This window comes from Streptomyces sp. SID3343 (assembly GCF_009865215.1).
Classification (GTDB): Bacteria; Actinomycetota; Actinomycetes; order Streptomycetales; family Streptomycetaceae; genus Embleya.
Genome location: NZ_WWJX01000141.1, coordinates 1 through 50709 on the forward strand (window position 1 = coordinate 1; position 50709 = coordinate 50709).

A 50709-nucleotide genomic window follows, 5' to 3' on the forward strand; every position below is an offset into this window, starting at 1 on the left:
CTGCCACCAAGGCGACCAGTCCGACCACGCGCGTAGCTCTTCGTGCGCGCGCCGTCGTGCTGTCCCCGGTCACCATCGCCATCGTCGCCGCGCTCGTCCTCGGCGCGATCATCCTCGCCGCCACCGGCGCCGACCCGATCGCCGCCTACACATCGGTGGTGACCGGCGCGTTCGGCTCCGAAGGGATCGGCGACACGCTCGGCGAGGCGATCCCCATCGTCGGCCTCGCCCTCGCGCTGGCCATTCCGCTGCGCGCGGGCCTGGTCAACCTCGGCGGCGACGGCCAACTCGTCCTCGGCGCCCTCGCGGCGGCCGCGGTCGGCCTGTACTCGCCCTTCCCCGACCCGATCACCGTCGTCCTCGCACTGCTCGCGGGCATGCTCGCCGGCGGACTGTGGGCCGCGCTCGCCGCGCTCCTGGAAACCCGCTGCGGCGTACCGCTCCTGGTCAGCAGCCTGCTGCTCGGCTACCCCGCGATGTCGTTCGTGTCGTACGTGATCCGCTTCCCGCTGCTGCAAAACGGCTCCAGCATCCCGCAGACCGAGCGGCTGCCCGACGGCGTACGGCTGCCGGAGTTCGCGGCGGGCGCGGGCGCCGGTACCGGCGTCAGCGTGGGCATCCTGTTGATCGTGCTCGCCGCCGCGATCTACGCGGTCGTCGACCACCGCACGGCGGTCGGCTACGAGGTGCGGATGACCGGCCTGGGCGCGCGGTTCACCGCGTACGCCGGCGTCGACCGCGCGCGGCTGACGCTGCGGCTGATGTTCGCGTCCGGCTCGATCGCCGGTCTGGTCGGCGCGATCGCCGTGCTCGGCTTCCCGTACCGCCTGGTCGACGGCGCGCTCACCACACCCGGCTACACGTGGACCGGCCTGCTGGCCGCGCTGCTCGCCGCGGCGTCGCCGATCGGCACCGTGGTCGCCGGGTTCTTCTTCAGCGCGCTCACCGTCGGCGGCTTCGGCATGGAGCAGGAGACCGCGGTACCGCAGCAGCTCACCGCCGTGCTCCAGGCCGTCATCATCCTGTTCCTCGCCGTGCGTACCGGGATCTTCCGCAAGGGCGGCCTGCTGCGCCGACGCGGCTCCACGGCGGAGGCGCATCCACCACCGCCGCCCCTGCACACGGACGAGCTCGCGGCAACGGGCCTCGCGACCCGCGACGGAGGTAAGTGAGACATGTCCTTCGACGCCGAGCTGATCTTCTCCGCGCTACGCGCCCTCACCCCCGTGCTCTTCGCCGCCCTGGGCGGCGCGCTGTGCGAGCGCGCGGGCGTGTTCAACGTGTCCCTCGAAGGCACCATGCTGATCGGCTGCTTCGCCGCCGTCACCGGCAGCTGGTTCGGCGGCAGCGTCTGGATCGGCGTGATCTCGGCTGTGCTGGCCGCGATGGTGTTCTCGCTGCTGCTCGCGATCGGCGCGGTGACCCTGGGGGCCGACGCCGTGGTGCTGTGCATCGCGCTCAACCTGCTCGCGGTCGGGCTGACCGGCTTCCTGCTGCGGACGATCTTCGGCAAGCAGGGCACGTTCGGCGACCCCGACCTCAAGGGCCTCCAGCCGGTGGACATCCCCGGCCTGAAGTCGGTGCCGTTCGTCGGCGACGCGCTGTCGGGCCACTCGCCGCTCGTGTACCTGTCGTGGGTCGCGGTCGCGGTGATCGCCGTGCTGCTCTCCCGACACCCGTGGGGTGTTCGGCTGCGCGGTGTGGGCGAGGCCCCCGAGGCCGCGCAGAGCCTGGGCGTGAGCGTGGCCCGCTACCGCTACGCCGCGATCCTGACCTCCGGCGCGCTGTGCGGCCTCGCCGGCGCGCAACTCGCGCTCGGCAACGTCACGTTGTTCTCCGAAAACATGACCGCGGGTCGCGGCTGGATCGCGGTCGTCGCGGTCATGCTCGGCCGCGCGCTGCCGGTCGGGGTGCTGCTCGCCGGGCTGCTGTTCGGCCTGGTCGAGGCGATCGGCTTCCGGCTCCAGGGCCAGGGCATGCCGCAACAGGCCGCCGACGCCGCGCCCTACGTGATGACCCTGGTCGCGCTGTTCCTGGCGACGCGCTCGCGCACCCGCAAAAAGCTCAAACCGGCGGGCGACATCTCCGGGGGCGTGCCCCGGCCGCGCCGTTTCCTCCGTAGCACCGGCGGCGTTCCCACCACCGACAGCGCCGGCACGACCGGCGGCACCGGTGCCACCGACAGCGCCGGCACGACCGGCCGCACCGGTACCACCGGCAGCACCCGTACCACCTTGGAGTCGAAGTCATGAGCACCACCGAGCGTCCCGCGCTGCTGCCGATCACCAAGATCCCGAGCAGCGGTCTGCCGGCCCACGCCCTGGTCGTCGGCGACCCCGCCCGCGCGGCCCTGGTCGCGAAACGTCTCGACGACGCCCGACAAATCGGCGCGAACCGCGAGTACGTCACCTACTCCGGTACGTGGCGCGGGCTGCCCGTCGTGGTGTCCTCGCACGGTGTGGGCGGTCCCGGTGCGATCTGCCTGTTCGGCGAGCTGGCCGAGGCGGGCGTGCGTACCTTCATCCGGCTCGGCACGGCCGGTTCGATGGCTCGCGGCGTCGGCGACGGCGACCTGGTCATCGCGACCGGCGCGGTCCGCGACGACGGCGTCACGCAGCAGTTGGTGCCGGCCGAGTTCCCGGCGTTCTCCACACCGGAGATCGTCGTCGCGCTCCAGCGCGCCGCCCGCGAGCACGCCGCACCGCACCACCGCGGCACCGTGTGGACGCGGGCCGCGTTCATGCCCGGGGTGCTCGAACTGCCGATGCAGCCCTACCAGCGGGCCGGCGTACTCGCGATCGAGATGGAACTGTCCGCGCTCCTGGTGTTCGCCGCGCTGCACGGCCACAGCGCGGGCGGCGTGCTCGTCATCGACGGCATCGCGGCCGACGACCTCGTGGACGAGGCCGGCAACACGACGTACGACCCGCACCGCACGGTCGTCGCCGACGGTGTCGAGCGCGGCGTCGTGGTCGCGTTGGACGCGCTGTTCGAACTGGCGAACGACGCGGCATGAGCGCGACACCCGTCGATCTGCTCGTCACCGGCGGCGCCGTACTCACCGCCGACGACGCCGACACGTACCTGCCCGACGGGGCGGTGGCGATCCGGGCCGGTCGGATCACGGCGATCGGCGCGGCATCGGACCTGGCCCGTCAGTACACCCCGGCGCACACGATCGATGCGACCGACTGCCTCGTGCTGCCGGGCCTGGTCAACGCGCACAGCCATCTCGCGATGAACCTGTTCCGCGGCCGGGCCGACGACGTCGACCTCCAGACGTTCCTGGAGCGCCTGGTCGCGGCCGAGAGCGCGGTGCTGACCGCCGACGTGGTGGCGAGCGCGGTACGCCTGGCGGCGGCCGAGTCGATCCGGGCCGGGGTGACCTCGGCGATGGACATGTACTGGTTCCCCGAGGCCGGCCTCGCCGCCGCCGACGCGGCCGGATTCCGGCTGGTGACCGGGCCCACGTTCATGGACGTACCGGGCCCGCCCGACGGCCTTGACTTCGCCGAACGCCTGCGCCGCGCACCGCGGTTCCTGCGCGACGGGGGAGCGCGCTGCGTGACCCCGCACAGCACGTACACGCTCGACCCCGACCAACTCCTCGAGGTCGCGGCCCTCGCGCGCGAACACGGCGCGCTGCTGCACATCCACGCCGCCGAGAACCCGGCCGAGGTCGAGACGGTCCACGCCCGGCACGGCCGGCGCCCCGTCGAACTGCTGCACCACCTCGGCCTGCTCGGCCCCGAAACGCTGCTCGCGCACGCGGTCGACCTCACCGACCACGAGATCGACCTGATCGCTGCTTCGGGCGCGGGCGTCGCGCACTGCCCGGTGTCCAACCTCAAGCTCGCCTCCGGGATCGCCCGCGTGCCCGAACTGCTCGCCGCCGGCGTCCCGGTGGGGCTGGGCAGCGACGGGGCGGTCAGCGCCAACGCGCTGGAACTGTTCACCCCGATGCGCACGGCCGCGGTGCTGCACCGGGTCGGCGCGGGAGCCGACGCGACCGCAGTGGGGGCGCGGGCGGCGGTACGGATGGCCACGGTCGAGGGCGCGCGGGCGGTCGGCATCGGCGGGCTCACCGGCTCGCTTGAGCTGGGCAAGGCCGCCGACCTGATCGTGCTCGACCTCAACCGGCCGCACCTGACGCCGCGGCACGACCCGTGGTCGATGCTCGCGTACGCGGCCGGGCCCGGCGACGTGCGGGACACGGTCATCGACGGCCGGGTCGTCATGCGCGACCGCCGATTGCTTACGATCGACGAGGGCGCCGCCGTCAAGGAACTCGACGCGTTGGCCGCGGCGCTGCCGAACCCGTCCGATCGACCGAAGCGGTATCCGTCATGACCAGCCCGCCCACCCGCGGCTTCGTCGGCCGCCACACCGCCGCCGAGCGCGATCCGCGGCTGCCTCCCGGGCAGTACGACGCGCGCGCCGACTTCCCGGTGCTGTCCGCCGAGGTGACCCCCGAACTCGCGCCCGCCGACTGGACGTTGCGCGTCGACGGGCTGGTCGCCCGGCCGCGGACGTGGACCTGGGAACAGGCGCACGAGCTGCCGGCGAGCGGCTACGACGGCCCGATCCACTGCGTGACGTCGTGGTCCAAGTTGACCACCGACTTCGCCGGGATCAGCCTGGACACGTTCCTCGCGGCGGCCGGCCCGCTGCCCACCGCCACCCACGCCGTAGCCTATTCACACACCGGCTACACGACGAACCTGGCCCTGGCCGACCTCGTCGACGGGCAAGCGTGGATCGCGTTCGACTTCGCGGGCGACCCGCTGACCCCCGCACACGGCGGCCCGGCGCGGCTGCTCGTGCCGCACCTGTACTTCTGGAAGAGCGTCAAGTGGATCGCGGGCCTGCGCCTGCTCGACCACGACGAGCCGGGGTTCTGGGAGACCAACGGCTATCACCATCGGGGGGACCCGTGGGCAGAGGAGCGGTATTCCGGTGACTGAGCCTGTTGTGCGACTTGCTTCGGGTGCTTCGGGTGCTTCGGGCGAGTTGGGCGCGTTGGGCGCCTTGGGCCAGGACCCGCCGTTGCCCGCCTTCGCCGCGCCCGGGCGGGCCGCGCCGAGCCTGCGGGGCAAGGTCGACTGGCAGGACGCGACGGTGGTCTCGGTGCGTCCCGAGGGTGCGCGGGCGGTGACGGTGCGGCTCGCGTTGCCGGTGTGGCACGCGCATGTGCCGGGCCAGCACTACATGTTGCGGCTGACGGCCGCCGACGGCTACACCGCGCAGCGGCACTACTCGGTGGCGTCGCCGCCCGACGACACGGGCCACATCGAGCTCACCGTCGACCGCGTCGAGGGCGGTGGCGAGGTCTCGGGGCACCTGCACGACGTGGCTCGGCCCGGGGACACGATGGCGGTTCGCGGTCCCCTCGGCGGCTTCTTCGCGTGGCCGGGGGATCGGCCGGTGCTGCTGATCGGCGGCGGGTCGGGCATGGTGCCGCTGATGGCGATGATCCGGCATCGACGCCGACGCGGACTCGCCGTGCCGATGCGGGTGGTGGCGTGCGCGCGGACGCCCGAAGACCTGGTGTACGCGGCCGAGTTGGCGCCGCTCGCGGGCGAGCGGCACACGATCCTGTACAGCCGTTCGGCGCCGGAAGGGTATCCGCATCCGGTCGGCCGGCTGACCGCCGCGAGCCTGGCACCGGATGCGGCCGAGGCGCTCGCGGGGGACTACGAGGTGTTCGTGTGCGGCTCGACCGGCTTCGCGGAACACGCGGGCCGCCTGCTGACCGCGGCAGGCGTACCCACGTCCCGGATCCGGGTGGAGCGCTTCGGCTGACGTGTGGGGCCGTCGGGGTGTTGGCCCGTTCGGCTTCAGGCGACGGTCGGGCGCTCGCCGGTGAGGTCCACGCGGGCGAACGAGTCGGTCTCCGGGTGGTCCCCGACGCCCTTGGCGTAGTACGGCTCGCCGGGTCGGCGTACCCCGATCGTCCACCAGCCGGCCGCGCGCGCCGCGTCCAACTCCTCGACCAGGTCGGAGAGGAAGACCAACCCCTCCGGCTTCGCCGCCTCGCCGAGCTGCTCGCCGATCTGCTCGGCGATCGAACGATAGGACTCGGCGACCCGCTTCGGCCCGGCGTTCTCGGTGTCGAAGTGCCCACTGAACAACGGCAACAACGACCCCTCGGGCGAACTGCCGAACCACGCGCGCTGTGCGGCGACCGACCCCGACGAGAAGATGAACAGCGGGTGCCCGGCCGCGTGCCACCCGCGCAGCGCCGGGATCGCGTCGGGGTAGAAGTGCGACGTCAGGTCACCGGAGGCGAACCCCTCCGCCCAGATCAGCCCTTGCAGCGCCTTGAGCGGGGTGACCTTCTCGTCGCGGTCGAGCCAGCCGTTGAGCGCCTCGTCGATCCGCTTCGCGTCGGCGTCGGGTTCGCCGATCAACTCCCGGACACCGGTGATCGCCCGAGCGACCTCCGGCTCGTCGGCCCGTTCGTCCAGCCAACGGCGGAAGTGCTCGCGGGAGTAGGGATAGAGCTGCTCGGTGATGAAACCGGTGGCGCTGGTGGTGCCTTCGATGTCGACGACGATCGTCAGCGGCGGCGCCGCCATGGTGCGGTTGCTCACGCGGCGTACCCGGCCCAGATCTCGTCGAAGTCCGGGAAGCGCGACGAGATCGGGTCACCGGTGAAGTCGCCGACCCAGCCGTCCTCGTCGTGGAAGAACCGGATCGCGGCCACCGACGGGTCCTTGCCCATGTCGAACCAGTGCGTGATGCCCTTGGGCACGGACAGCAGATCGCCCGCCTCGCACAGCACGGCGTGCACGCGGCCGTCGATGTGCAGGTAGAAGATCCCGGCCCCCTCGACGAAGAAACGCACCTCGTCGTCGTCGTGCGTGTGCTCGGTCAGGAACTTCGCCCGCGCCCCGGCGGCCTTGGCCGGCCACTCGGGGTCGTCGGAGGGCTGAAGCCGAATGACATCCACGAGGATGTATCCCTCGGCAGCGGTGATCCGATCCACCTCGGTGCGATAGGCGGCGATCACCTGGTCCTGCGAAGCCCCATCAGGCAACTCCGCGTCAGCGGTCCACCGCTCGTACCGCACCCCGATCGGCGCCAGCCCGGCCGCGATCTCCCCGGGCTCACTCGTCCGCACAATCGGTTCGGCGGCATCATCCTCGGCCCACACGGTCAGCAGGGACACGACTCACTCCTTCATCACACCGGCACGATCGGCAAACAGGACCCGCCCCTGCAAACCACACCCAAAACTACCGCTTCACCCCTACCCCCCGGGACGGGGGAGGGCCACCGTAAAGTCCACCCACAGCCCCGGTCGCCCAGGCCACCCCTCGGCGCCGACAACCCGCCGCGCGTCCGTCGAAGCGGCCCTCTCGCATCCGGACCCGGGCCGGCGCCTGGACCAGGACTCCCGGCGGGGTGTCCTTGACGACGACAGCCGTGGCGCCCGCCTCCATCGCCGGGTGTGGGGAGCCGGCGCGGCCGAAGGTGGTCGGGGCCACCACACGGCAGTCGGGCACCGTCACCACCCCACAGTGTCATCGACGTCGACTCGGCGATGAGATGACGTGTGTCGGGCCGGGCCCGTCAGTTCGGATACCGCCCGGTGGCCGCCCGTTTGCGTCGTTCCGGACACGGCTTCGAAAACAGGTATCGCGTAACATTGACTGCCGTCAGGATTGGTAGATACTTGGGCTCACACTCCCGCTGACACCAGGATGAGGTGCACGCCCATGGAGCTGTCCCCTTCCGTTCATGTCGACACGTTTTGTCGTGATCGATTGCCCCCGTTCGAGCAGTGGCCCGAGCTGCGGTTCGACCTGCCGGAGTTGCGGTACCCGCCCCGACTGAACTGCGCGGACGTGCTCCTGGATCGGACCGTTGCTCGCCTCGGGCCCGATCGTCGTTGTCTGGTGACGTTCGACGAGACCTGGACGTACGGCGAACTCCTGCGCAACGCGAACCGCGTCGCGCAGGTGCTGACCGAGGACCTCGGCGTCGTACCCGGCAACCGCGTGTTGCTGCGCGGGCCGAACAACCCCTGGCTGGTGGCCTGTTGGTTCGGCGTGCTCAAGGCCGGCGCGGTCGCCGTGACTACCATGTCGTTGCTGCGGGCGCACGAGTTGTCGACACTGATCGCGATCGGCCGACCGGTGGTGGCGCTGTGCGACCACCGCTACGCCGACGAACTCGCCGGCGCCGAGGCGCCCGCGCTCACCACCTTGACCTATGGCGCGGACACCCCCGACGACCTGATATCCCGGTGCGCCGGCAAGAGCGGCGAGTTCGAGACCGTCGACACCGCCGCCGACGACGTCGCGCTGATCGCCTTCACATCCGGCACCACCGGGCGTCCCAAGGCGACGCTGCACTTCCACCGCGACGTGCCGGCCAACTCCGACACGTTTTCTCGGCACGTGCTCAAGCCCACCGCCGACGACCTGTTCGCCGGGACGCCACCGCTCGGGTTCACCTTCGGGCTCGGCGGACTCGTGGTCTTCCCGTTGCACGTCGGCGCGGCCACCCTGCTCCTGGAGCGCGCGACGCCCGAGGAACTGGCGGGGATCGTCGCCGAGTACGGGGTCACCGTGCTGTTCACCGCCCCCACCGCCTACCGGGCCATCATGGCCGGTGGCCTCGGCGATCGACTGCTCGGCCTGCGTCGGTGCGTGTCGGCGGGGGAGGCACTGCCCGCCGAGACCTGGCACGAGGTCCACGACGGGACCGGGATCCGACTGATCGACGGGATCGGCGCCACCGAGATGCTGCACGTCTTCGTGTCGGCGTCCGACGACGACATACGCCCCGGCTCGACGGGTCGTGCGGTACCGGGTTACCAGGCCGCGGTACTCGGCGTGGACGGCCTTCCGGTCGCCGACGGCCTGCCCGGGCAGCTCGCCGTCAAGGGACCGACGGGGTGTCGCTACCTCGACGACGATCGCCAGGGCGTCTACGTGCGCGACGGCTGGAATCACACCGGCGACACGTACATCCGCGACGCCGACGGCTATTTCTGGTACCAGGCGCGCAGCGACGACATGATCGTCTCGTCCGGCTACAACATAGCCGGCCCCGAGGTCGAACTCGCCCTGGCCCAGCACCCCGACGTGGCCGAGTGCGGCGTGGTCGGCGCGCCGGACGAGCGGCGCGGCACGGTCGTCAAGGCGTACGTCGTACTGCGCCCCGGAGTGAGCGCGGACGAGGCGACCGCCAAGAAGCTCCAGGAATACGTCAAGCAGGCCATCGCGCCGTACAAGTACCCGCGCATCGTCGAGTTCGTCGACGCCCTGCCGCGCACGAGCAACGGCAAGTTGCGGCGCGGCGAACTGCGCGCGTGGTCGAAGTCGGTGCCGCCTACTGCGGCTCCCGCAGGCACCGCAGGCACCGCAGGCACCGCAGGCACCGCAGGCAGTGGAATCACCGCAGGCAGTGAAGTCACCGAAGTCAACGAAGGGCGCGTCCAGTGAGAGACCACGACACGGGCGGCACCCCCGAAACGGCCGCCGACAAGGCCCTTCCCGGCGTGGTCGTCGAGCGTCGCGTCGAGTGGGGCGACACCGACGCCGCCGGCCACTACCACTACTCCGCCGTGCAGCGGTGGGTCGAGGCGGCCGAGGCGGTGTTGCTGCGCCGGCTCGGGCTCGACCACCTGTTCGGCAGTATCCCGCGGGTGCACTTCGAGGCGGATTACCGCGAGCGGCTGTGGTTCGGCGAGTCCACGCACACCGAGCTGCGGGTGGTGAAGGTGGGCACCAGTTCGCTGCATTACGCCTTCGAGGTACGCGGTGACCACGGCGTGGCCGCGACCGGTCGCCTGTCGGTCGTGCACTCGGCCGCCCAGGCGACGGGCTCCGCGCCGTGGCCCGACGACGTGCGCGCGAAGCTCGCGAACGGCGGTACGCAGGAGCCCGAGTCGTACGCCTGACCGGGAGTGTGTGCGGAGGCCGAGGGGGGAGGGAGAGCCGAGGCGTCGACCCCTGGGACCACCGAAAACCATGGTCTCCGCATGCCGTGCCATATCGCGCCACATTGACGACAGTAGATTTCGTTGCATATTCTCGGGTGACCGGGAACCATTGGAGGACGCTGTGCGCATCGCAGTCATCGGCGGAGGCCCGGGTGGGTTGTACTTCGCCGCCTTGGCCAAGCAGCTCTCGCCGGCTTCGGAGATCACGCTGTGGGAGCGCAACGCACCGGACGACACGTTCGGCTTCGGCGTGGTGTTCTCGGACGAGACCCTCGACGGCATCGGCCAGGCCGACCCCGAGATCTTCGCCGCGATGTCCGCGCGGTTCGCCCGCTGGACCGACATCGACGTGCGCCACGGCGGTACATCCCTGACCTCCGGCGGCCACGGCTTCGCCGCCCTCGGCCGCAAGCGGCTGCTTCAGATCCTCCAGGAGCGTTGTGCGGCGCTCGGCATCGACGTGCGATACCGCACCGAGGCCCCGCCGGTCGACGAACTGTCCGCCGACTACGACCTGGTCGTCGCGTCGGACGGGGTGCGCTCGGCGGTGCGCGAGCGCTACGCCGACACGTTCCGGCCCGACCTCGACGAACGCGCCGGGCGCTACATGTGGCTCGGCACCGACAAGGTCTTCGAGGCGTTCACGTTCGTCGTCGCCGAGCACGACTTCGGCCCGATGGCGGTGCACGCCTACCCGTTCGACGACCGAAGCAGCACGTTCATCGTCGAGATGCCCGAAGACGCGTGGCGGCGCGGCGGGTTCGCCGAGTTCGCCGATCGCGAGCTGCCGCGCGGGGCCAGCGACGAGGACAGCATCCGGCGCTGCGAGGAACTGCTCGCCGAGCACCTGGACGGGCATCGGCTGATCCCCAACAACTCGCGCTGGATCAGGTTCACCACAGTGCGCAACGCGTCGTGGCACCACGCCAACGTGGTCCTGCTCGGCGACGCCGCGCACACCGCGCACTTCTCGATCGGCTCGGGCACCAAGCTCGCGATGGAGGACGCGCTCGCGCTCGCCGCGTGCCTGAACGAGCACGCCGGCATTCCCGCCGCGCTCACCGCGTACGAGGCCGAGCGCAAGCCGGTGGTCGAGTCCACCCAGCGCGCCGCGCAGGCCAGCCTGGAGTGGTTCGAGCACCTCGACCGCTCGGTCGGCCAACCTCCCGAGCAGTTCGCGTTCAACCTGCTCACCCGCAGCCGGCGGGTCACCTACGAGAACCTGCGCGAACGCGACCCGGGCTTCGTCGCCACAGTGGACGCGGCGTTCGGCAACGGGCGGCGTGCAGGCGGGCGGCACGCAGGCAGGCAACCCGCAAACGGGCAACGCGCAGACGCGCCACCCGCAAACGGGCAACCCGCTGACGCGCCACCCGCAGACGCGCAAGCGGCAAACGGGAAGCGCACGGACGCGCAACCGGCAAACGGGCAACCCGCCGACAGGCGATCCGCAAACGCGCAACCCGACGTGCCGGCCCCGCCGATGTTCCGGCCCTTCACGCTCGGCCCGCTGTGCCTGCGCAACCGCGTCGTCGTCCCGCCGCTGGCCACCTACTCGGCCCGCGACGGCGTCCCCGGCGCGTTCGAGGCGGCCCAACTGGGCGCGTTCGCGCTCGGGGGCGCCGGTCTGGTCTTCGCCGGGCTGGCCGCGGTGACGCCCGAGGGGCGGTCGACCCCCTCGTGTACCGGTCTGTGGTCGAAAGCGCACGAGGACGCCTGGCGGGCGCTGGTCGCGGGCATTCGCGCCCAGTCCGCCGACGGTCCGTTGCTCGGCATCCAGCTCACCCACGCCGGCCGCCGCGCCGCGACCACGCCCCCAGGCCCCACCGGCATCGGCGCACCGCCGGCGGCGGCGGACGGGTGGCCCGTCGTGGCCGCCTCCGCCCTCCCGTGGGACGCGGCGAGCCCCACCCCCCGCGCGGCCGGCCACACCGAACTGGCCGAGCTGACGGCTGCGTTCGCCGCCGCCGCGCGCCGGGCCGACCGCGCGGGCTTCGATGTCCTCGAACTGCACTGCGGACACGGGCACTTGCTGTCCGGCTTCCTGTCCCCGCTGACCAACCTGCGCACCGACGAGTACGGCGGCTCGCTCGCCGGTCGGCTGCGTTTCCCGCTGGAGGTACTGGCCGCGGTCCGCGCCGCGTGGCCCGCCCACAAGGCGCTGGTCGTACGGATCTCGGCCACCGACTGGGCGGCCGGCGGTACCACCGAGGCCGAGGCGGTCGAGATCGCCCGCGCGCTCGCGGCCGGCGGAGCGGACGCGATCGACGTGTCCACCGGCGAGGTCGTCGCGCACCAGCGCCCGGAGTTCGGCCGCAGCTACCAGACCCCGTACGCCGACCTGATCCGCAACGCCACCGGCGTGCCCACGATCGCGGTCGGCGCCATCTCCACCTACGACGACGTCAACTCGATCCTGCTAGCCGGACGGGCCGACCTGTGCGCGATGGGCCGGGCCCACCTGTACGACCCGATGTGGACCCTGCACGCCGCCGCCGAACAGGGCTACACCGGTCCCGGGGCAGCGTGGCCGGCCCCCTGGCTCGCTGGCAGCCGCAAGCCGCCGGGCGCGCGCAGCGACCGCGTCCCGCCCCGGCTGCACCTGCTGGTGGACACCGTCGAGCCGGTCCGGCCCCGATGGAAGCCGCAGACCGGGGCCCATCCGGTCGCGCCGGGCTGAGCCCCCGCGATCGGCGCACCAGGCCAAGCCCCACGCCGACCACCCGCCAAGCCCACGAGTAAGCCCACCGCCAACCCCCACGCCGACCCGCACGTCCGCAGCACGAGGAGGGCCCGATGGACAGTCCGACCAGACCCCCGGTCATGACGAGCAGTCAAAAGGACAACCCGCCGCGCTTCACGGCGGCGGCCGTACAGGCGTCACCGGTCTACCTCGATGCCGCGAAGACCGTCGACAAGGCGGTGTCGCTGATCCGTGAAGCGGCCGCGAACGGCGCCGAGTTCATCGTCTTCCCCGAGGTTTTCGTACCCGGGTACCCCTATTGGAACTGGACGATGAACCCCGTCCAGGGCTCGCCGTGGTTCGAGCGCCTGTACCGCTCCTCCGTCGACGTTCCCGGGCCGCACGTGGACACCCTGCGCGCCGCCGCCCGCGCGGCCGGCGCGGTGGTCGTCATCGGCGTCAACGAGCGCGGACCACACAGCATGGGCGTCCTGTACAACACCATCCTCACCATCGACGCCGACGGCGAACTGACCGGCGTACACCGCAAGTTGGTTCCGACCTGGGCCGAGAAGCTGACCTGGACCGGTGGTGACGGCAGCTCGCTGCGCGTCCACCCCACCAAGGTCGGCCCGGTCGGCGTACTCGCGTGCGGCGAGAACACCAACACGCTCGCCCGGTTCACCCTGCTCGCGCAGGGCGAACTGGTGCACGCCGCGAGCTACATCGCGCTGCCGGTCGCGCCCGCGGACTACGACATGGCCGACGCGATCGCGGTACGAACCGCCGCGCACAGTTTCGAGGGCAAGGTCTTCTCGATCGTCGCGTGCTCGACCATCTCTCCGGAGATCGTCGACCTGATCGCCGGCGACGACGAAGAGGTCCGCAAGAACCTCGCCCGCAAGCGCAGCGCACTGTCGGGCGTCTTCGGCCCCGACGGCCGCCCCGTCGTCGAACCGCTGATCGACGACGAGGGCATCGTCTACGCCGACATCGACCTCGCCCGCTGTATCCAGCCCAAACAGATGCACGACATCGTCGGCCACTACAACCGCTTCGACGTCTTCCGGCTGCACGTGGACGACCGGCCGCAGAGCCCGATCACCTTCGCCCGCGAGGCGGCCGGACCGGCCTCGGCGCCGGCGCCCCGGGCGCCGACGCCCCCGGCACAACCGCCCCTCGCACCCCCACCCCTCGCACCTGCACCCGAGGAGGAGACATGACCACCCAGGACGACAACATGCTCGGCCGGGCCCGCGTCACCGACACGCCCGAACTCGATGCCTACTACGCCGAATTGGCCGAACGCCAAGCCGGTGCGCTGTGGACGGTCGCCAACGAGATCGAGCCGTGGTATCCGCAGCCCAAGTCCGTACCCACCCTGTGGCGCTACGCCGAACTGCGGCCGCTCGTACGCAAGGCGCTCGACCTGGTCAAGGCCGACGACGCGGGTCGTCGCGTGGTGATGCTCGTCAACCCCGGCCGACGCGACGTCAGTGCCGCGGCCGGGCTGCTGTACACCGGACTTCAGATCATGGGCCCCGGCGAGTCGATGACCGCGCACCGGCATCAGGCCGCCGCGCTGCGCTTCGTGCTCGAAGGCACCGGCGCGTGGACCGTCGTCGACGGCGAGAAACTCAAGGTCGGCGCCCGGGACTTCGCGATCACGCCCAACGGCACATGGCACGAGCACGGCAACGAGTCCGACGACGCGCCGGTGATCTGGCAGGACGGTCTGGACATCCCGCTGGTCAACTCCCTCGACGCGGGCTTCTACGAGGTCCACCCGGACGTGTACCAGGCCCCCGGCAAGGTGGTGAACCAGTCGGTACTCACCTACGGCGGCAACCTCGTGCCGTACGGAACCGACACCTGGACACGCCCCTACTCACCGCTGCTCGCGTGGCCGTGGGAGCCGACGTACCATGCCCTGCTCGACCTGGCCAAGGCCACCGAGGGATCGCCCTACGACGGCGTGATCATGGAGTACACCAACCCCGCCACCGGCGGCTCGGTGATGCCGACGATGAGCGCGCACATCCAACTGCTGCGCGCCGGGCAGGCGACCAAGGCACACCGGCACACCGGTTCGGTGGTCTACACCGCCGCCAAGGGACACGGCGTGTCGATCGTCGGCGGGCAGCGGTTCGAGTGGCACGAGGGCGACGTGTTCGCCGTCCCGTCCTGGGCGTGGCACGAACACGCCAACCTCGACCCGAGCGAGGACGCGGTGTTGTTCTCCTTCAACGACTTCCCCGTGATGCGCTCCCTCGCCTTCCACCGCGAAGAGGCGTACACCGACAACGACGGCCACCAGCCGATCGTTTGACCCCCGCGATGATCGGGTAGCGCCCGTGCCGCCGTCCCCGTGACGCACCGAGCCGGACTCGGCGGCGGTCTGCCGACCGCCGCCGAGCCTCTCGATCCAGCCTCAGCCGCACCACCCGCCCGCCGCCGTGCCACCCCACGTGAGGACCCCTGCCATGCGACTGGTCACCTTCACCACCCAAGACTCGACCCCGCGCCTGGGCGCCCAGATCGGTGACCGGGTGCTCGACCTGGCCGCGCTCGCCGCCGCCTCCGGGGCCGAACTGCCCGGCGACCTGCTCGCGCTGATCCAGGCCGGCCCGGCCGCGCTCGTCACCGTCCGCGAACTCGTCGCGGCAGCCGGTGAAAGCGGTGACGCGGTGCACGCGTTCGCCGACGTGACCCTGCTCGCGCCGCTGCGCCCCGGCAACATCGTCGGCATCGGCCTGAACTACGTCGAGCACGTGGCCGAGTCCAACCGCACCCTCGACACCGCCAAGGAACTCCCGGACCGACCCGTACTGTTCGGCAAGCCGTCCACCGCGATCACCGGCCCGGGACACCCGATCCTGCACGACGGCAACCTGACACAGCAGCTCGACTGGGAATGCGAACTCGCCGTGGTGATCGGCCGAACCGCCCACAAGGTCAGCGAAGCGGACGCGTGGGAGCACGTGTTCGGCTACAGCATCATGAACGACATCAGCGCCCGCGACCAGCGCCGCTCCGGACAGTGGTTCTTCTCCAAGGGCCAGGATTCCTACGCCCCGTTCGGCCCGGCCGTGGTCACCGCCGACGCGATCGCCGACCCGCATGCGCTCGACCTGTCGCTGCGGGTCAACGGCGACGTCAAGCAGAAGTCCAACACCCGGCACATGCTCTTCGACATCCCGCGCCTGATCGCCGACATCTCGTCGGGTATGACACTCGAACCGGGCGACGTCATCTCCACCGGCTCCCCCTCCGGCGTCGGCGCGGCCCAGGACCCGCCGCAGTACCTGCAGCCGGGCGACGTGGTCGAGGCCACCGTCGAGGGCATCGGCACGCTCACCAACCCGGTGATCGACGCCCGCTGACCCGCCGCCCCACGCACCCCGCCCGCATTGCTCCAGGAGGACCCGCCGTGCCCAAGTCCAGCTACCGCATCGGTCAGATCGTGCCGAGTTCCAACGTCACGATGGAGACCGAGGTACCGGCGATTCTCCGTGCCCGGGAGACCGTCGCACCCGAGCGATTCACCTTCCACTCCAGCCGGATGCGGATGACACACGTCACCCCCGAGCAACTCAAGGCGATGGACGCCGATTCCGACCGCTGCGCGATCGAACTCTCGGACGCGCGGGTCGACGTGCTCGGCTACGCGTGCCTGGTCGCGATCATGGCGATGGGCCTGGGCTACCACCGCGTGTCCGAACAGCGCCTGCACACCCGCACGGTCGACAACGGCGCGCCCGCCCCGGTGGTCACCAGCGCCGGCGCGCTCGTGCACGGCCTGCACACCATCGGCGCCCGGAAGGTCGCCCTGGTCGCGCCCTACATGCTGCCGCTGACCAGGACCGTCGTGGACTACCTCGGCAACGAGGGCATCGAAGTGCTGGACTACAAGGCCCTCGAAATCCCGGACAACCTCGATGTCGCCGCGCACGACCCGCTGTTGCTGCCGGGCATCGCGGACCGGCTCGACTACGCGGAAGCGGACGCCGTGGTGCTGTCGGCGTGCGTGCAGATGCCCTCGCTCGCCGCGATCGAGGACGCCGAACAGCGGCTCGGCAAGCCGGTCGTGTCCGCCGCCGTATGCACCGTCCACCAGATGCTGCGCGCCCTCGACCTGCCCGCGTTCGCCCCGGGCGCCGGTCACCTGCTGTCGGGCGCGTACGCGGACGCCCCCCTGCCCGACGCCGCCGCAGCGCGCTGAGCGCAGGGCCGGCCCGAACGGGGAGGCCGCCCCTCGTCGCCGCCGGGCGGATGTCGCCGGGCGGTGTCGAGAGGCGGCCCGCCGGGTCCTCGGGGTTGTGCGTGCGGTAAGCCGAGGGTTCTCAATGGGGCGCGTCGGTAAGGGAGTTCAGTAGTCGATCCGGTCGGATTTGGCCAGCCACGCGTCGAACGGCGCCGTACGGTTCGGCAGGTCCAACTGCTCGACCGCCATCGGCCACATCGACTCCGGCTGCTTTTCGAACAGGTCGTAGAACTTGCGGTCGTCGAAACCGGCCACCGCGGCATCGTGCCGATCGGCGGAGAAGACGATCCGCTCGATGCGTGCCCACAGCGCGGAGGACAGGCACATCGGGCACGGCTCGCACGAGGTGACCAGGACGCAGCCTTCGAGCGAGAACGAGTCCAGTTGCCGACAGGCGGCCCGCATCGCGCTCACCTCGGCGTGCGCCGTCGGGTCCAGGTTCGCGGTGACCTGGTTGTTCCCTATCGCCACCACCCGGCCGTCCTTGGCGACCAGTGCGCCGAACGGACCGCCGCCGTTGGTCACGCTGTTGGTGGCCAGCTTGATCGCTTCGTCCAACCAGGCACGCTTGAGCTCCTGGACGTCCGTTTCGTGGGTGTGCGCGGTCACGTTCACTCCTTTGTCGGAGACGGTGGGGGACTCCCCGGATGCCGGTGTCCATGCGGGCACTGCACCCGAGGCAAAACGTGGGAACGGGGTGCGGGGTACGGGGTACGGGGAGATGGGAAGAGGCGGGGCCGCAGGTGCCGCCTCGCCGTCGGCGTGGTGGGTGCCTTCGACGCGGTGGGTGCCGTCGGCATGTCCCGCGGCACCCACGGGAGTTCACCCGGGTTCGATGCCGCAGATGTGCTCCGGCGCGACGGGGGTGTGGGTCAGGTTCAACCCCGTTGCGTTGCGAATGGCGTTAACGATCGCCGGGGTGGCCGAAATGGTGGGCGGTTCGCCGACACCACGCACGCCGTACGGCGAGTTCGGGTCGCCCCTTTCGATCACGTCCACCGTCATCGGGGGCATGTCCACGATGGTCGGAATGAGGTAGTCGGTGAACGACGGGTTGAGGATCCGGCCGTCCTCGACCTTGATCTCCTCCATCACGGCAAGGCCGAGCCCCTGCGCCGAACCACCGTGGATCTGCCCGACGACGGCATCCGGGTTGATCGCCTTGCCGACGTCCTGCGCACAGTCCAACTGCACGACCTTGACCAGACCCAACTCGGTGTCCACGTCCACCACCGCCCGGTGCGCGGAGAACGCGTGCTGGACGTGCACCCGCCGGCTCTGCCCGGTGACCGGGTCCATCGCGTAGGTCTTCAGGTGGTGGTACTCCCTGGTCTCCTCGATCACGTCGTCGCCGAGCACGTCGACGAGATCGGCAACGAGGCCGGTGACCGCGGAAACGACCTTGCCGCCGGTGAGCGAGAGATCACCGGGATTCTCGCCGAAACGCCGGGCGACCCGATCGAAGAGCTCCTCGCGGACGGCTTCACAAGCGTTCTTGACCGCACCACCGGTGATGTAGGTCTGCCGCGAGGCCGAACTCGACCCGGCGTCACCGACGTCGGTGTCGTTGGGGTGGATGTTGACTCGCTGCACGCCCAGTTCGCTGCGGGCGATCTGCTGCTGCACGGTGACCAGGCCCTGTCCGACCTCGGCCGCCGCGGTGTGCACCATCGCGATCGGTACGCCACCGACGGCCTGCAACCGCACGCGCGCCGTGGAGTAGTCGTCGGCGCCCTCCGCGTACGAGACGTTCTTGATGATCACGCTGTAGCCGACGCCCCGAACCACGCCCTCGCCGTGCGTGGTGTTGGACGCGCCGCCCGGCATGTCCCGCACGTCCACGGGTCCGGTCCGCTCCTGCGCGGGCAGCGGAATCCTGGTGAGCCGCTCCAGCAACTCGGCGACCGGCGCGGGAGAATCCAGCACCTGCCCGGTGTGCATGGTCGAGCCCTCCTCGACCGCGTTGAGCTGCCGCAGCCGCACCGGGTCCATGCCCAACGCCTTGGCGAGTTTGTCCATTTGGGACTCGTAGGCATACGCGGGCTGCACGGCGCCGAGGCCACGCATCGCGCCGCACGGGGGGTTGTTCGTGTACAGGCCCCAACCCTCGATCGCGACGTTGGGCACCACGTACGGCCCGATGCCCAACGCGGTGGCGTTGCTGACCACGACCGGGGTCTTGGAGGCGTACGCGCCGCCGTCGAAGTACATCCTCGCCTTGACGAAGACGAGCTTGCCGTCCTTGGTCGCGCCGTGCTCGTAGTACATCTTCGCCGGGTGCCGGTGCACGTGGCCGTAGAAGGACTCTTCCCTGCTGTAGACCATCTTCACCGGCTTGCCCGTGTACAGCGCCAACATGCAACAGTGGATCTGCATGGACAGGTCCTCGCGGCCACCGAACGCGCCGCCGACACCGGACATGGTGAAGCGCACCTTCTCGACCGGGAGTCCGAGCGCCCGCGCGGTCTGTCGCTGGTCGACGTGCAGCCACTGGGTGGCGATGAACAGGTCGACCCCGCCGTCCTCGGCCGGGATCGCCAAACCGGACTCCGGCCCCAGAAACGCCTGGTCCTGCATGCCCATGGTGTACACATCGGACACCACGACATCGGCCCGCGCATCGGGATCGCCCGTGACGATCGGCTGATAGCGCACCACGTTGCCGCCTGGGTGCAGCTTGGGCAGCGTGTCGTCGTGCGCGGCCCGCTCCGGGTCGGTGATCGGCTCGAACACCTCGTAGTCGACCACGATCTTGTCCAGCGCGCGTCGGGCGGTCTCGGGGTGATCGGCGGCAACCAGGGCGATCGGCTCACCCTTGTAGCGCACGACATCCTCGGCGAGCGCCGGCGTATCGGCGACCTTCAGGCCGTAGATGTTCTCGCCGGGGACGTCTTCGTGGGTCAGTACCGCGTACACGCCGGGGTGCTTGAGCGCGGGACCGATGTCGATCGAGTTGATCCGCGCGTACGGGTGTGGGCTGCGCAGAGTCGCGCCCCAGAGCATGTCGTCCGCCCACAGGTCCGAGGAGTAGGCGAACTCCCCACGTACCTTGAGCGTTCCGTCCGGCCGCAGCGGACTGTCGCCGATCCCACCGGTGATCAACTCGTCGAGATCCTGCGGGGTGCGGGCGGGAGAAGTCTGGTTGGCCATCAGGAAGCCTTTACTGTCTGGATACTCGGCGGCCGGGGTTGGGGCCGAGTGGGTCGGGGCCGCGTGCGGTTCGGGCCGCACGGGGGCGGCCGGACCGACGGCGGGCAGCGGTACGTGACGCGCTGCCGTGGCTGATGCGTGGGCGGCTGCTGCTCGGGCGGCTGTCGCTTCGTGGGCTGTCGTTTCGTCGGCTGTCGCCGCGTCGGCTATCGCCTCGTCGACTGTGGCTTCGTCGACTGTGGCTTCGTCGGCCGATGCTTCGGGGGCGCGAAGAAGTCCCGCACGGCGTCCGTTTGGTTCTCCATCATGGCGATGATCGAGTCGACGACTTCGCGGTCGGCGTCGTCGGCGATCGCGAGCTCTCGTGACCACTCGAAGTAGCTGCGGTCCGGATCGTTGGTGATCGGCCGAACCCGAATGGTGGCGAGGTAGCCGTCGACGCCCATCGTCGGCGCGACGGCACGATAGGTGGAGGATCGCTTGACCTCGTTGCGTCCGGCCACCTCCTGTTCGACTAGACCCTCACAGAAGACCAACGTGAAGTCGTACCGCGACGGCACTCGTTCGAGCGTGCCGCCCTCGGCCCAGCCCACGTTGCGCACGGCGTCTCCGGACACGATCTCGACCAGCTTCATCGGATCGCGGACCTCGGCCCAGACGGTGTCCGGATCGGCGTCGACGATCGTCGAGTGGTGCATCGTGTGCTTCTGCTTCATCGCCACGAGAACTCCTTGTCGGACGAGTGGAACCTTTTGCCGTGTTGCACCCTGTGTGAGGAGTACACAGCCAACCGAGCGAAGGCAGCCAGGGGCGGAAGACATGAACGCGTCCGCAGGCGGCGACCGGCTCTTCGTAGACTTCTACAAGGGGCGGCCCCCCATCGAACCCGCCGCGCCGACCAGCCGGGCCGGCCCGGCTCGTCACCCAGGGCTCAGCGCAAGTGCGACGTGTCGTTGAGTGACCGTACCGACGCACTCCCGTACGCGTCATACGCGACCGTGGAGACCGAAGCCGCTGCGGTCTCCATCCGGAACAACGCCTCGGGCGGCGCGTCGAACGCCAACCGGATCAGCTGCCTGACCGGCGTCACGTGCGAGACGACCAGCACGGTCCTGCCCGCGTACCGCGCCAACAACCGATCCCGCGACAGCGCCACCCGCCGTGCCACGTTCTCGAAGGACTCGCCCCCCGACGGCGTGGCCGTCGGTGATCGCAGCCACGCCGCCAACTCGTCCGGATAGCGCTGCCGTACCTCGGCGGAGGTCAGCCCGTCCCATGCCCCGAAGTCCGCCTCCCGCAGTCCCTCGTCGATCCGTACGTCCAGCCCCAACCGCGCGGCGACCGCCTCGGCGGTCTCCCGGCAGCGCCGCAGCGGTGAGGCCACGACCGCCTGTACCGTCCCGCGTGCGGCGAGCATCGCCGCGGTCGCCTCGGCCTGCCGCCGCCCGGCCGCCGACAGCGACGGGTCGGAGCCGCCGCTGCCGGAGAAGCGCTTGTGCGGGGTCAGCGCCGTCTCACCGTGCCGCAGCAACAGGAGCGTCGTGGGCGTGCCCGGGGCGGCGGTCGACGAGCCGGGCGGGGCCGGCTCGGGGTCGTACGCACCCGTCATGCGGAAGGTTCGGTTTTCGTCACGAGCTGGTTGCCGAGGACGAGGTAATCGATCTCCGTGCCGAGAAAGCAGTTCAGCGCGTCGGTCGGGGTACACACGATCGGCTCGCCGGCCACGTTGAACGACGTGTTGAGCAGGCAGGGAACGTCGGTCAGGGTGGTGAACCGGCGCAACAGGGCGGCCAGTCGCGGGGTGTCGTGATCGGTGATCGTCTGGACCCTGGAGGTGCCGTCCACATGGATCGCCCCCGGGATCACGTCGCGGAATTCCGGTCGCACCGGGAATACGAACGTCATGTACGGCGAACGCGTTTTGCGGCCCATGTCGAAGATCTTCGGCGCGTCCGTCTCGAGCACGATCGGCGCGAACGGGCGGAATGGTTCGCGGTGTTTGACCCTGGTGTTGATGACATCCTTGATGTCCGGAAACTTCGGGTTCGCGAGAATACTGCGGTGGCCCAACGCCCGCGGACCGTGCTCCAGCCGGCCCTCGTACCAGCCGACGACGACCTTTTCGGTGAGCAGTTTCGCCACATGGTCGACGACCTCGTCGTCGCTCAGCCTGCTCCAGGTCACCCGATCGCGGACATCCCGCAGAGCCCGCTCGATCGCCGAGTCGTCGTATTCCGGTCCGAGATACGGAGTGACCGGTGGTGCGGATCCTGCCCTGTCGGTGCCGTCGGTGCCGTCGGTGCCGTCGGTGGCTTCGGTGGGGGCGGTGAGGTGGGCGGGGTGGGCGAGGTCGGCGATATCGGTGGTGTCCGGGTCGTGATTGACCCAAGCGTAGACGGCGGCGCCGATGACGATGCCGGTATCGCTCGCCCCGAAACCGACGTCCATGTCGTCGAAGCGCGATCCCTCCAGCAGGGGAGTGTTGTTGAGGCAGTTCAGTGCCACGCCACCTTCGAACAGCAGGTGGTTCAGATCCGTTTTGGCTTCCAGCGCGCGGAGTTGGTGGCTCGTGACGACGGTCAGCATCTCCTGCGCCGCGGCGGCCACCCGAGCCTTGTATTCGAGGGTGTCCTGTACAGGACCGAAATGCTGCTCGAACAGGGGCTCGAAGCTGCGAGGATTATCCGTCTCCAGGGGCCTACAGAAGGTGTATCGCCCGTCCTCGCGCAGTTCGACGATGTGCGTGAGGAACGGGTTCGGCGACGGGGGCGCGGCGAATCCCGACAGGCCCATGATTTTGTATTCGTCGTTGTTGGGCACGAAGCCCAGGTATCTGGTGATCGCGGCGAACAGCAGCCCGATCGAATATTCCGCGCCGATGGTCGACTCGTCGAAGACGCGGATCCGACCGCCGCGGATTTCGCCGATCAACGACGAGAACCGTTCGGCACGACCGTCACTGACCAGGAACGCGGCATCCTTCATACCTGCCATGTAATGGCCGGTCATCGCGTGGGCGAGGTGGTGCGGAACGAACACCACCTTGTCCGGATCCGGGGTGAAGCCGGTGCGCGCGGCGAAGTCGGCGAGGATCGCGTCGTGGCCGACGACCTCGGTGAACAGTGTGCCGATGCCGCTTGTGAGAGCCGACTTCGCGGCACGTGTCGTCGGCGCCGACGTGATGTCGGACAGCAGCCCGTCCAGGACCTCGGCGGAGAAGTTCCAAGGGATGGCGATGAGATCGATATCGGAGAATCGCAGCCCCGCAGATTCAAGGCACCATGTCACCGCGTTGAGCGGGAAGTCGGAGGTTTTCTTTTCCCGGTTGAGCCGCTCTTCCTCCACGGCGGCGACCAGTTCGCCGTCCACCAGCAGCGAAGCACCCGCGTCGTGGCCGAGGATGTAGTGCCTTTCGGCGCCGACCGCGCCGAAATGCTCGGCGAAGACCTCCGAGACGCGGGTGAACCCGTTGCACCCCAGGACGATCACGACAATCACCTACTCTCCGGTCGTCGATGGTTCGAGGTCGTCGTGTCGGTCCAAGGCTGTTTGCCGGCCAGGAGGTCGCCGACGATCTCGCCGGCGGCGGGAGCCTGGCACAGTCCCTGCCCGGAGAATCCCGCCGCGTAGAGGAAGGGACGGGAGGGATCTCGGCCGATGAGGGCGGTCCCGTCCGGGCTGCCGTCGAAGGCCCCGCTCCATCCGCGATGAAGACGGATGCCGGCGAGGGTCGGATAGGTGGCGCCGAGTCGGTGTGCCACCCGGTGCAGCCAGGCCTGGCGGGATTCGTCCGGTGCGGGGCGGCCCATTCCGATGAGGATGCGGTCCTTCCAGGCTCGGATCCGCAGGCCGGAGGAGGCGTGCAGGGTCATCGGCAGCGCGGCGAGCGGAGTGGGCAGGGTAAGTGGGCCGGGCCGGGCGGGAGGCGGGTCGCCGATGAGCAGTTCGATGGGGTACGTGGTCACCGGAAGGCGAACGTCGGCCATGGCCGCGACGGTTGCCGACCAAGGGCCGGCCGCACAGACGACGGTTTCCGCGAGGATGCTGCCCGCAGGGGTGTGTACCCGCCCGTCGGGGTCGATGCCGGTGACGGGTGTTTCGGTGCGCAGGACGGCGCCGGCCTCTTGGGCCGCCGCGGCGTACCCGCGCACGATCGCGGCGGGGTCGCACGCGCAGGCCTCGGGCGCCCAGGCCGCCGCCAGGATGCCACGCTCGCCCACCAGTGGGTTGAGCCGCACCGCCTCGGACGCCGACACGAGTTCGACGTCCACCCCCGCGGCCAGCTGGGCGGAATGGTCGCGTCGGAAGCCCTCCACCTGGTGCTCCTCGGTGAACAACACCAGGAACCCGCCCCGCTTTAGCCCGAGGGGGGTTCCGGTCCGCTCGGCGAACGCGTGATACGCCGCCAGGCTGCGGACGGCAAGGCTTCCGGTGCGGGCGTCGCCGGGGAAGTAGGTACGTACCACCCCCGCGGTGGCACCTGACGCTCCCGACCCGAGGGTGCCGCGCTCCAGCAGCACCGTGCGGACGCCGGCCTCGGCGAGATGGCACGCGATCGAGGTGCCGACGACTCCGCCGCCGACGACGAGCGCGTCCGTGCGTTCGGGCAGTGCGCTCATGGCCGCGCGCCCATTTCGGCGGGCCGCTGTCGGCGCAGGTGGTCTCCGGCGTTCCACGGGAACAGGTGCAGGTTCCAGGCACCCAAGCAGTTGATGTAGAGGGCCAGTTGGCTCGCCACAGCCAGGAAGTCGTCGCGGTCGAGCCGGTCGAGGCAGGACAGGAAGCGCTGGGTGAAGGCCCACAGCTTCTCCAGGCCGCAGTAGCCCAGGAACTCGGCCGGGATGCCGATCAACAGGCGCGCCATGTGGCGCAGGGAATCCATCGGCATGTCCGCGACCGCCGCCCGGACCAGGCCGCCGTAGGTGGCGTATCCCAGCGGGCGGGTCTCACCGTTGACGAACAGGAGGGTGGGCAGGACCGTCTCGAAGCTCCCGGCCCCGGACGGGATCCATCCCCCGTGCAGGTCGGCGAGTTCGAGTGGTTCGGTCAGCCAGATTCGCTCGGTCTCGGTGTACACGTCGCGGATCAGCTGCTTCGCGTCGGGGTCGGCGGCGGTCAGACGGGGGAGGCGGTGACCGCCTTCCGTGCCTGCCCGGCGGACCTCCACCAGAATCGGTTTCTTCGTCGAGTAGACCGAATCCCACACCGCGTGCCCGGCTCGGATCAGTTCCGGCATGTCCTCCGGCCGGATCCGCCCCACGGGTGAGGCCGGCATCGGTTCGGTCAAGGCGCCGTATTTGATGCCCAGATGCTGCAACGCGGAACAGAACACCGTCCCGTCGGGCGCCTCGCGTCGATCGAACCGAGTGGACGCGGGCAGATGCAGCAGCGAGGGGATCGGTGCCGCGTGATACAGATGGCTTCCCGCCACGAGGGCGTGCCCCTGCAGACTTTGGTAGGGCAATGCCTCCCACAGCGCATCGGCCAGCGCGGGGTTGCGATCGTCGAGTTCCGCGGTGACGGCGACACCCGGATCGGGCCAGGTGATTTCGATGTGCCGACCTGACAACGACTCGGGCATGGGCGTCTCCTTTGCCTCGGTTGCAACGGGCTTGGTACACCTGCCTTGGTGCAGCCGGCTTGGTACACCTGCGTCGGTGCGACCGGCTCGGTGCAACGTGTCCGAGGAGTACACAGCCCACCGAGCAAGGGCAGCTACGGGCGGAAGACATGAACCCGTCCGCGGGGAGACACCGGCTCTTCGTAGACTTCTACGAGGCGCTGGGCGTTGGGCGTTGGGCGCGAGAGCTGCGCGGGCGCGACGGGTGCCGTTCTGTTTTTTCGGGGTACTCGAACACGGACCGTGCGCACGTACTTGCCGTATCGGTGGTTGGCTGCCGGAATCCGGCAGGCCGGCGGCCGTCAGCGTGACCGGATCCGGAATGGCGAGCGAGTCGGCACGCCCGGAATGATGGCGGCACGAAAGCAAAAGCGGGGCGCTCGACCGGTCGCGGCCGTCGACGGGGTGTGTTCCGGCCCGGGTGGGCCGGAACCGGTCCGGCGTCGCCTCGGTCCGGGACCGGACGGGGGCGGGTCGGAGATGAAGATGATGATGTTGCAGGTTTTCGGTGAGCAGAGTGAGTTCGCGATCGCGCGTCGCGGCTACGACCGAGGGCAGGTCGACGAGTACGTGGCGGGCCTCCTCGCCGGCGGCAGGCCCGCCAACTCGCCCGCCTTCACCATGGTGCGGCGCGGCTACAAGGCCGAACACGTGGATCGCCGGCTCGCGGAACTGAGCCACAGCCGACGGGCGGCCTGATACAGGTCGGCCTGATACAGGTCGGGCGGGGCAGGGCGGGACGCGCTTCGGGCGCGGCGCGGGCGGGACGGGCCTCGGGCGCGGATGGGTTCGGGCTCGATACCGGTGGGCCGGCCTCGGCGCGGGACGAACCCCCGTGCCGCTGCCGGCGCCCGCTTCTCAGCCGGGTCGCTTGGCCATGACGACCAGACCCGGCCGGACGTTTTCATTCGCAGGGAGCCGAAGTTCGGCGACCGGGCGCAGGCCGGCCTGCTCGATCAGGTCCACGAACTGTTCCGGCTGCCATTGGTGCGTCGTCCAACGCACCGGCACCCCTCCGTAGGCCTCGGTGCGTACCGCGTCCTCGTCTCCGACGTGTGTCCCGGTGATGAAATGGCCGCCCGGCTTCAGGGCCCGCGCGAACACGGCGAGCACCTGAGGCAGGACGTCACGGGGGAGGTTGAACAGTGACCACCACCCGAGCACACCGCCGAGGGACGCTTCACCGAGGTCGAGTTCGGTGGCGGAGCCGACACTGAAGCGGCATTGCGGATGAAGACGGCGCGCGTTCTCGATCATGCGAGGGGAGAGATCGACCCCGGACACGTCGAGGCCGCGTTCGGCCAGGTAGGCGGTCACCGTTCCGGGGCCACAGCCGACGTCGAGGACAGGCCCGAGCCCACTCACGGTGTCGGCGAAGGCATCGATCGACGCCTTGAGCCATGGATACTTACGGATGTCGCCGACTCCCGTCGTCACCACCATGTGGGCGTAGTTGTCGGCCACGCGATCGTAAGACTCACGGACTGCGTCGAGATCGGCCGGGCGGTCGACAGGTTGGCTTCGCATCGGCCAACGGTAATACGTGGCTACTTGCTCGCGGACTCGCGTCTTCGACGTATGGCAGGCCGCGGCCGGGCGTTGCGGGGGTTTGTTTCCGGGGGTGGTGTGTTCGAGCACCGTCCACGAGGCCAACGAGAACCCGACGCCCTCGCGATACCGAGGCGACACACCCGACGACCTGCCGCCCGCCTCCGCTCGAAGGCTCGCTTGGTTGGCACCGGCGGAACGCCGCATCGCCGATGCAAACACCGATCTGCGCACCGGACTTACTCACCCGCATCCGCATCCGCATCCGCCCACCCGCCCCCGACCCATTCCCCAAGCGAGGCAACGACCTTCGTTCCCCGCCCGACCTTCCCTCCCCGACACCTCTCCCCGCGCGGACGTCGTCATCCAACAGGCTCCCGAACAGGTCGGCCTACGTACCGCTTTCCGGGGTATCAGCCTCGGCAGATCACCACGTGGAGGGACGACGGACAGGCGGACCCCGGGGAGTCCGGGGAGTCCGGGGGAGTCGCGGGCAACCGCCGTATCAACCGGGACATCGGCGTAGGAAACATCGGTGACCCGGAAAGCCTCGGAAACCTTCGAACCTTCGAACCTTCGAACCTCTGAAGAAAGCTTCGGAAAGGCAGGCTGCGGCGTGGGCATCTTCGCGTGGATCGTCCTCGGGCTTCTGGCCGGCATCATCGCCAAACTCCTGATGCCGGGCCGTGATCCGGGTGGTTTCATCGTCACGATCCTGATCGGCGTCGCCGGCGCCGCACTCGGCGGTTGGATCGCGGCCGAGGTCTTCGACCGCCCCTTCGAGAAGGACTTCTTCGACCTCAAGACCTGGGGTGTCTCGGTCGCGGGCGCCCTGGTTCTCCTCATCCTCTACCGCGTGTTCTTCGGGCGATCACGACGCTGACGATTCGCGTCGAACCTTCCCTCGTCCCACTGCGTCCCGTCCCACCCCATCCTGCCGCGTCCCGCCCCGGTGCGTGTCCGCCGCTGTCACGTTTTGGCATCCCGTCGGCGACGGGGACTTGGAGACCATGCCGGTCCGCTAGCGTTGTGGGAGCCGAGGTTCCGTTCTCCGGGAACGCGGCTTGGCGCTCGCATAGACCCGTGACAGGCGGTCCGGGGGAGGTTGGACATGGCCGGCATCGGCTGGGACGACGATGTGCGCAATCATTTCGAGTTGGCGGTCTTCCGAACAGGCGGCATGCCGTTGGACGTTCGCTTCCGCAGGATCACGGACATGGGCGACGCGTCGGTCGCGGATCCGGTATCCGTCGGAACTCTGGTCCTGGCCGACGGCGTCGCGCACGCCTCACCCGCACTCGACGCGCTCGGCGAGCACGCGCACGCCGGGGCACGGGTGGACGCGTTCATCATGGTGCTCGACGACCGCCGCTGCCCCGTGCGCGGTTGGCACCTGACCGACGTACTCGTGACCGGATGGGCGACCCAGACCGACACGGACGGGCTCCGTACCCGTGTCGACCGGGCCGAACTGAGCTACTCGTCGATCGAATCCCTACCGTTCGGCGCCTGAAGCCGCCGCCCCGGGCCCAAGCCGCCGCCCCGGACCCAAGCCGTCGGGCGTGGCCGGTGCCTGCCCCGATCGGCCGGAGCCGCCCGGTGTACGGGAAGCCACGACCGGCCGGAGCCCAGGGGAAGCAGGGACCGGTCACAACCAGTCGCGGCGCTTGAAGATCACATGCAGGCCGACACAGACGACGGCCATCAGCGCGAGGGCGAACGGGTAGCCGTACGTCCAACCGAGTTCCGGCATGTTCGTGAAGTTCATCCCGTAGACCGTGCCGATCAGGGTGGGCGCGAAAAGAATGGCGGCCCACGAGGAGATCTTCTTGATCTCCGTGTTCTGCGCGTGGCCGGCCTCGGCCAGCCGGCGCATGTCCTCGTTCTGCGCCTGGGAGACCAGGGTGGCGTTGACGGCAAGGATGTTCTGCAGCATCTGCCGGAAGCCGTCCATCCGTTCGGCCGCGGTGGTGGCGTGGTCGGTGACGTCGCGCAGGTAGCGCTGAAGCTCCTCGTCCGTCCCGTACTTGTCGAAACCGGCGGCCAGGTCGTCCATGATGCGCAGGAGCGGACGGGTGGCGCGCTGGAACTCGATGACCTCGCGCGAGAGTTCGTATATCCGGCGCGACACGTTGGGATCGGCGCCGAAGACCTCGGTCTCGATCTCGTCGATGTCGTGCTGGAGCCCCGCGATCACCGGAGCGTAGCCGTCGACCACGGCGTCGAGGACGGCGTACAGCACCGCTTCCGGCCCCAGCGCCAGCAGTTCGGGATCGTCGTCCTCCAGGCGCTTGCGCACCGCGGCCAGGTCCGGGGCCTGTGAATGCCGCACGGTGAGCACGAAGTCCGGCCCGACGAACAGGTGGATCTCACCGAAGTCGACCTCTTCCGAGTCGTCGAGGTAGCGCGCCGCACGCAGAACGACGAACAGGGTGTCGCCGTAGCGCTCCAGCTTGGGCCGCTGATGGGCGACGATGGCGTCCTCGACGGCCAGCTCGTGCAGATCGAACCGTTCGGCGGCAGCGAGGAGTTGTGCCTCGGTCGGCCGGTACAGCCCGATCCAGGCCATCGTGCCGGACTCGCCGGGCAACTGCCCGTAGACCTCGGCCAGCGTCGTGGGACCGGGGACCCGCTTGCCCGCCCGGTAGACCGCCGCATTGACCACGGTGTGCTCCAACAGCACCTCGACCGGCGTGTGCTGCTCGGCACGCGGGTCCATCTCGTGCTCTGGAGCGGGTGCCGACACGGACGTCGACGTCAGCACGTCGGTGCGTCCGGCGGGCCGGACGAAGGGTCGCTTGCTCGCGCGTATCGCGCGCACTCGCCAGTCGGACATGGGAAACCTCCGGACGGCAGGGCCGATCGCAGGTTCTCGGGCTGCGACCGGTTGGCACACGAGGCCACCGCGCGGACCGGGGCCGCCTACCCGCCCGCCCGCAATGGGGCCGAGCAAGAGCGGAACAGACGCGAATCGCGCGGTACGGCAGCTGTCGTGTGCCCGGGGATGGGCGAGGAATCAGCTGGGTGGGGTCTACTTCGACCGGGACTTCCGCATTCCATCGCGCTCACCTCCTTGCCGTCGGGACGCACGTCGACGTCGCCGGATCACGGCAACAGAAGGCTCCGACCCGGGTTCCTCCCGAGCCAGGCACCCCTGAACTCGTCAGAGCTTTGGCACGCCACGGCGTAGCACCCACGACAGACGCAGCCACTTGGGGTCACCCCTTAGGCCGGGGAGACCTGTCCTGAACCTGGGCGTCTCTCGACGTCGTGGGGTCAGTGGCCTGTGTCCGTGACGACGCCTCACCGAACGAGGTGCCGTTCCAATCCCACCCAGTCTAGCCACGCCCAACCAGCCCCCGACACCGGTTACCCGATGCCGAGCCCCGAGGCCGGCACCTGCAGAGCAACCTCCGGGCCTCCCGCGCCCGCCCAACCCCCATGCCCTGCCTCCCGCCCGCGCCCGCCCTACGGCCCCTTCCGAGCGACATACCGAACGAACCCGGCCCACCCTCCACGACCCACGGCGAAGCAGGGGCGCCTCAAGCCCTTGGAGTCCCTGACGCGGACAGCCTGATCGGCCACGGCTGTTTCCACACAGTTGTCGCCTCGTGTACCGCCGTGGCGGACGTGCTCCAAGCCGGTTGTTTCCTGTTCGCGGCACTCAACCTACGGCCGGCTTCGCGTGGTGTGCCGGACGAAGCCGGCCCACTCCTCGCGACCCACGGCGAAGCAGGGGCGAGTCAAATCCTTGGAGTCCCGTACGCAGATGCCCAGTCCGGTGGCCGCGACCTCGACGCAACTGTCGCCTTGAGCACTGCTGTAGCTGCTCTTGGACCAGGTGAGTTCGGTTGTGCTCATAGCGCCCCTCGCATCCGCTCCAGCAGGCCCATGGAGTCCTTCGGGGAGAGGGCCTGCGAGCGTAGTCTCGCATAGCGCATCTGAAGTTTGCCGACCTCCGCCGGGTCCGCGATCAAGCGGCCGTTTTCCTGACCCTCGGAGTAGGCGAGCCAGCGCTTCTCCGGATTTTCCAGCAGGTGAAGCGGTCCGGCGAGGCACGCGTGCTGTTCGCTGTCCGCAGGCATGATCTGGAGTGTTGCGTTCCTGAGGGCGCCGAGTTCGATGACGTGGTCGAGTAGCACGCGGGTGACCTCGGTACCACCCAGTCGTCGCATGAAGACTGCTTCCTCTACGACGAAGTCGAATGCCGTGGTGGGCTTCTCGCGCAGCAATTGCTGGCGTTGCATACGTGCGCTGATCATGGCTTCGAGCGCGCCGTCGGTAAGTGGGGGAACGTCGTTGTCGCACAGAGCCCGAACGTACCCTTCGGACTGCAACAGGCCCGGCACCAGCCTGCATTCGTAGGTGCACAAGTTCGTTGCCAGCTTTTCCAGACGTGCCCACTGCCTGAACCAAGCCGCCAATCCCGGTTGCCGGGACAAGTGCTTCGCCGCCCGTCGCAAGGCGCCCGTGTTCCCCAAGGCGGTCTCCGCGCGCTCCACGAAGTCCGGGTCCGGCATCCGTCGACCCAACTCCACCGACTCCACCGTGTGCTTCGAAAACCGCACCAGCGATCCGAACTCCACCCGGCTCAGCCCGGCATGTTCGCGTAGGGCCTGGACCACCGCCCCGAAAGTCCGCAAACTGTCGGAGGCATCAGGTTCGCGCTCCCAATCCTCAGGCACATCACTCATACGCGGCCACCTCCAGGTGCGTCGGATCTCCCCGTGTTCCACGCGTCCAGCGTGCGGCCAAGATCACCGTACTGTCCACCCAAAGTGCCCGTACGCTGACTCACCGTACGCGGCTCAGGGCTGGTGAACGACCTCGCGGGCCCGTCACGGTAAGACCCATGAACGAGCCCGCCCCTCAACTTCCAGCCACCGTGAGTGCGTTCGAGCTGCGGATGTTATCCACCCCGCTCGGCGCCCGACTCGCCCGGCTGCGTGCGGCCGAAGAGCTGCGCGCCTGGCAGACCCCGTCCCCCATCCGCAAGCAGGCCGAACTGATCATCGCCGAACTCGCCGCCAACGCCGTGCTGCACGGTCGAGCCTCGGACCGTGACTTCAAGCTCACCGTCACCTCGGACGCGGCACTGGGCACCCTCCGGATCGCCGTCACCGACACCCACGGCGACCGCCTGCCCGTACCGTTGTCCTCCCCGAACCCGAACGGCGAATCCGGCCGCGGACTACTCATCGTCTCCACCCTCGCCGTCCACTGGGGAGTAGACCCGCATCCCCCGGCCGGCAAGACCGTCTGGGCCGAGCTGGACGTCTGCGGCAAACTGTTGGTGCCGTGATCGCACAGTTTCGCCGGGTCGGCGTTCGTAGCCCTCGTCCCCAGAACGGCCACCGAGGAGCGGAAGCGGGAACGCTTATCGTCGGCCCTCCTCCGCCTGTCCTCGACGCCCGGTCGCCCAACGGGCACGCCGACGCCGAAGAACCCGAGCCGCTTCGCGGCGAAGCAGGAGAAAAACCCCACCATCAGCGCGCCAAACTCCCGCAGCGCAACCGGGGAGAGCGGCTCCGCCAACTCGATCACCAACGTCGGACCAGCCACGTCGAAAGCCTGATTCGATCGGCTCCACGACCGCCCGCAAACTTCCCCCACCGAGCCTGCCGGTCCGAACGCCGACGCCGCCGACCCACCCGGCGCATCTACGCGGTTCAACGCATCAGAGCCCTACCCACGCCGTCGAACCGTTAGTAAGCCGCCGCTAAAGTTGCTCGAGCGGACTGGTGTTCGCGGTGTCCGACGCCGGTGACCAGTTGAGGAGAGCGGAGCACCATGCCCCTGAAGCAAAGCGCGGAGACTGCGTGCAAGGCATCCACGTCACACCCCGCGGCGCTTCTGTTCCTCGTGTCCACCTTGCTGTTGTCGGCATACTCTTGGCTCCACTTCTCGGCTGTGCACGATGAATCGACCGCCACTGCCCTGCACATCGTCGGCCGCATATTCTTCGTCATCGCCGTCGCCGTCGGATTCCTGGGGGCGCTGCTCGACCAGGATTTCTGGTGGGGCGGCGAAACTTGGCTGTCCCACTCGATCTGGATCGCCGGAAACATCGTCGGTGCATTCCTGGGGGCCGGCATCATGGCCGCCTGCGCGCGTCGCATGACGCTGTCCCGGTCCCCTCGAAGGTCGGTCCTACTGTCGTTCCTCCTCGCGGTTTGGCTCCTGGCGATAGCCGGGTCAGTCGTCATCGAACACGTGTGATGGGAGGGCGTGCCGGCCAGTAGGCAGCCCCACGACCGGATCGGCGACCGCTTCGAGGCCCGAGCAGGCGGTACGCGATGCCGCCCGAGCCCTCGTCGACCGGGGGTGGACGACCCACGACGTCGACACCGCACTCCGCCGCTCCCACCAACGCGTACCCCAGAGCACCCCACGCGCCATCGCATAGGCTCCCCGCGGTCCTCGATCAAGGTCGGGTCGAGACAACAACAGCGGTACCCCGCGCACTCGTTACCCGCACACCGGGACGACGGCACGGCGCGCCGCCAGGGTAGGCGGGGTGCCCGCCGGGTCGGCTTGGATAGTGCTGCGGTATCCGGCTGTGGTGCTCGTGGGCGCGCGGATTCGACGGTCGTCGGTTCGCCGCAGGGGCCCGGCAAGCCAAGTCAGTGTGATCTGCGGCGCCTTGCGCCAATCCTCCTGCTGCTCCCGGCCGTTCGATCCTCTGCGAGGGTCTACTTCCGGCAAGGGCCCGTGCGCTTCGCCATGTCGGCGATGGTTTCTAGGCTGCCTGGGTGAACATCGACGATCTCGCATGGCAGGCCGGCGCCCACGGTGGCGTTCCGCCGCAGACGGTGGACCTCCTTCTCGCTGGTGGGCATTTGGGCGTGGTGGTTCAGGCCGCCGGTGAGCGTGGGGACTGGTTCTGCGCGCGGGCGGCGGCGCGCGAGTTGTGCGAGGTGGGTGACTTCGAACAGGCCTGGGGGGTGATGAAGCCGTTCGCGGACAGCGGCTGGTTGCCTGCTGTGTCGGCGGGAGCCGACATTCTGCTCCGGTGGGGTCGAGTCGAGGAGGCGTCGGCGCTCGCGCTTCCGGCCGGCGCGACGGGGGAGACGGGGGAGACGGGGGAAGCATGCCGGGTTTACGCCGAGGTCCTGGTGAGGGCCGGGCGGGTGGACGAGGCAATTGCGGTGCTCGAACCTCACCTGAGAGAGCGGCAGTTGCTGTCGGCCCTGGTGGAGATGACCGAGGGGAAGGGACGGGACGAACGGGTCCTGGATCTGCTCGTCCCGATCGCGGAGGAGGTCAGGCGGCATCAGGCCGAAGGACGATCGCACCTACTGTGGAAGGCTTTGGACCTGCAGGCCGCCGTCCTGGAGAGGTCCGGTCGGGTCGACGAGGCGATCCGGATCCTGGGCGCGGACGTGGCCACGCGCCGGTACGGCCCCGAGAACACGGTCGAGTCCTACGCGGAGCTCCTGGCCCGGCATGGACGGATCGAGGAACTGCGTCAGGCGGTTACGGGTGGTCACGAACGCACCGCCCTGCGGCCCCTGGTGAAGGCATTGGAGGACGCGGGGCGAGCACGTGAAGCCGAGACGATGCTTCGCGAATTCGACGACACCTCGAACCACCCGCGCTTCCGTCGATCTTGCCTGATGGAACTGCTGGCCCGGCAACAGCGGTTCGACGAGGCCGTCGAGGCGGTGCGGTCCACGTTCGAGGAGCGTGAGGAGGGCCTTCTGTATTCGGCGGTGCTCATGCTCGCCGAGAACGGACTCCACGAACGGGCACTTCAGCTTTTGGAGGGGTGCAGCGCGGAGTTCGTCGAGGAGAACCTGCACTGGGTTCCCTCCAACCGATGGTGGCTGATGGGGGAGACGGGGCGTTGCCGTGAAGCCATCGCGGAAGTCGAGGCTGTGCCCGAACAGCCTTTCGTTGACCCGGCCACCACGATGGCCTGGCTGCTGGAACAGGACGGCTGCGAGGACGAAGCCATCGACCTGCTCCGCTCTTGTGCCGGCAGGAACGCCGCCACAGCCCTCGCCGGACTCCTGATCAAGCAGGGCCGCCCCGCCGAGGCCCTCGCCGCCATCCCCGGCGTCACCGCCCAACGAGAGGAAGCGCGCCGGCGGCGGGACACCTGAACAGACAGGTGGCACAAGGGTTGGGTACACCGACGAACCGCCTTCGACTCGGGACGAGTTCAACGATGCCTTGTCCGAAACTTCAGGCCGGTCTCGGAGCCGACACGGTTCTCGAATGCGGGAGCCACCGCGAACACCTCTCCGCAAGGCGGGCATTCGCCGTTCCGAAGACGTACGGCAGGCCGCGAGCCAACGAGTTCCACTGATCGCGGATCGCGATCCCGAGAAGTCGTGCACCCAGTGGGGACATCTCCTCCGGTCTGGTCGGCCGTAGCGGTCGGCGGTCGATGTCCCCTCGCTCCCAGTCGCGGATCGCCGAATAGTGACCATAGTCGCCCACCGCGATGGTGACGTCGGCGTCGCTGTGGGGGCAGTGAGCGGCGAAGAACGCGTCGGTGAGGTCGTCGAGGGTCCAGGCCCACGCGAGGTGCCCTTCGAGCGCGAGCATCTCGCGAAGCCAAAGGATGTAGTCCGTCTGCTGGGCGTGCTCGGAAAGATGTGCGTCCGCGAGGGTCGCCATGTGCGCGATCCGGGAGGCGTGCGGGTCAAGGGCGGAGTCGTTTTCGCGATGCCGACGGCCCGCCGCGACGATCTGACCGGCGAGAGACAACGCGGCATCGCGGTCCGGCGGGGCGCCGTCGACGGCCACCGCCCACAACAGGGGAACGGCGGCAAAACTCGCTGCGCACACCCCCTCGTCCAGACACAGCTTGTTCGACAACTCAAGCCAGGTTTGTTCCCGGTTGCCCGGAGTCAGATCCGCGAAGAGCACCGGTATGTCGTCCGCCGGACCCCAGAAGTGATGGAGCTGCGACCAATCGGTTGTCATGGGCTCGATTCAACCAACAACGACTGGGCGGCGCGTGACCAGGTACATCGCGAAGTCACGGTCACGAAGCCGGTGTTCGGGTATGGCAATGCGAGGCTGAGGGTCGGCTCGGCCGTGCGTGTCTCGCCTACTTGCTCGACCAGTGCGGTGACCAACCCGTGTGACCTGCCGGGACGCCGAGACGCTGAGGGTGCCTCCCCCGGATCGGCTTCACTACCCTCGCGGCGGTCCTTACGCCCCGAACCACACGACGACGCGATCGACTTCGACAACGCACGCCCCCTCGCCCGCGCACCAGCGCGAAGAGGTCCTGACATGACCTGTCGCAGCGAAGGTTTGAGCGTCGATGGTCAGCTTTGGTGTTCGGTTTCCAAGCCGCGCCGGGACACGTGAATCGCCGGGCTCGGCATAGGCATCACATTCGGCTGTGGAGTGAGTGGTGAGGTTGTCGGTGGTCGTGTCTAGGGTGTCGGGCCATGGGGTTCTCGGGATCATTCATCGTGGCGCGTGCCGATCGGCCCGTCACGGAGCTGGCGGCGTTGAGGTCGTCGCCCTGTGTCGCGGTCTGGTGGGCGCGGAACGACAGCTGGCAGATCCTGCAGGCACTCCCCGGAGGAGATCCTGACGTATCGATCGTTGCTGAGACGGCTGCCCCGGTACTGGTCTGCCACGTGGTCGACAGCGACTTCGTCACCGTGCAGGCAGCAAGCCCTGGTGGCCTGTCGTGGCAATCCGTGTTGTCTCCCGCCATGGCGCGGGACTACGGCTTCCCCGAGAAGTGGATTGGTGATCCGGACGAAGTGGCCGAGCAGGCAGTTGCCTGGGCTCGGGAGGCCGGGCTCCACCCGACCCCGGCCGAGGTGAGGGCTGCCTTGGTGCAGGAGCGCGACCTCTTCGCCGAGAACTTGGTTTTTCAGCTCTCCCATGCCTTGGGGTTCCGGTTCGACGGTGGGGTGGATCTGCCGAAGGCGCCCTGATCCGACGGCGACCGCGACCGCAGACGCTGCAGGCTCCAGGTGCTCAGGACCGGCTCCAACATGAATGGCAATTAATCACTGGTTGCGAAGCGTGACCACATAGCTCCCATAAGTGTGTTACGTGAGGTCAAAACCGCCGGCTCGACACCCTACGGCGTTTGCGCTAAAGCACCATTCGGCAGGCGTCCGAGCAATGGAGTCGAAGCCCTTGGCGGGGTGTGAACGGGGCTCCGCAGCACACGCATTGCGGCAGTGGGGCCGACTGACCAGACGGCAGTTTCGTGAGCACCAGCGCGTAGGGCGGCGTGCAGTGAAGGACGCCCCGCATGCTGCGGCCGGTGTATCTGGCCACGAACTGTGCGAGCAGCGTGCCGACCGAGTCCAGCTTCTTCTCCACGTGCCCCTTCCGGAACGGGGACGCCTTGTGCGGGGGCTGGAAATCGATCTCCAGGAATCGGCAGGAGGAGCGGGCCAAGGCCGCCGAGCTGACAGCTTTGTCAATCAGGTCGAGGGTGGTGACGAGTGGCTGACCATTCGGCACAACATCTCGTTCGCCCGCCGCCCTGCTTTACAGCTCAGGGCGGCGGGTACAAAAGCCCAGGCAAACCGCGTTGAGAGCCCCGAGGTTTCGGAAACTCCCCTTTAAACTCGGTGGAACCTCACCGCGTCTCTCCAAGAATAGAGAGTCCAGATGAGGTGCCAAACTGAGGTATGCAGCAACGAACCCGGCTAGATCCTGATCCCGTTCTTCTTCGGCACCAGAGACTCCCATCGATCAATGTCGCCTCGCCGTAGGTTTGCGGCGAGGCGAACCGACCCGACAGCGACTGCCTGTCTCTGTGCACTATAGATAACATAAACAATGCATGGCTTCGGTCAATAACAACTTGGCTAGCTTGAGGTTCGCTACGCTGTCATTTCCATGCGCAACCTCCGCAACAAGCCCATCAGCTCGTCAACGATTGCCACGATCCGGTCTTGCTCCGCGCGAGGGGGAAGGGGGATGGGTGTCCGTCTGATAACCTTCTGCGAGACATTCTTCATTGAGCTGCTCGTTCCGGTTGCTTCACGCTCATAATGACTTCGTGCTGACGGGCTCAGGTTGGCGAGGTTGAGATACCTGGGGTTACAGCCATCTACGGGCGAGAGCCGGAGAGTCTTGTCGCTCAGCATCAACCTAGGCGGCGCTCTATCAACAAACACACTCCGCCCAACGAGTTCTGCCGTATTGGCTCGCGAAATCAAGAGGTCGCCCGCTTGAACTTCAAGGTGGGTACGTGGGACTTGGTCGCGTTCGAGCGCCTTGTTTTCCAAGGGTCTAAACTCACCCCAGGAACACGCGCTGACCTTGAGGACACCCCACTCATCGTCGTCCTTTGGCCTGGCTTGGGCGCGGGGGCTCCAGCCTGCTTCGATGCCTGTCAAAACAGCTCCGAAAGGAACCCATTCCCAAGAAGACGGCAGAGGATAGGGATCAGAAAGTCGCTCTCCCTGTCCATTGACCAGATCCGCAGCATCGAGGGCAGACGTTCGCGCACGGGACACCAGATGGGAGGTCAATCCGTCTGATCCTACGCTGCTCGTCAGGCGACCACTGACAGCCAACTCGAATACTGTGCGCTCGACTTCGTTAATGTCCTCGCGGGTTCGGATTAGCTCTTCAGCGCGATCCAGAAGCAAAGGTTCGCGGTCGCGTACGAGAGAAGTGCAAGCGGCGACAGTGACCGCTCGTCGGCGAACTTCGGACTCGTTGACCTCCGCCTCAAATTCATCGATCAATGAGAGGAGGTCTGCGACCCTTTCGACAATGCGGACTTGCTCCGCTCGCTCCGGCAATGCCAGCGGGAACTGGCCAAGATTGGTCCCGTTGATGTTTGATTGCCCAATTGCATCTGTCTTTACGCGTTGCGCCCATGCTCGTCCTGCTGACGAGCCAAGCCACAGATGGACAAAGTCGGGCTCCACGTCAGCGTGGAGACGAACCCGAATGAGATAGGACGCAAAGCTGCATGGGCCTTCGCCGTGAAATACCGCAGACTTGCCAACCAGGGCTGCACTGTTGGTCCGATTGAACAAGATGTCGCCGTCGGCCAGCATCAAGTCTTGAAGCTCGGCTGAAAAGGGCAGATATTTCAGGTTACCGAAGTCCAAACGCTGATTCTGAATGTTACCCATGCGAAGCACGGGTACATCCCCGGATTCAGACGTCTTCAATGACGTACCGTACACGATGCCCGTCGAGATACACCCGAGCATCGTGGTTGCCCACGTGGCAGGCGCGTCAACGCCGATCTGCGGCTGCTCAACACTCGCCAGCTTCTTTGCCGACTTACTGCCCTTGCAGCGCTCGACAACAGAAGACACATACTCTGCGGCATCTTCTACGGAATTTGGTACAAGTTGGCCCGAAATGGCCAAGTCGAGAACGGTGCGCCGGAGTCGCGATACCTGCCCCGGAACCATCAGAAGTTCGTCAAGGCTGTCACACAACGCTACAAGATCGCCATCAATCATTCTGCACCAAAGCCTCGCGAAGAAGACCCGTGAGCTTGCCAACGATATCGCGCGTGCTGGCCTGCTTGGCACGATATGCATCGAGCAGCTCAGTCAGACCTTGCTCCTCGTCACCCTTACGTTTGGGGTTCTTGACATCCAGATTGAAGTTAGAGCTGATCAAGTCGTCGACAGAGGCACGCCAGGAAAATTGACTTTCCGCACGATCGTGCCACCACGCACGCTCAGGATCGAACTCTTTAGACCGAACTGGCTTCGTCTTACTGTAAGCCTTCACGCCATCAGGCAATTGATGCTCGTAGTACCAGACTTCCTTTGTCGGCTCACCCTTGGTGAAGAACAACAAATTGGTGGCGATCGACGTATACGGGGCAAAAACACTGCCCGGCAGTCGCACGATGGTATGCAGGTTGCATTCTTTTAGAAGCTGTTCCTTGATACGTGTCTTCGCGCCCTCGCCGAAGAGCGTGCCATCCGGCAAGACGAGGCCTGCTCGGCCTCCCGGCTTCAACAGCCGCATGATGAGCACCAGGAACAGGTCGGCGGTCTCCCGTGTGCGGACGCTCTGCGGAAAGTTCTGTTCAACCCCCGGCTCCTCGACGCCGCCGAACGGCGGGTTGGTGACGATCACGTCCACGCGGTCGGCCGGACCGTAGTCCCGAAGCGGCCGCGTCAGGGTGTTGGCGCGGCGGATCGCTGTCGGCGCATCGATGCCGTGCAGGATCATGTTCGTCAGACAGAGCAGGTGCGGTAGCTGCTTCTTCTCGATGCCCCGCAACGAGGCCTGCAGGAGGGCTTCGTCGTCGGGCGTCTTCACCTGCCTCCGCAGGTGGTCGATGGTGTTGGCCAGGAAGCCGCCGGTGCCGCAGGCCGGGTCGAGCACGGTCTCGCCGAGCTGGGGGTTCACCATCTCCACGATGAACTGCGTGAGCGCCCTCGGCGTGTAGTACTCACCGGAGTTGCCCGCGCCCTGGAGGTCTTTCAGCAGCTTCTCGTAGAGGTCGTTGAACTGGTGCCGGTCCGCTCGCACCGTGAAGTCAATCGAGTTGATCTTGTTGATCACCTGGCGGAGCAGCGTGCCGCTCTTCATGTAGTTGTAAGAGTCCTCGAAGGCCTCGCGCACGATCAGGGCCCGCGGGTTGGTGCCACTACTCAGCTTGCGCAGCGCCGGGAAGAGGTCGTTGTTGACGAAGTCGTTGAGGCCATCGCCGGTGAGGCCCTCTTCGTCGCCCGCCCAGGCCCGCCACTGGTACCGCGCTGGGATCGCCGGCACGAAGCCGTCGGTCATCAGCTCCAGCTCCTGCTCGGTATCGTCCAGGATCTTCAGGAAGATCATCCAAACGAGCTGGCTGAGGCGCTGCGCATCGCCGTCCACACCCTGGTCTTGCCGCATGACGTCTTGGATGGACTTGATGAGCGTGGACGAAATCACTGCGCCTCCTGGTACAACTGCTGCTCAAGATCACGCACGGCCTTGAAATAGGTCTCGCGGGTTCCGAAGGCTCGTATGAGCTCCAGGGGGCCGCCCATCGAGCGGAAGGGCTCCACTCGCAGCACTCCGATGTCCTCCATCGAGCGCACGCCGGACTCGACGTACTTTTCCAGCAGCGCCTCCAGCACGGAGCGCATCTGGCCCTGGTACTTGCCAAGGTAGCCGTTCGCGTGGACTGCTGCGGTGCGCTGCCGACGCTCGATCGGCTGACGTTTGTAGGCAACATCGAGCGCCATGTCGAATGGATCAAGCGCTAGGCCTGACTGTTCCACCAGATCTTCCAGCGGTATGCCGGCGTCCACCAGCTCGTCGAGAAGAGCCGACCGCTGATCCGCAGCCGACCAAGCGCTCACGAAGGCATCTGCGGTCGGGTACCGCTCCAACAGGCCACGGCGGACGAACTCTTTGAGGTTGGAGGTGAGCGGCTTGCCGTCCGCCCCGAGCATCTGCACCTGTTCGCCGATGATCGTCACGGCCTGGCCGCTGACCACGATCCGCTTGCGACGGGCGTTGCGCTCTCCCGGCCGCTCGACCCACTGCTCCGGACCTTGGTCGTCCTCGCCTTCACCCGCGGTCTCGTCGACGTCGTCCAGCTCTTGCACGGCATCGCTCATGTCGCCGTCGGGCGGCAACTCGTAGACCTTGACCGGATCACCGTCAAAGTCCTTGTCAGCAAACAGCTTGGTGACGTTCTTGAAGTCCATGATCACGAAGAACCACTTGTCGTAGTCCGTCCGCACGCGGGTACCGCGGCCGATCATCTGCTTGAAGTCGGTCATGCTCTCGACGCGGTTGTTCAGCACGATGAGCTTGCAGGTCTGGGCGTCGACGCCAGTCGCGAGGAGCTTGGATGTCGTCGCAATGACCGGGTAGGGCATCTCCGGGTCGATGAAGTTGTCGAGTTCCTGCTTGCCCTGCTGGTCGTCGCCGGTGATCTGCATGACGTAGCGGGAGTCCTTACGGACCTCATCGGCGTTGAGGTTGGCCAGTATCCGGCGCATGCGGTTGGCGTGCGGGATGTCCTGGCAGAAGACAATCGTCTTGGCGTAGCGGTCCGTGCTCTTCAGGTACTCGGTGACGCGCTCGGCAACCCGCTTGTCGCGCTCCGGGAAGACGATCGAGTCGTCGATGTCCTCGCCGGTGTAGTGCCTATCGGGGATCAGCGTCTCGGAGTCGTCGACTTGCCCCTCCTCCGGCCGCCAGCCGAAGGTGTCGACGTCGAGCGCTGTGCGGATGACCTTGTACGGTGCCAGGAAGCCGTCATCGATGCCCTGCTTCAGCGAGTAGGTGTAGAGCGGGTCGCCGAAGTAGTCGCTGTTGCTGACGGTCTTGGTCTCCTTGGGCGTTGCCGTCATGCCCAGCTGAACGGCCGAGCCGAAGTACTCCAGGATGCCGCGCCAGGCACTGTCTTCCCGAGCACTCCCTCGATGGCACTCGTCGACGATGATCAGGTCGAAGAAGTCGGGCGAGAACTGCTTGTAGACGTTGTCGATCTCCTCGGTGCCAGTCACCGCCTGGTACAGGGAGAGGTACAGCTCGAAACTCTTGTCAACGACCTTGCTGCCCCCGCCGTCCGGGTCGTCGGCGTTGGCCACCTTGGATATGGTGCCGCGCGAGGCGCTGAGCTTGGCCATGCGGCCCTTGAACATGGCGAAGTCGTTCATCATGGTCTGGTCGATCAGGATGTTGCGGTCTGCCAGGAAGAGCACGCGGGCCTGACTCTTACCCGGGCTGATTGCCTGGAAGGACTCCATGAACCGCCAGACGATCTGCGCGGCAGTGTAGGTCTTGCCCGTCCCGGTGGCCATGACGAGCAACAGGCGCTTCTGCTCCTTGGCGATCGCTTCCATGGTGCGGTTGACCGCGATCCGCTGGTAGTAGCGCGGGCGGCGTCCCGACCCGTCGTCATGGAACTGCCCCGCGATCACCGGTTCGTCGGCGTCCTCGATGCCCTTCCACCGCTTGTACAGCTGATAGAGGGCTTCAGGCGAGGGGAACTGCTCCAGCGGGATCTCGACCTCGACGTCGGGCCGGCTGCCGGTGCGGTCGTGCCACATGAAGGAGTCGCCGTTGCTGGTGAAGACCGAGGGCACGTCGAGCTGCTCGGCGTACTCGATCGCCTGCTGCATCCCGTCGCCCGGCTCGTGCTTGTTGTCCTTGGCCTCGACCACGGCGATCGGAAGGTCGAGACGCCACTCAAGCAGGTAGTCGACCTTCTTGGGCTTCTTGCGCACACCCTTCTTGCCGACTACCTGGATGCGTCCGGCAGAGAAGTAGTAGTACTCCTCGCGGAGCGACGTCAGGGGCCAACCGGCGGTACTCAGGGCGGGCGTGATGTACCGGGTACGGATCTCCGCCTCGGTCAGCTGGGACTTGTCTGAATCGCTCACGCGGAGATTCTACGGACCACCACCGACAGTCACGAGAATGGCGCACGGCCCGGCGCCGTGGGTACATCGCGGAGCCAGAGCGGAGGCGCACACCCCTGGGGCTGGTTGCCGACTGACCACCAACTCGGTGCCGGCCGCCGGAGGCCATCCTCTATTTTCTCTCTTTGCTTGCGCACTCTCCTTTCTTATGATTATGTTCTCGTTGGAGAGAGGAGGCGCTATGTCTGAGGCAATCGAGGTGGACGCGCAGACCTACCGGTCGCTGGAGTTCGCAGCCCGCATGAGCGGCTGTACGGCGGGCGAGGTAGTGGCACGGCTGGTGGTGGAGGCCAGCATGCCCACCCCTGCTGCGAGGGAGAAAACGGAGCTGCCGGAATCGGACAACAGCGTGACGGTGTACGCGGATTACGAGGGGCGCCGCACGCAGGGCAGCTACGACCCGAGGACGACGCGGATCGACGTCACGTCGGGTCCGCTCAGCGGGCAGAGCTTCAAGACGCCGACGGGTGCGGCCCGCGCCGTGGTGGCGCACTACAAGCCGGGTGTCAGCCCCAACCGCAACGGCTGGTCGTTCTGGGTGCTGGACGACGGCTCCGGGAAGCTCCTGCAGAGCATCCGGGGGACGTCGTGACCAGCGCAGCGGAGCGGCAGTTCCACCGCACCATGGTGCTGTGGGCGTGGAGCGCCTCAAGCGGGAGATCAGGTAAAACGCGACCCGCTTCATGGAGATGGTCGGCGCACTGGGCGGTACCGAAGCCGCCCGCCAGTTACTGCGCGGGCGCGACGCTTCGGACGGCTTCACCACCCTCTGGGAGCACGGGCGGCTGGAAATGAGCGTCGAGGCGTTCGTGCTGCTGCCGAGGTACCAGGGACTGTTCACCGAGGAGTAGCTGGAGACCGCCCGGCGGCTGCGCGAGCGCCGATTCGACGTCGAGCGGTTTCTGCGCGCATCCACACAAGCCCCCCGGCGTGGGTCGCGTCGGACCCATCCCAGACTGGCTGATCCATGCCCGCCACCTGCGTCTTCTGCGGCTCCGCCGACACCCTAACCGGCGAGCATGTGCTCGGGGACTGGCTGAGCAAGATTGGCCTTGATCCCGTGCCACACCGCGCTCACGGCCATGCTGGTATCGCCTGGAGAGGACCGAGACAAGGGCTACGGGCTCCCAGCCCTCGGAGTACCGAGAGCTGTATGTCCTGCGCTACGAGGCTCGCCCGCCTTCCGCCAGCCGGTTCTGGATCGGGCGTACGAAGGCGTGCGCGGCTGGTCGTGCGGGTGACGCCGCTGGCGGTATGCATCGATGCTCTGCCTGAACCTGACCAGCCGAAGGGCTATGCCATGACCGTCGTGCTCGGGCAGCTTGTGCTGTATGGAGTGCGGTTAACGACACCAAGCCTCAAGGTCCGCGTGTCCATTCGGCTGCTTCAGTTCTGGCCGCCAGAGGGGCCAGTCACCTGGCCGAGCGGGACGCCCCTACACGATGACGGGTTCCTGGACTTCGCCGAGGGCAAGGACTTCCGCTCGACCGAGCAGCACATCGAGCTGCAACCCTGGCAGCCGGCGACTGAGCTGACGCCGAGCCTGGATGCAGGTGGCGTGGTCGAGCTGCCGACGATCTGCGGCAAGCCCGTCGTGTACTACCCTGCCGCACTCGTCGGCGAGGCGAAGCACGATCGGTTCTACGCCTTTGGGGCGGCGTGCGAGTGCCCATGGCCTACCTGATCCACACCGAGCCGGATGGCGCCCATTGCAGGGGGCCGCGAGCAACGTAGAAGGCATCTCAGAGCTATACGAGGCACCCGGGTGAGGAGCCCGAGATTGAGGACGATGATGGCAGCTTCTGGTGCAAACGGCTGCCGAGCCAACCCAGCGGAAGATGGAGCCGTTATGCGTCGTAAATTCTCCGCCAAGGTCGCCACTATCGGGGTGACCCGCACCAAGCTCGCCGTCGAGGACGAGCTGGAGTGGCTGTTCCGCGAGCAGCCCACCGAGGACTACGGCATTGACGCGCATGCCGAGGTTGTCGACGGCGAGGACGTCCGTGGTCGGCTGCTGGCGCTGCAGATCAAGAGCGGCGCGAGCTGGTTCAAGGACACCGGGCCAGGCGGCTGGTGGTTCCGGCCGGACGCCGAACACGTGGCTTACTGGCTCAACCACTCTTTGCCGGTGGCCGTGGTGCTGTACCACCCGGAGACTCAGCGCTGCCACTGGCAGTTGGTGAATCGCCAGACGCTCCAAGAGACGTCCAAGGGCGGCTGGAAGCTGCTTGTGCCGGAAGCCCAGATGCTGGATGCGAGTGCCCGAAAGACCCTGCGGAAGGCTGCCGAGGGCGACCCATACGAGCTGCGTATCCGTGAACTACAGCTGGCCAAGCCCTGGATGGAGCTGCTGGCCGGCGGCAAGCGATTGGTGGTGGAAATGGAGGAGTGGGTCAACAAGAGTTCAGGGCGAGGCGACATCTCACTGGGTGTAGATACCGAAGACGGCAAGGAACTCGAGAAGTTGGCCAGTTGGGGCGTGTTCCTCGGCTTCGCCGGCTACGCCGAGGTGGTGCCGAAGCTGTTCGCGTGGGCTGACGCCCACGTGCACCCGGAGACGTACGACGGGACAGAGTATCTCCAGTACAGAGCAGACTGCTGTATTTGGGCCGACGAGTACGAGCCCTTCGCAGAAGTGCCGTTCGAGGAATGGAAACGGGGTCTGGATACGGAACGTATTCGGCCGTACCGAAATGGTGGCGGCGAGGTCGACTTCTACCGGCTTGAACTGACGCTCAACGAGCTAGGCAAGGCCTTCCTGGTGGTGGATAGATTTGGGGCGGAAGGTGGGAGGTTGCCCATTGGGTAGTCTCCCGAGTCCACGGCAAGGCACCGAGAAGGTTGCTGGGTATTTCTCGGCACGGCGAAGACGTCCTCAAGCGGATCACACAGGACGACTACCGGCCTCCTAAGGGCTTGCAGATGATTAACACGCCGGTTTGATCTTCATTCGGATTGGCTGCCTGCGCGAGTACGCGATCGTGGAGGTGGGCCAGTTCGGCGGGTGGGGCTGTTGCGGATGGGATGGCGGTCCCGTGTCGGTCGAGCGATTTCCTGATCTTGTGGAAGGTGCGGTGCACGGCGGCTCGGCTGCTGCCGAACAGCACGGCGAGGGGTTCCGCGGGAAGACCGAGCCGCACGTGGAGCACGGCGGCCAGGACCTGGTCGGGGAAGGGGAGTTTGGGCGGGCGGGGCCCATCCCGGTGCCGGGATGCATGTCGTGAAGGGCGGCCGGTTCGGCAGTCAGAATGTCCAGTTGAGACCGGGGCGTTCCGGTCAGTGCGGGATTGGACAAGGCGTTCCGGTCCCATTCCGCAGCCGGGAGTTCATCCCCGGCCGTGGTGGCGGCGCCCGCCAGTTCCAGTCGCCGTGGAAGGTGTGTCGGGTCAGGGGCAATGCGGCCATGTCGGCGTCGCCGATTTTGACGCCGGTCGGATATGTGCCGGTGTCAAGTTCGGCGTGGACGGTGAGGCCGCCGCGGCTGGTGGTCGCGGCGATGGTCCGCACGATGACATCGTGGCTGGTCAGCGGGCGGCCGCGCCAGTTCATGGTGATGTGGGAGAACAGCCGCTTGTTCCACTTCGAGGTGCCCGGCGGCAGGTGGCATACGGTGATCGTCAGCCCGGTCTCGGCGGCCAGGGCTGCCACTTCGATCTTCCAGGCTCGGGTCCGATAGCCGTTGGAGCCACCGGCGTCGGCGGTGATCAGCAGCTTCGTCGCGGCCGGGTGGGTGTCCCGGCCCCGGCCGTGCCACCAGCGGCGGATCGAGGCGACCGCGAACGCGGCGGTGTCGCGGTCACAGCCCACGTTCACCCAGCCGGCATTGGTCGCGACGTCGTGGATCCCGTACGGAACAACCTTGCCGAGCAGACCTTCACCGGCTTGCCTGCGGGCTGCCACTCCCGGCCACTGTTCTTGAATTTCGCCGACGAGTTCCCTCTTCTTGGTGTCCACGCTGATCACCGGCTGGTCGGCGTCCCGGTGCCCGCGGGCCTGCTCGTTGAGGTACCGGAACTGTTCGTCCCGGTCCGGGCGCTGCTTCCCTTCCAGGGTCTTGACGTTGCCCTGCAGGCTGAAGCCCTACTCCCGCAGCAGGTCTGCGACGGTGTCGGCCGATATCCGGTGGCCCTGCCCGGTGAGCGCGGCGGCCAGCCGGCGGGTGGACTTCGTCGTCCACCGCAACGGCGACATCGGATCACCCCGCACATCCGGCTCCACCAGCGTCAACAGCGCCGACCGCACACCCGGGTCCGGATCGACCACCCGCTTGCGGCCTCCGTCCGCGCGGCGCACCCGCCCCAACGGAGTCCCGCCCGACTCCAACTCGGCCCCACCTTTCGAAACGGTCGCCTCGCTGGCGCCCGCCGCCCGGGCCACCGCCCGAATCCCGCCATGTCCCAGGGTCCGGGCTTCCGCCCCTATCGCCAGACGACGTTGCCGCTCGTCCAGGTGTGGGAGCAACACCGAAAATTTTCCCGCGAGTTGAGATCGCGTCCCCTCTGATATGCCCATACCAGATCAACGAGCCTCGGAGCAGGAAGCAACACGTTAATCATCTGCAAGCCCTTAGTTGAGGCATAGGGCGCTCAGCCGCGCTCGGATCGGAATGCCCCGTCGCTCAAACGAGTGTGTAGCCGTCAATATTGCCCTCGTAGATTCTGACCTAAAGCTTGTGGCATGAAGCGCCTACATAAGCGCAGCGAACGCGGCCCTCCGGACGAGCGAATGCGCCCCCTTCCTATATCGAGAGGCGACACTATGCGCATACTCCTCGACCCCTCTGCCAAGACCGCCGACCGTCCCGGACTGCAAGCGATGCTCGGCTTCATCGGTGAACTGGGTGCCATCAGCTACCTCATCGTGGACAAGATTGACCGGCTCGCCCGCAACTGTGAAGACGACGTGCTGATCTACATGGCCGTACGCAAGGCCGAAGCACAGTTAGTCTCTTGAACATCGACAAGACACCCTCGGGCAAGCTCCTGCACGGGATCATGGCCGGCATCGCCGAGTTTTACTCCGCCAACCTGGCCTCAGAGGCCAAGAAGGGTATGCGGCAGAAGGTCAAGTCCGGCGGTACGCCGGGCCACGCGCCTCTCGGCTACCGCAACGTCCCGTGAACGCATCGACTGGCGCGAGATTCGTACTGTCGCCGTCGATCCCGAGCGAGCACCGCTCATCCAGTGGACGTTCAGCGCATACGCCACCGGAGCTTGGACTATGCGCCGGCTCACCGACGAGCTCAACCGTCGAGAGCTGCGCATCCTGGCCACGAAGAAGCTCTCGGAACGCCCGTTGTGCTACCAGCACATCGACAAGATGCTCGTCAATCGCTACCACACCGGCTTCGTCGGGTACGAGGGCGTCTGGTACGACGACCGGCATCCGGCGCTCATCGACACTGTGACCTTCGAGCAGGTACAAGCCGTTCGGACCGCTCGCGCTGCGGCGCGGGAGAAGGTCCAGAAGCACCCGCACCACCTCAAGGGCTCGATCTTCTGCGGTCGGTGCCGTGGTCGGTTCGGTGTCACGAACGCACGTAATCGCTGGGGCACGATCTACCTGTACTTCTACTGCCTCGGCCGCGCCAAGAGGAAGGACTGCACCCGGTCAACGATCCTGATCGCTGACGTCGAGGTGGCCGTCGCGGACTACTGGTCCCGCGCCCAGCTCACCGAAACCCGCATCGCGGCCATCCGCGAGCAGGTCATGGCCGCGCTCGTCGGCCGACAGCACATCAACCGAGCCGAACTCGACCGACGGGAGAAGCGCCGGAAGACATTGCAGAACGAACAGCTCAAGCTGATCGAGATGCGCTACGCCGACGCCATCTCGCTCGAACATCCGAAGTCTGAGCAGGAACGCATCACCCGCGAGCTTGCCCAAGCACAGCAGGTCATCGACCAGTGCTCGACCGAGATCGAGGCTGTCATGAAGGTGGTCGAGGAGGCGCTACTGCTCTGCGCCAACGCGCATCGGCTGTACCTCGGCGCTCCGCCCGACGTCCGCCGACAGCTCAACCAAGCCTTCTTCGCCCGCCTCTGGATCATGGACGACCAAGTGCAGGGCGCAGACCTCACCGAAGGCTTCGCCCACCTTCTCGCCTCCGACCTTCCGGCAGGGCCGGCAGAGCCGAAGGACGCGAAGAGACGAAGATCGAAACCCGCGCGCGTTCCGCCAAGGGGTGCGGGCGACCCACTGGCGCGCAACGCGCCAATCTGGAACCAGGGCGGCCTAGGGGCGCCATAGAGGGTCCGAACGGCCCACTTCCCGCCGATACGACAAACCCCGGACCCAACCGGGACCGGGGTTCAAACATGACCGTTTTGGTGTCCGAGGGGGGACTTGAACCCCCAAGCCCTTTCGGGCACTAGCACCTCAAGCTAGCGCGTCTGCCAATTCCGCCACCCGGACTGGGTGGTCGACCGCGTTTTTGCGCTGCGGCGACGTGGAGAACCATATCAAACATCCAGGTGAGGGCTTACCCGGTGGGGTCGGGGGGTACGGGGCAGCCCGTTACGGAGGTGGCTTGGCTGTGGAGGGCGTGTAGGACTTGGGTGCGGGTGAGGCGGCCGGAGAGGACGTCCATTTGGCGGCCGTCTTCCAGGGCTACGAAGTTTTCGGCCAGGAGGCGGGCGTTGTCGGTCAGGTGGAAGTGGCCTTGGGCTTGGCCGAGGACGAAGACGCCGTAGTAGACGGCGATTTGGCGTTCGCCGAGGGTGTTGTCCAGGGCTGCTACGCGGGGGTCGCGCAGGCTCATGGGCCAGAATTCGAAGAGAAGGCGGGGGAGGGTGTCCTCCGGGCCGGTGGCGACGCCCGAGGAGATGACGGTGCGTAGGCGGTCGCGGGCGTCGGTGAGGAGGTCGACGGCTTCTTCGCGTTGGCGGCAGAAGCGGTCGATCGCGTTGCGGTAGGTCTCCTGGAGGAGGTCGTCGACCGCGTCGTAGTAGTACAGGACGGCGCCCGAGGTCAGGCCCGCCTCGTCGGCGATGTCGCGGAGGCGCAGGTCGGCGAGGCCGCGGCTGAGGACGGCGCGTTCGGTTGCCGCGGCGATCTGGGCTCGGCGGCCTTGTTGGTCCTTGCGTCTGGCCATGGCGTTGATTGTGCCCTGTTGGGGTGGGGTGCCCTTGGTGGGGCTCGGGT

Annotated in this window: 43 protein-coding genes, 1 tRNA gene, 5 pseudogenes and 1 riboswitch; of the genes and pseudogenes, 26 read left to right on the forward strand and 23 right to left on the reverse strand. The window is 67.8% G+C overall.

Translation table 11 applies throughout. The features are described from left to right. The 6 genes and pseudogenes from GT354_RS04435 to GT354_RS04460 form a co-directional block, all read left to right on the forward strand. Positions 1 to 1172, forward strand: a 1172-nt coding sequence (locus GT354_RS04435; RefSeq protein ID WP_346011845.1) for an ABC transporter permease, incomplete at its 5' end; no start/stop codon positions are given. A gap of 3 nt (positions 1173 to 1175) precedes the next feature. Then, a pseudogene (locus GT354_RS04440) lies at positions 1176 to 2087 on the forward strand (ABC transporter permease); the annotation flags it as partial. 161 nt (positions 2088 to 2248) lie between these two features. Beyond that, positions 2249 to 3016, forward strand: coding sequence for a nucleoside phosphorylase (locus tag GT354_RS04445; protein ID WP_161354841.1), 768 nt, complete (start codon positions 2249 to 2251; stop codon positions 3014 to 3016). Continuing rightward, positions 3013 to 4350: an amidohydrolase gene (locus GT354_RS04450; protein ID WP_161354842.1), complete on the forward strand. Its 1338-nt coding sequence runs from the start codon at positions 3013 to 3015 to the stop codon at positions 4348 to 4350. The genes GT354_RS04445 and GT354_RS04450 overlap by 4 nt, the downstream gene beginning before the upstream one ends. Next, positions 4347 to 4964: a sulfite oxidase-like oxidoreductase gene (locus tag GT354_RS04455; protein WP_161354843.1), complete on the forward strand. Its 618-nt coding sequence runs from the start codon at positions 4347 to 4349 to the stop codon at positions 4962 to 4964. The genes GT354_RS04450 and GT354_RS04455 overlap by 4 nt, the downstream gene beginning before the upstream one ends. A gap of 82 nt (positions 4965 to 5046) precedes the next feature. Next, the gene (locus GT354_RS04460; protein ID WP_161354879.1) at positions 5047 to 5802 is read left to right on the forward strand and encodes a ferredoxin reductase; all 756 of its coding nucleotides are present in this window, start codon (positions 5047 to 5049) and stop codon (positions 5800 to 5802) included. Positions 5803 to 5837: 35 nt separating this feature from the next. On the opposite strand, the gene mtnC is transcribed toward GT354_RS04460, so the two are convergent. The 3 genes and pseudogenes from mtnC to GT354_RS53445 all read right to left on the reverse strand — a co-directional run. After that, positions 5838 to 6578: an acireductone synthase gene (mtnC, locus tag GT354_RS04465; protein ID WP_161354880.1), complete on the reverse strand. Its 741-nt coding sequence runs from the start codon at positions 6576 to 6578 to the stop codon at positions 5838 to 5840. Positions 6579 to 6589: 11 nt separating this feature from the next. After that, on the reverse strand, positions 6590 to 7171 hold the full coding sequence (locus GT354_RS04470) for a cupin (protein WP_161354844.1): 582 nt from the start codon (positions 7169 to 7171) through the stop codon (positions 6590 to 6592). 232 nt (positions 7172 to 7403) lie between these two features. Next, a pseudogene (locus GT354_RS53445) lies at positions 7404 to 7508 on the reverse strand (DNA-binding response regulator); the annotation flags it as partial. A gap of 213 nt (positions 7509 to 7721) precedes the next feature. On the opposite strand from GT354_RS53445, the gene GT354_RS04475 reads away from it, so the two are divergent. The 7 genes from GT354_RS04475 (at position 7722) to GT354_RS04505 (ending at position 16860) form a co-directional block, all read left to right on the forward strand. After that, on the forward strand, positions 7722 to 9455 hold the full coding sequence (locus GT354_RS04475; protein ID WP_161354845.1) for an AMP-binding protein: 1734 nt from the start codon (positions 7722 to 7724) through the stop codon (positions 9453 to 9455). After that, positions 9452 to 9913 (forward strand): thioesterase family protein, encoded by a 462-nt coding sequence (locus GT354_RS04480; RefSeq protein WP_161354846.1) that lies wholly within the window; start codon positions 9452 to 9454, stop codon positions 9911 to 9913. The genes GT354_RS04475 and GT354_RS04480 overlap by 4 nt, the downstream gene beginning before the upstream one ends. A 163-nt stretch (positions 9914 to 10076) precedes the next feature. Beyond that, positions 10077 to 12635: an FAD-dependent monooxygenase gene (locus GT354_RS53450; protein ID WP_161354847.1), complete on the forward strand. Its 2559-nt coding sequence runs from the start codon at positions 10077 to 10079 to the stop codon at positions 12633 to 12635. 116 nt (positions 12636 to 12751) lie between these two features. Further along, positions 12752 to 13861: a carbon-nitrogen hydrolase family protein gene (locus GT354_RS04490; RefSeq protein WP_237534365.1), complete on the forward strand. Its 1110-nt coding sequence runs from the start codon at positions 12752 to 12754 to the stop codon at positions 13859 to 13861. Further along, positions 13858 to 14967 (forward strand): cupin domain-containing protein, encoded by a 1110-nt coding sequence (locus tag GT354_RS04495; protein WP_161354848.1) that lies wholly within the window; start codon positions 13858 to 13860, stop codon positions 14965 to 14967. The genes GT354_RS04490 and GT354_RS04495 overlap by 4 nt, the downstream gene beginning before the upstream one ends. Before the next feature lie 154 nt (positions 14968 to 15121). Further along, positions 15122 to 16021 (forward strand): fumarylacetoacetate hydrolase family protein, encoded by a 900-nt coding sequence (locus tag GT354_RS04500; protein WP_161354849.1) that lies wholly within the window; start codon positions 15122 to 15124, stop codon positions 16019 to 16021. 47 nt (positions 16022 to 16068) lie between these two features. After that, complete coding sequence (locus GT354_RS04505) at positions 16069 to 16860, forward strand: Asp/Glu racemase (protein WP_346011846.1); 792 nt, start codon at positions 16069 to 16071, stop codon at positions 16858 to 16860. 147 nt (positions 16861 to 17007) lie between these two features. Here GT354_RS04505 and GT354_RS04510 read toward each other — a convergent pair whose 3' ends face one another. From GT354_RS04510 to GT354_RS04540, 7 genes and pseudogenes are all read right to left on the reverse strand, one after another. After that, positions 17008 to 17511: a nucleoside deaminase gene (locus GT354_RS04510; protein WP_161354850.1), complete on the reverse strand. Its 504-nt coding sequence runs from the start codon at positions 17509 to 17511 to the stop codon at positions 17008 to 17010. A gap of 213 nt (positions 17512 to 17724) precedes the next feature. Further along, positions 17725 to 20052 (reverse strand): xanthine dehydrogenase subunit D, encoded by a 2328-nt coding sequence (pucD, locus tag GT354_RS04515; protein ID WP_161354851.1) that lies wholly within the window; start codon positions 20050 to 20052, stop codon positions 17725 to 17727. Between the two features lie 206 nt (positions 20053 to 20258). Next, complete coding sequence (locus tag GT354_RS04520) at positions 20259 to 20768, reverse strand: SRPBCC family protein (protein WP_161354852.1); 510 nt, start codon at positions 20766 to 20768, stop codon at positions 20259 to 20261. A 215-nt stretch (positions 20769 to 20983) separates the two neighbouring features. Further along, positions 20984 to 21604 (reverse strand): annotated as a pseudogene (locus tag GT354_RS04525) (histidine phosphatase family protein); the annotation flags it as partial. 53 nt (positions 21605 to 21657) lie between these two features. Next, the gene (locus GT354_RS04530) at positions 21658 to 23541 is read right to left on the reverse strand and encodes a carbamoyltransferase C-terminal domain-containing protein (protein WP_161354882.1); all 1884 of its coding nucleotides are present in this window, start codon (positions 23539 to 23541) and stop codon (positions 21658 to 21660) included. Between the two features lie 5 nt (positions 23542 to 23546). Beyond that, positions 23547 to 24671, reverse strand: coding sequence for an FAD-dependent oxidoreductase (locus GT354_RS04535; RefSeq protein ID WP_161354854.1), 1125 nt, complete (start codon positions 24669 to 24671; stop codon positions 23547 to 23549). Beyond that, a complete protein-coding gene (locus GT354_RS04540; protein ID WP_161354855.1) occupies positions 24668 to 25633 on the reverse strand; it encodes a hypothetical protein in 966 nt (321 codons plus the stop codon). Before GT354_RS04540 ends, GT354_RS04535 begins: the two co-directional genes overlap by 4 nt. A 525-nt stretch (positions 25634 to 26158) precedes the next feature. Here GT354_RS04540 and GT354_RS04545 point away from each other — a divergent pair. After that, entirely contained in the window at positions 26159 to 26371 is a 213-nt protein-coding gene (locus GT354_RS04545) for a hypothetical protein (RefSeq protein ID WP_161354856.1), read from the forward strand. A gap of 159 nt (positions 26372 to 26530) precedes the next feature. Here GT354_RS04545 and GT354_RS04550 read toward each other — a convergent pair whose 3' ends face one another. Next, entirely contained in the window at positions 26531 to 27199 is a 669-nt protein-coding gene (locus GT354_RS04550; protein ID WP_161354857.1) for a class I SAM-dependent methyltransferase, read from the reverse strand. 637 nt (positions 27200 to 27836) lie between these two features. On the opposite strand from GT354_RS04550, the gene GT354_RS04555 reads away from it, so the two are divergent. Both GT354_RS04555 and GT354_RS04560 read left to right on the forward strand, forming a co-directional pair. Further along, positions 27837 to 28103: a GlsB/YeaQ/YmgE family stress response membrane protein gene (locus GT354_RS04555; protein WP_161354858.1), complete on the forward strand. Its 267-nt coding sequence runs from the start codon at positions 27837 to 27839 to the stop codon at positions 28101 to 28103. Between the two features lie 228 nt (positions 28104 to 28331). Then, the gene (locus GT354_RS04560) at positions 28332 to 28733 is read left to right on the forward strand and encodes a hypothetical protein (RefSeq protein ID WP_161354859.1); all 402 of its coding nucleotides are present in this window, start codon (positions 28332 to 28334) and stop codon (positions 28731 to 28733) included. Positions 28734 to 28868: 135 nt separating this feature from the next. Here the strand turns inward: GT354_RS04560 and GT354_RS04565 are convergent, their stop codons facing one another. The 4 genes from GT354_RS04565 to GT354_RS04580 form a co-directional block, all read right to left on the reverse strand. Further along, positions 28869 to 30056, reverse strand: coding sequence for a magnesium and cobalt transport protein CorA (locus GT354_RS04565; RefSeq protein WP_161354860.1), 1188 nt, complete (start codon positions 30054 to 30056; stop codon positions 28869 to 28871). Positions 30057 to 30365: 309 nt separating this feature from the next. Next, positions 30366 to 30542: riboswitch (M-box (ykoK) riboswitch) on the reverse strand. A gap of 146 nt (positions 30543 to 30688) precedes the next feature. Beyond that, positions 30689 to 30859 (reverse strand): DUF397 domain-containing protein, encoded by a 171-nt coding sequence (locus GT354_RS04570; protein WP_161354861.1) that lies wholly within the window; start codon positions 30857 to 30859, stop codon positions 30689 to 30691. A gap of 30 nt (positions 30860 to 30889) precedes the next feature. Beyond that, positions 30890 to 31081, reverse strand: coding sequence for a DUF397 domain-containing protein (locus GT354_RS04575; protein ID WP_161354862.1), 192 nt, complete (start codon positions 31079 to 31081; stop codon positions 30890 to 30892). Further along, the gene (locus tag GT354_RS04580) at positions 31078 to 31914 is read right to left on the reverse strand and encodes a helix-turn-helix transcriptional regulator (RefSeq protein ID WP_161354863.1); all 837 of its coding nucleotides are present in this window, start codon (positions 31912 to 31914) and stop codon (positions 31078 to 31080) included. Before GT354_RS04580 ends, GT354_RS04575 begins: the two co-directional genes overlap by 4 nt. 158 nt (positions 31915 to 32072) lie before the next feature. On the opposite strand from GT354_RS04580, the gene GT354_RS04585 reads away from it, so the two are divergent. From GT354_RS04585 to GT354_RS04595, 3 genes are all read left to right on the forward strand, one after another. Next, positions 32073 to 32522 (forward strand): ATP-binding protein, encoded by a 450-nt coding sequence (locus GT354_RS04585; RefSeq protein WP_161354864.1) that lies wholly within the window; start codon positions 32073 to 32075, stop codon positions 32520 to 32522. Between the two features lie 488 nt (positions 32523 to 33010). Next, positions 33011 to 33439 (forward strand): hypothetical protein, encoded by a 429-nt coding sequence (locus GT354_RS04590; protein ID WP_161354865.1) that lies wholly within the window; start codon positions 33011 to 33013, stop codon positions 33437 to 33439. 533 nt (positions 33440 to 33972) lie between these two features. Then, positions 33973 to 35325 carry a hypothetical protein gene (locus GT354_RS04595; RefSeq protein WP_161354866.1) on the forward strand — a complete coding sequence of 451 codons (1353 nt, stop codon included), beginning with the start codon at positions 33973 to 33975 and terminating at the stop codon, positions 35323 to 35325. A gap of 82 nt (positions 35326 to 35407) precedes the next feature. Here the strand turns inward: GT354_RS04595 and GT354_RS04600 are convergent, their stop codons facing one another. Next, positions 35408 to 36154 (reverse strand): hypothetical protein, encoded by a 747-nt coding sequence (locus GT354_RS04600; protein WP_161354867.1) that lies wholly within the window; start codon positions 36152 to 36154, stop codon positions 35408 to 35410. A 476-nt stretch (positions 36155 to 36630) separates the two neighbouring features. Between GT354_RS04600 and GT354_RS04605 the strand changes: the two genes are divergently transcribed. After that, complete coding sequence (locus GT354_RS04605; RefSeq protein ID WP_161354868.1) at positions 36631 to 37131, forward strand: hypothetical protein; 501 nt, start codon at positions 36631 to 36633, stop codon at positions 37129 to 37131. Between the two features lie 906 nt (positions 37132 to 38037). Here the strand turns inward: GT354_RS04605 and GT354_RS04610 are convergent. Genes GT354_RS04610 through GT354_RS04620 form a run of 3 tightly spaced genes read right to left on the reverse strand, consistent with a single transcriptional unit; the run spans position 38038 to position 43527 of the window. Next, a complete protein-coding gene (locus tag GT354_RS04610) occupies positions 38038 to 39645 on the reverse strand; it encodes a restriction endonuclease subunit S (RefSeq protein ID WP_161354869.1) in 1608 nt (535 codons plus the stop codon). Next, positions 39638 to 41077: a class I SAM-dependent DNA methyltransferase gene (locus GT354_RS04615; RefSeq protein ID WP_161354870.1), complete on the reverse strand. Its 1440-nt coding sequence runs from the start codon at positions 41075 to 41077 to the stop codon at positions 39638 to 39640. The genes GT354_RS04610 and GT354_RS04615 overlap by 8 nt, the downstream gene beginning before the upstream one ends. Then, entirely contained in the window at positions 41074 to 43527 is a 2454-nt protein-coding gene (locus GT354_RS04620) for a DEAD/DEAH box helicase family protein (RefSeq protein WP_161354871.1), read from the reverse strand. The genes GT354_RS04615 and GT354_RS04620 overlap by 4 nt, the downstream gene beginning before the upstream one ends. 220 nt (positions 43528 to 43747) lie before the next feature. Between GT354_RS04620 and GT354_RS04625 the strand changes: the two genes are divergently transcribed. The 4 genes from GT354_RS04625 to GT354_RS04640 all read left to right on the forward strand — a co-directional run bounded on the left by GT354_RS04625 (position 43748) and on the right by GT354_RS04640 (position 46375). Continuing rightward, complete coding sequence (locus tag GT354_RS04625; RefSeq protein ID WP_161354872.1) at positions 43748 to 44158, forward strand: hypothetical protein; 411 nt, start codon at positions 43748 to 43750, stop codon at positions 44156 to 44158. 91 nt (positions 44159 to 44249) lie between these two features. After that, positions 44250 to 44417, forward strand: coding sequence for a hypothetical protein (locus tag GT354_RS53455; RefSeq protein WP_237534366.1), 168 nt, complete (start codon positions 44250 to 44252; stop codon positions 44415 to 44417). A 386-nt stretch (positions 44418 to 44803) separates the two neighbouring features. Next, positions 44804 to 45250: a hypothetical protein gene (locus tag GT354_RS52460; RefSeq protein WP_202511510.1), complete on the forward strand. Its 447-nt coding sequence runs from the start codon at positions 44804 to 44806 to the stop codon at positions 45248 to 45250. A 165-nt stretch (positions 45251 to 45415) separates the two neighbouring features. Continuing rightward, on the forward strand, positions 45416 to 46375 hold the full coding sequence (locus GT354_RS04640; RefSeq protein ID WP_161354873.1) for a DUF4365 domain-containing protein: 960 nt from the start codon (positions 45416 to 45418) through the stop codon (positions 46373 to 46375). A gap of 88 nt (positions 46376 to 46463) precedes the next feature. Here the strand turns inward: GT354_RS04640 and GT354_RS53460 are convergent, their stop codons facing one another. Both GT354_RS53460 and GT354_RS04645 read right to left on the reverse strand, forming a co-directional pair. Further along, positions 46464 to 46877 (reverse strand): transposase family protein, encoded by a 414-nt coding sequence (locus GT354_RS53460; protein ID WP_237534367.1) that lies wholly within the window; start codon positions 46875 to 46877, stop codon positions 46464 to 46466. 43 nt (positions 46878 to 46920) lie between these two features. Next, a pseudogene (locus tag GT354_RS04645) lies at positions 46921 to 48078 on the reverse strand (ISAzo13 family transposase); the annotation flags it as partial. A 303-nt stretch (positions 48079 to 48381) separates the two neighbouring features. Between GT354_RS04645 and GT354_RS56340 the strand changes: the two are divergent. Together GT354_RS56340 and GT354_RS04660 are read left to right on the forward strand one after the other, a co-directional pair. After that, a pseudogene (locus GT354_RS56340) lies at positions 48382 to 48686 on the forward strand (recombinase family protein). A 19-nt stretch (positions 48687 to 48705) separates the two neighbouring features. After that, on the forward strand, positions 48706 to 49815 hold the full coding sequence (locus GT354_RS04660) for a recombinase family protein (RefSeq protein WP_346011849.1): 1110 nt from the start codon (positions 48706 to 48708) through the stop codon (positions 49813 to 49815). 78 nt (positions 49816 to 49893) lie between these two features. Here the strand turns inward: GT354_RS04660 and GT354_RS04665 are convergent. Continuing rightward, a tRNA-Leu gene (locus tag GT354_RS04665) sits at positions 49894 to 49980 on the reverse strand. A 67-nt stretch (positions 49981 to 50047) separates the two neighbouring features. Next, positions 50048 to 50709: TetR family transcriptional regulator C-terminal domain-containing protein (locus GT354_RS04670; protein ID WP_346011847.1), on the reverse strand; the 662-nt coding region annotated here is incomplete at its 5' end.

Coding starts and splice junctions, on each gene's coding strand:
- GT354_RS53460 (WP_237534367.1), bottom strand. CDS start 46,877: ATGGGACCGGAACGCCTTGTCCAATCCCGCACTGACCGGAACGCCCCG.
- pucD (WP_161354851.1), bottom strand. CDS start 20,052: ATGGCCAACCAGACTTCTCCCGCCCGCACCCCGCAGGATCTCGACGAG.
- GT354_RS04580 (WP_161354863.1), bottom strand. CDS start 31,914: ATGAGTGATGTGCCTGAGGATTGGGAGCGCGAACCTGATGCCTCCGAC.
- GT354_RS04550 (WP_161354857.1), bottom strand. CDS start 27,199: ATGCGAAGCCAACCTGTCGACCGCCCGGCCGATCTCGACGCAGTCCGT.
- GT354_RS04610 (WP_161354869.1), bottom strand. CDS start 39,645: ATGATTGATGGCGATCTTGTAGCGTTGTGTGACAGCCTTGACGAACTT.
- GT354_RS04545 (WP_161354856.1), top strand. CDS start 26,159: ATGATGATGTTGCAGGTTTTCGGTGAGCAGAGTGAGTTCGCGATCGCG.
- GT354_RS04640 (WP_161354873.1), top strand. CDS start 45,416: ATGCGTCGTAAATTCTCCGCCAAGGTCGCCACTATCGGGGTGACCCGC.
- GT354_RS04565 (WP_161354860.1), bottom strand. CDS start 30,056: ATGTCCGACTGGCGAGTGCGCGCGATACGCGCGAGCAAGCGACCCTTC.
- GT354_RS04535 (WP_161354854.1), bottom strand. CDS start 24,671: ATGAGCGCACTGCCCGAACGCACGGACGCGCTCGTCGTCGGCGGCGGA.
- GT354_RS04625 (WP_161354872.1), top strand. CDS start 43,748: ATGTCTGAGGCAATCGAGGTGGACGCGCAGACCTACCGGTCGCTGGAG.
- GT354_RS04520 (WP_161354852.1), bottom strand. CDS start 20,768: ATGAAGCAGAAGCACACGATGCACCACTCGACGATCGTCGACGCCGAT.
- mtnC (WP_161354880.1), bottom strand. CDS start 6,578: ATGGCGGCGCCGCCGCTGACGATCGTCGTCGACATCGAAGGCACCACC.
- GT354_RS04605 (WP_161354868.1), top strand. CDS start 36,631: ATGGGGTTCTCGGGATCATTCATCGTGGCGCGTGCCGATCGGCCCGTC.
- GT354_RS04495 (WP_161354848.1), top strand. CDS start 13,858: ATGACCACCCAGGACGACAACATGCTCGGCCGGGCCCGCGTCACCGAC.
- GT354_RS04445 (WP_161354841.1), top strand. CDS start 2,249: ATGAGCACCACCGAGCGTCCCGCGCTGCTGCCGATCACCAAGATCCCG.
- GT354_RS04540 (WP_161354855.1), bottom strand. CDS start 25,633: ATGCCCGAGTCGTTGTCAGGTCGGCACATCGAAATCACCTGGCCCGAT.
- GT354_RS04475 (WP_161354845.1), top strand. CDS start 7,722: ATGGAGCTGTCCCCTTCCGTTCATGTCGACACGTTTTGTCGTGATCGA.
- GT354_RS53455 (WP_237534366.1), top strand. CDS start 44,250: ATGGAGATGGTCGGCGCACTGGGCGGTACCGAAGCCGCCCGCCAGTTA.
- GT354_RS04600 (WP_161354867.1), bottom strand. CDS start 36,154: ATGACAACCGATTGGTCGCAGCTCCATCACTTCTGGGGTCCGGCGGAC.
- GT354_RS04455 (WP_161354843.1), top strand. CDS start 4,347: ATGACCAGCCCGCCCACCCGCGGCTTCGTCGGCCGCCACACCGCCGCC.
- GT354_RS04450 (WP_161354842.1), top strand. CDS start 3,013: ATGAGCGCGACACCCGTCGATCTGCTCGTCACCGGCGGCGCCGTACTC.
- GT354_RS04500 (WP_161354849.1), top strand. CDS start 15,122: ATGCGACTGGTCACCTTCACCACCCAAGACTCGACCCCGCGCCTGGGC.
- GT354_RS04575 (WP_161354862.1), bottom strand. CDS start 31,081: ATGAGCACAACCGAACTCACCTGGTCCAAGAGCAGCTACAGCAGTGCT.
- GT354_RS04490 (WP_237534365.1), top strand. CDS start 12,752: ATGGACAGTCCGACCAGACCCCCGGTCATGACGAGCAGTCAAAAGGAC.
- GT354_RS04590 (WP_161354865.1), top strand. CDS start 33,011: ATGCCCCTGAAGCAAAGCGCGGAGACTGCGTGCAAGGCATCCACGTCA.
- GT354_RS04585 (WP_161354864.1), top strand. CDS start 32,073: ATGAACGAGCCCGCCCCTCAACTTCCAGCCACCGTGAGTGCGTTCGAG.
- GT354_RS04560 (WP_161354859.1), top strand. CDS start 28,332: ATGGCCGGCATCGGCTGGGACGACGATGTGCGCAATCATTTCGAGTTG.